Origin of the sequence: Thalassovita sp., from assembly GCF_034670005.1 — a bacterium.
Classification (GTDB): domain Bacteria; phylum Pseudomonadota; class Alphaproteobacteria; order Rhodobacterales; family Rhodobacteraceae; genus Thalassobius.
This window is the reverse complement of the sequence record NZ_JAXMOH010000012.1, coordinates 1-56,988: the sequence shown is the minus strand read 5'-3', so window position 1 is coordinate 56,988 and position 56,988 is coordinate 1. Positions and strand designations below refer to the sequence as shown.

Annotated in this window: 56 protein-coding genes and 1 tRNA gene (1 of these 57 only partly in view); 42 read left to right on the top strand and 15 right to left on the bottom strand. The window is 59.7% G+C overall.

The window, feature by feature from the left end; translation table 11 throughout:
• The 8 genes from mgtE to VOI23_RS16750 all read left to right on the top strand — a co-directional run.
• A protein-coding gene (gene mgtE, locus VOI23_RS16785; RefSeq protein WP_323786144.1) for a magnesium transporter crosses the window boundary here: on the top strand, positions 1-438 show its 3' portion. It extends 960 nt beyond the left edge of the window; 438 of the gene's 1,398 nt are visible here — the last part of the coding sequence; the start codon falls outside the window, past its left edge; the stop codon is at positions 436-438.
• Positions 435-992 carry a 5-formyltetrahydrofolate cyclo-ligase gene (locus VOI23_RS16780; protein WP_323786143.1) on the top strand — a complete coding sequence of 186 codons (558 nt, stop codon included), beginning with the start codon at positions 435-437 and terminating at the stop codon, positions 990-992. The genes mgtE and VOI23_RS16780 overlap by 4 nt, the downstream gene beginning before the upstream one ends.
• A 116-nt stretch (positions 993-1,108) precedes the next feature.
• Positions 1,109-1,921: a TIGR00282 family metallophosphoesterase gene (locus VOI23_RS16775; protein WP_323786141.1), complete on the top strand. Its 813-nt coding sequence runs from the start codon at positions 1,109-1,111 to the stop codon at positions 1,919-1,921.
• A 103-nt stretch (positions 1,922-2,024) separates the two neighbouring features.
• A complete protein-coding gene (locus VOI23_RS16770; RefSeq protein WP_323786140.1) occupies positions 2,025-3,803 on the top strand; it encodes an SLC13 family permease in 1,779 nt (592 codons plus the stop codon).
• Between the two features lie 91 nt (positions 3,804-3,894).
• Complete coding sequence (locus VOI23_RS16765) at positions 3,895-4,635, top strand: YebC/PmpR family DNA-binding transcriptional regulator (protein ID WP_323786139.1); 741 nt, start codon at positions 3,895-3,897, stop codon at positions 4,633-4,635.
• A gap of 1,089 nt (positions 4,636-5,724) precedes the next feature.
• Positions 5,725-6,318, top strand: coding sequence for a LysE/ArgO family amino acid transporter (locus VOI23_RS16760; protein WP_323786138.1), 594 nt, complete (start codon positions 5,725-5,727; stop codon positions 6,316-6,318).
• 48 nt (positions 6,319-6,366) lie between these two features.
• Entirely contained in the window at positions 6,367-7,272 is a 906-nt protein-coding gene (locus VOI23_RS16755) for a DMT family transporter (protein ID WP_323786137.1), read from the top strand.
• A gap of 50 nt (positions 7,273-7,322) precedes the next feature.
• Complete coding sequence (locus VOI23_RS16750) at positions 7,323-8,342, top strand: DUF1036 domain-containing protein (protein ID WP_323786135.1); 1,020 nt, start codon at positions 7,323-7,325, stop codon at positions 8,340-8,342.
• Between the two features lie 37 nt (positions 8,343-8,379).
• Here VOI23_RS16750 and choV read toward each other — a convergent pair whose 3' ends face one another.
• The 3 genes from choV to VOI23_RS16735 all read right to left on the bottom strand — a co-directional run bounded on the left by choV (position 8,380) and on the right by VOI23_RS16735 (position 11,292).
• Complete coding sequence (gene choV / locus VOI23_RS16745; RefSeq protein WP_323786134.1) at positions 8,380-9,402, bottom strand: choline ABC transporter ATP-binding protein; 1,023 nt, start codon at positions 9,400-9,402, stop codon at positions 8,380-8,382.
• On the bottom strand, positions 9,399-10,232 hold the full coding sequence (gene choW, locus VOI23_RS16740) for a choline ABC transporter permease subunit (protein WP_323786132.1): 834 nt from the start codon (positions 10,230-10,232) through the stop codon (positions 9,399-9,401). Before choW ends, choV begins: the two co-directional genes overlap by 4 nt.
• A 136-nt stretch (positions 10,233-10,368) precedes the next feature.
• On the bottom strand, positions 10,369-11,292 hold the full coding sequence (locus VOI23_RS16735) for a choline ABC transporter substrate-binding protein (protein WP_323786131.1): 924 nt from the start codon (positions 11,290-11,292) through the stop codon (positions 10,369-10,371).
• A 73-nt stretch (positions 11,293-11,365) separates the two neighbouring features.
• Here VOI23_RS16735 and betI point away from each other — a divergent pair, with 73 nt between their 5' ends.
• From betI to VOI23_RS16705, 6 genes are all read left to right on the top strand, one after another.
• Positions 11,366-11,950, top strand: coding sequence for a choline-responsive transcriptional repressor BetI (betI, locus tag VOI23_RS16730; RefSeq protein WP_323786129.1), 585 nt, complete (start codon positions 11,366-11,368; stop codon positions 11,948-11,950).
• A complete protein-coding gene (betC, locus tag VOI23_RS16725; protein ID WP_323786128.1) occupies positions 11,947-13,461 on the top strand; it encodes a choline-sulfatase in 1,515 nt (504 codons plus the stop codon). The genes betI and betC overlap by 4 nt, the downstream gene beginning before the upstream one ends.
• A gap of 29 nt (positions 13,462-13,490) precedes the next feature.
• Positions 13,491-14,951, top strand: coding sequence for a betaine-aldehyde dehydrogenase (gene betB, locus VOI23_RS16720; protein ID WP_323786127.1), 1,461 nt, complete (start codon positions 13,491-13,493; stop codon positions 14,949-14,951).
• Between the two features lie 79 nt (positions 14,952-15,030).
• Positions 15,031-16,689: a choline dehydrogenase gene (gene betA, locus VOI23_RS16715; RefSeq protein WP_323786125.1), complete on the top strand. Its 1,659-nt coding sequence runs from the start codon at positions 15,031-15,033 to the stop codon at positions 16,687-16,689.
• 78 nt (positions 16,690-16,767) lie between these two features.
• Positions 16,768-17,775 carry an amidohydrolase family protein gene (locus tag VOI23_RS16710; RefSeq protein ID WP_323786124.1) on the top strand — a complete coding sequence of 336 codons (1,008 nt, stop codon included), beginning with the start codon at positions 16,768-16,770 and terminating at the stop codon, positions 17,773-17,775.
• A 129-nt stretch (positions 17,776-17,904) separates the two neighbouring features.
• Complete coding sequence (locus VOI23_RS16705; protein ID WP_323786123.1) at positions 17,905-18,144, top strand: YdcH family protein; 240 nt, start codon at positions 17,905-17,907, stop codon at positions 18,142-18,144.
• A gap of 114 nt (positions 18,145-18,258) precedes the next feature.
• Here the strand turns inward: VOI23_RS16705 and VOI23_RS16700 are convergent, their stop codons facing one another.
• Together VOI23_RS16700 and VOI23_RS16695 are read right to left on the bottom strand one after the other, a co-directional pair.
• A complete protein-coding gene (locus VOI23_RS16700; RefSeq protein ID WP_323786121.1) occupies positions 18,259-19,656 on the bottom strand; it encodes a helix-turn-helix domain-containing protein in 1,398 nt (465 codons plus the stop codon).
• Between the two features lie 109 nt (positions 19,657-19,765).
• On the bottom strand, positions 19,766-20,980 hold the full coding sequence (locus tag VOI23_RS16695) for a multidrug effflux MFS transporter (RefSeq protein WP_323786120.1): 1,215 nt from the start codon (positions 20,978-20,980) through the stop codon (positions 19,766-19,768).
• A gap of 183 nt (positions 20,981-21,163) precedes the next feature.
• Between VOI23_RS16695 and VOI23_RS16690 the strand changes: the two genes are divergently transcribed.
• The 7 genes from VOI23_RS16690 to VOI23_RS16660 all read left to right on the top strand — a co-directional run bounded on the left by VOI23_RS16690 (position 21,164) and on the right by VOI23_RS16660 (position 27,053).
• Entirely contained in the window at positions 21,164-22,696 is a 1,533-nt protein-coding gene (locus tag VOI23_RS16690; RefSeq protein ID WP_323786118.1) for an acyl-CoA carboxylase subunit beta, read from the top strand.
• A gap of 71 nt (positions 22,697-22,767) precedes the next feature.
• A complete protein-coding gene (locus VOI23_RS16685; protein WP_323786116.1) occupies positions 22,768-23,118 on the top strand; it encodes a hypothetical protein in 351 nt (116 codons plus the stop codon).
• A complete protein-coding gene (locus tag VOI23_RS16680) occupies positions 23,111-23,524 on the top strand; it encodes a DUF6497 family protein (RefSeq protein ID WP_323786115.1) in 414 nt (137 codons plus the stop codon). Before VOI23_RS16685 ends, VOI23_RS16680 begins: the two co-directional genes overlap by 8 nt.
• Positions 23,525-23,738: 214 nt before the next feature.
• A complete protein-coding gene (locus tag VOI23_RS16675; protein WP_323786113.1) occupies positions 23,739-23,882 on the top strand; it encodes a hypothetical protein in 144 nt (47 codons plus the stop codon).
• An 87-nt stretch (positions 23,883-23,969) separates the two neighbouring features.
• The gene (locus VOI23_RS16670) at positions 23,970-24,317 is read left to right on the top strand and encodes a hypothetical protein (RefSeq protein WP_323786112.1); all 348 of its coding nucleotides are present in this window, start codon (positions 23,970-23,972) and stop codon (positions 24,315-24,317) included.
• 355 nt (positions 24,318-24,672) lie between these two features.
• Positions 24,673-24,879, top strand: coding sequence for a hypothetical protein (locus tag VOI23_RS16665; RefSeq protein WP_323786111.1), 207 nt, complete (start codon positions 24,673-24,675; stop codon positions 24,877-24,879).
• A gap of 125 nt (positions 24,880-25,004) precedes the next feature.
• Positions 25,005-27,053, top strand: a complete 2,049-nt coding sequence (locus VOI23_RS16660; RefSeq protein WP_323786110.1) for an acetyl/propionyl/methylcrotonyl-CoA carboxylase subunit alpha — start codon at positions 25,005-25,007, stop codon at positions 27,051-27,053.
• 90 nt (positions 27,054-27,143) lie between these two features.
• Here VOI23_RS16660 and VOI23_RS16655 read toward each other — a convergent pair whose 3' ends face one another.
• Entirely contained in the window at positions 27,144-27,587 is a 444-nt protein-coding gene (locus VOI23_RS16655) for a DUF4174 domain-containing protein (RefSeq protein WP_323786109.1), read from the bottom strand.
• A 144-nt stretch (positions 27,588-27,731) separates the two neighbouring features.
• On the opposite strand from VOI23_RS16655, the gene scpA reads away from it, so the two are divergent.
• Positions 27,732-29,861, top strand: a complete 2,130-nt coding sequence (gene scpA, locus VOI23_RS16650; protein WP_323786108.1) for a methylmalonyl-CoA mutase — start codon at positions 27,732-27,734, stop codon at positions 29,859-29,861.
• 139 nt (positions 29,862-30,000) lie between these two features.
• Here scpA and nhaA read toward each other — a convergent pair whose 3' ends face one another.
• Positions 30,001-31,185: a Na+/H+ antiporter NhaA gene (gene nhaA, locus VOI23_RS16645; protein WP_323786107.1), complete on the bottom strand. Its 1,185-nt coding sequence runs from the start codon at positions 31,183-31,185 to the stop codon at positions 30,001-30,003.
• An 89-nt stretch (positions 31,186-31,274) separates the two neighbouring features.
• Here nhaA and VOI23_RS16640 point away from each other — a divergent pair, with 89 nt between their 5' ends.
• The 5 genes from VOI23_RS16640 to VOI23_RS16620 all read left to right on the top strand — a co-directional run bounded on the left by VOI23_RS16640 (position 31,275) and on the right by VOI23_RS16620 (position 34,645).
• On the top strand, positions 31,275-31,892 hold the full coding sequence (locus VOI23_RS16640) for a VOC family protein (RefSeq protein WP_323786106.1): 618 nt from the start codon (positions 31,275-31,277) through the stop codon (positions 31,890-31,892).
• Positions 31,889-32,377: a GNAT family N-acetyltransferase gene (locus VOI23_RS16635; RefSeq protein ID WP_323786104.1), complete on the top strand. Its 489-nt coding sequence runs from the start codon at positions 31,889-31,891 to the stop codon at positions 32,375-32,377. Before VOI23_RS16640 ends, VOI23_RS16635 begins: the two co-directional genes overlap by 4 nt.
• Positions 32,378-32,440: 63 nt before the next feature.
• Positions 32,441-33,124: a molecular chaperone DjiA gene (locus tag VOI23_RS16630; protein WP_323786103.1), complete on the top strand. Its 684-nt coding sequence runs from the start codon at positions 32,441-32,443 to the stop codon at positions 33,122-33,124.
• Positions 33,124-34,149, top strand: a complete 1,026-nt coding sequence (locus tag VOI23_RS16625; RefSeq protein ID WP_323786102.1) for an endonuclease/exonuclease/phosphatase family protein — start codon at positions 33,124-33,126, stop codon at positions 34,147-34,149. The genes VOI23_RS16630 and VOI23_RS16625 overlap by 1 nt, the downstream gene beginning before the upstream one ends.
• Before the next feature lie 103 nt (positions 34,150-34,252).
• Positions 34,253-34,645: a hypothetical protein gene (locus tag VOI23_RS16620; RefSeq protein WP_323786100.1), complete on the top strand. Its 393-nt coding sequence runs from the start codon at positions 34,253-34,255 to the stop codon at positions 34,643-34,645.
• Positions 34,646-34,696: 51 nt separating this feature from the next.
• Here the strand turns inward: VOI23_RS16620 and VOI23_RS16615 are convergent, their stop codons facing one another.
• From VOI23_RS16615 to VOI23_RS16595, 5 genes are all read right to left on the bottom strand, one after another.
• The gene (locus VOI23_RS16615; protein ID WP_323786099.1) at positions 34,697-36,241 is read right to left on the bottom strand and encodes a Ppx/GppA family phosphatase; all 1,545 of its coding nucleotides are present in this window, start codon (positions 36,239-36,241) and stop codon (positions 34,697-34,699) included.
• A gap of 51 nt (positions 36,242-36,292) precedes the next feature.
• On the bottom strand, positions 36,293-38,470 hold the full coding sequence (locus tag VOI23_RS16610; protein ID WP_323786097.1) for an RNA degradosome polyphosphate kinase: 2,178 nt from the start codon (positions 38,468-38,470) through the stop codon (positions 36,293-36,295).
• A gap of 141 nt (positions 38,471-38,611) precedes the next feature.
• Positions 38,612-39,304 carry a DnaA ATPase domain-containing protein gene (locus VOI23_RS16605; RefSeq protein ID WP_323786095.1) on the bottom strand — a complete coding sequence of 231 codons (693 nt, stop codon included), beginning with the start codon at positions 39,302-39,304 and terminating at the stop codon, positions 38,612-38,614.
• On the bottom strand, positions 39,301-40,365 hold the full coding sequence (locus VOI23_RS16600; protein ID WP_323786094.1) for an AI-2E family transporter: 1,065 nt from the start codon (positions 40,363-40,365) through the stop codon (positions 39,301-39,303). The genes VOI23_RS16605 and VOI23_RS16600 overlap by 4 nt, the downstream gene beginning before the upstream one ends.
• 149 nt (positions 40,366-40,514) lie before the next feature.
• The gene (locus tag VOI23_RS16595) at positions 40,515-42,269 is read right to left on the bottom strand and encodes a pentapeptide repeat-containing protein (protein ID WP_323786093.1); all 1,755 of its coding nucleotides are present in this window, start codon (positions 42,267-42,269) and stop codon (positions 40,515-40,517) included.
• 154 nt (positions 42,270-42,423) lie between these two features.
• Between VOI23_RS16595 and proS the strand changes: the two genes are divergently transcribed.
• A complete protein-coding gene (proS, locus tag VOI23_RS16590; RefSeq protein ID WP_323786092.1) occupies positions 42,424-43,776 on the top strand; it encodes a proline--tRNA ligase in 1,353 nt (450 codons plus the stop codon).
• A gap of 674 nt (positions 43,777-44,450) precedes the next feature.
• On the opposite strand, the gene VOI23_RS16585 is transcribed toward proS, so the two are convergent.
• Positions 44,451-44,525 (bottom strand) — tRNA-Thr (locus VOI23_RS16585).
• A 118-nt stretch (positions 44,526-44,643) separates the two neighbouring features.
• Here VOI23_RS16585 and VOI23_RS16580 point away from each other — a divergent pair.
• The 11 genes from VOI23_RS16580 to VOI23_RS16530 all read left to right on the top strand — a co-directional run bounded on the left by VOI23_RS16580 (position 44,644) and on the right by VOI23_RS16530 (position 52,077).
• Positions 44,644-44,802 (top strand): hypothetical protein, encoded by a 159-nt coding sequence (locus VOI23_RS16580; protein ID WP_323786090.1) that lies wholly within the window; start codon positions 44,644-44,646, stop codon positions 44,800-44,802.
• Positions 44,802-46,070: a UDP-N-acetylglucosamine 1-carboxyvinyltransferase gene (murA, locus tag VOI23_RS16575; protein WP_323786089.1), complete on the top strand. Its 1,269-nt coding sequence runs from the start codon at positions 44,802-44,804 to the stop codon at positions 46,068-46,070. The genes VOI23_RS16580 and murA overlap by 1 nt, the downstream gene beginning before the upstream one ends.
• Positions 46,067-46,543 (top strand): DUF2948 family protein, encoded by a 477-nt coding sequence (locus VOI23_RS16570; RefSeq protein ID WP_323786088.1) that lies wholly within the window; start codon positions 46,067-46,069, stop codon positions 46,541-46,543. Before murA ends, VOI23_RS16570 begins: the two co-directional genes overlap by 4 nt.
• Before the next feature lie 254 nt (positions 46,544-46,797).
• Positions 46,798-48,099, top strand: coding sequence for a histidinol dehydrogenase (gene hisD / locus VOI23_RS16565; protein ID WP_323786087.1), 1,302 nt, complete (start codon positions 46,798-46,800; stop codon positions 48,097-48,099).
• Positions 48,100-48,112: 13 nt separating this feature from the next.
• Positions 48,113-48,592, top strand: coding sequence for a UPF0262 family protein (locus VOI23_RS16560; protein ID WP_323786086.1), 480 nt, complete (start codon positions 48,113-48,115; stop codon positions 48,590-48,592).
• A 4-nt stretch (positions 48,593-48,596) separates the two neighbouring features.
• Positions 48,597-49,055, top strand: a complete 459-nt coding sequence (locus VOI23_RS16555; RefSeq protein ID WP_323786085.1) for a low molecular weight phosphatase family protein — start codon at positions 48,597-48,599, stop codon at positions 49,053-49,055.
• Positions 49,056-49,119: 64 nt separating this feature from the next.
• Positions 49,120-49,998, top strand: coding sequence for a carbon-nitrogen hydrolase family protein (locus VOI23_RS16550; protein WP_323786084.1), 879 nt, complete (start codon positions 49,120-49,122; stop codon positions 49,996-49,998).
• Positions 49,999-50,084: 86 nt separating this feature from the next.
• Positions 50,085-50,303 carry a translation initiation factor IF-1 gene (gene infA, locus VOI23_RS16545; RefSeq protein ID WP_037209844.1) on the top strand — a complete coding sequence of 73 codons (219 nt, stop codon included), beginning with the start codon at positions 50,085-50,087 and terminating at the stop codon, positions 50,301-50,303.
• Positions 50,304-50,879 (top strand): nucleoside triphosphate pyrophosphatase, encoded by a 576-nt coding sequence (locus tag VOI23_RS16540; protein ID WP_323786083.1) that lies wholly within the window; start codon positions 50,304-50,306, stop codon positions 50,877-50,879. It abuts the gene before it with no gap.
• Positions 50,876-51,898, top strand: coding sequence for a ribonuclease E/G (locus VOI23_RS16535; RefSeq protein ID WP_323786082.1), 1,023 nt, complete (start codon positions 50,876-50,878; stop codon positions 51,896-51,898). The genes VOI23_RS16540 and VOI23_RS16535 overlap by 4 nt, the downstream gene beginning before the upstream one ends.
• Positions 51,895-52,077 (top strand): DNA gyrase inhibitor YacG, encoded by a 183-nt coding sequence (locus VOI23_RS16530; RefSeq protein ID WP_323786081.1) that lies wholly within the window; start codon positions 51,895-51,897, stop codon positions 52,075-52,077. The genes VOI23_RS16535 and VOI23_RS16530 overlap by 4 nt, the downstream gene beginning before the upstream one ends.
• Before the next feature lie 10 nt (positions 52,078-52,087).
• Here the strand turns inward: VOI23_RS16530 and VOI23_RS16525 are convergent, their stop codons facing one another.
• Complete coding sequence (locus VOI23_RS16525; RefSeq protein ID WP_323786080.1) at positions 52,088-53,311, bottom strand: LysR family transcriptional regulator; 1,224 nt, start codon at positions 53,309-53,311, stop codon at positions 52,088-52,090.
• A gap of 117 nt (positions 53,312-53,428) precedes the next feature.
• Here VOI23_RS16525 and VOI23_RS16520 point away from each other — a divergent pair, with 117 nt between their 5' ends.
• The 3 genes from VOI23_RS16520 to VOI23_RS16510 all read left to right on the top strand — a co-directional run bounded on the left by VOI23_RS16520 (position 53,429) and on the right by VOI23_RS16510 (position 55,982).
• Entirely contained in the window at positions 53,429-54,163 is a 735-nt protein-coding gene (locus VOI23_RS16520) for a PIG-L deacetylase family protein (protein ID WP_323786079.1), read from the top strand.
• On the top strand, positions 54,160-54,855 hold the full coding sequence (gene ligK / locus VOI23_RS16515; protein ID WP_323786078.1) for a 4-carboxy-4-hydroxy-2-oxoadipate aldolase/oxaloacetate decarboxylase: 696 nt from the start codon (positions 54,160-54,162) through the stop codon (positions 54,853-54,855). Before VOI23_RS16520 ends, ligK begins: the two co-directional genes overlap by 4 nt.
• Before the next feature lie 68 nt (positions 54,856-54,923).
• A complete protein-coding gene (locus tag VOI23_RS16510; RefSeq protein WP_323786077.1) occupies positions 54,924-55,982 on the top strand; it encodes a 4-oxalomesaconate tautomerase in 1,059 nt (352 codons plus the stop codon).
• Between the two features lie 722 nt (positions 55,983-56,704).
• Here the strand turns inward: VOI23_RS16510 and VOI23_RS16505 are convergent.
• The coding region (locus VOI23_RS16505; protein ID WP_323786076.1) for a hypothetical protein at positions 56,705-56,988 on the bottom strand (284 nt) is incomplete at its 5' end.

Genomic DNA, 56,988 nt, shown 5'->3' with positions numbered 1-56,988 from the left:
GTGTTTGCCGATACCATCAATCAGATGGTGGCACTGGCCGTGCTGATGCCGATTGTTGCCTCTATGGGCGGCAATGCGGGCACCCAAACCATGACAGTGGCGGTGCGGGCGTTGGCGACCCGCGACCTTACAGCGCAAAACGCGTTGCGCGTGGTGTTGCGTGAACTCTCGGTTGGGGCGCTGAACGGGCTGATATTCGGCGGCACGATGGCTTTGGTTGTCGCGTTTTGGTTCCAGGTGCCGATGCTGGCGCTGGTGATCGGTCTGGCGATGCTATGCACCCAGATCGCCGCGGCATTGGGCGGCATCGTAATCCCGATGGCGCTGGATCGCGCTGGTATCGACCCGGCTCTGGCCTCGGGGCCGTTCGTGACCACGGTGACCGATGTCGTTGGTTTCTTTGCCTTTCTCGGCCTCGCCGCCTCGGTGTTGATATGACCGATCTTGCTGCGGTTAAAACGGCCGCGCGCAAGGCCGCATTCGCCCGGCGCAAAGCCGCGCATGAGGCCGGGTTGGGCGCGCGTTCATCCGTCCTGTCGGAAATTCTCGCTGGCTATCGTGGTGTGCCTGTGTCGGGCTATTTGCCGATCCGAACCGAAATCAGCCCGCTTGCCGCGATGGCCGAAGCCGCGGCATACGGTCCGGTGGCGGTGCCGGTCATTCAGGCCGCTGGTCAGCCGCTGAAGTTTTCCCGCTGGGAACCGGGTTGCGCGCTGAAAGACGGCCCGTTCGGGGCGCAAATTCCGGTTGTGGACGACTTTTTTACGCCCGAGATCGTGATCGTCCCTTTGGTCGCCTTTGACCGTCAGGGCAATCGTCTGGGGTACGGCGGCGGGTTCTATGACCGAACACTGGAAGCTCTGCGCGCAAACGGCCCGGTTCTGGCCATCGGTTTTGCCTATGCCGCGCAACAGGCTGACAGGCTGCCATTGGAACCGACCGATCAGCCGCTCGACATGATCGTGACCGAAAGGGGCGTGGTGCCGATCTGATTTTGGTTTGGCCAATCATCGGATTTCCGCCTCCGACGGGAGTATTTTTGGAACAATGAAACGATGCGGTGCAGCCTTTTTCTTGAACCTTTGCTCCGGGCAGCCTAGCAAGCAGTATGAGAATTCTATTCCTAGGCGATGTGATGGGGCGCGCGGGCCGGCGCGCCGTGAGTGAGACCCTGCCGCGGCTACGCGACGAATGGCGTTTGGATTTCGTCGTGGTTAATGGCGAAAACGCCAGCAGCGGTGCCGGGCTGAGCGCAGCGCATGCCAAGCTGTTGCTGGAAGCCGGCGCAGATTGTGTGACGCTGGGCGACCACGCTTTTGACCAAAAAGAGATGCTGCAGTTCATCGAAAGCGAACCGCGCATCATTCGCCCGATCAATTTTGCCAAGGGCGCGCCGGGGCGCGGTCATCGGGTGTTCGCCGACAGGCGCGGGCGCAAGATACTGGTGGCCCAGGTTCTGGGCAACGTGTTCATGAAGCGGGCCTTCGACGATCCCTTTTCGGCCATAGATACAGTGTTGCGCCAGAATGTTTTGGGCGGTGCGGTGCAGGCCGCGCTGGTCGATGTCCATTGCGAAGCGACGAGCGAAAAGATGGGCATGGGCCATTTCTGTGACGGCCGCGCCAGCCTTGTCGTCGGCACTCATACTCATGTACCCACCGGCGACGCGCAGATTCTGCCCGGCGGTGCCGGTTTTCTGACCGATGCCGGCATGTGTGGCGATTACAATAGCGTGATTGGCATGGAGAAAGCCGAACCGATGCGCCGCTTTGTCACCGGCATGGCGAAATCGCGTTTCACCCCGGCCTTGGGCGAAGCAACCCTGTCCGGTGTTTTCGTCGAAACCGATGACCGCACCGGCAAAGCCACCGATATCCGGATGATCCGGCAGGGTGGGCGTTTGCAACAGGCGGGGCTTTGACGCGACCATTTGCGCGGATCGGCACCAAAGTAATAATCTCTCTTGTTGCGGTGCCCGGGCTGGGCAAAACTGGATCAGTTTATAACCTGAGCGAGCGGATCGAATGCTGCTGATTGAAATGTCCCAGACCGGCCAGGCCATTGTTGCGCTGTGTGTAGTGCTGGGAATGTTCGTGCTGTTCACCAAAGAGGTTCTGCCGACCGAAGTGGTGGCGATTGCCGGGGTGGCGGTGTTGCTGGCGCTGGGGCTGTTGCCCTATGAAGCCGCGCTTCAGGTGCTGTCGAACCCGGCGCCCTGGACCATTGCGGCGATGTTTATCGTGATGGGGGCTTTGGTGCGGACCGGGGCGCTGGATGCGATCACGGCCGCAGCCGACCGGCAGGCACAGAAAAATCCCAAGCTGGCGCTGGCGATGCTGTTGGCGGTGGCTGTGTTCGGATCGGCCATCATGAACAATACGCCCGTCGTGGTGGTGATGATCCCGGTCTTTGTGCAATTGGCCCGTACAATGGGGGTGTCTTCATCCAAGCTATTGATCCCATTAAGTTATGCCGCAATCATCGGCGGCACTTTGACTTTGATAGGCACCTCGACCAACCTGCTTGTCGATGGTGTTGCGCGGGCGCAGGGATTGCAGGGGTTCAGTATTTTCGAAGTGACGCCACTGGCTCTGGTCCTGGTCGCATGGGGCATGATTTACCTGCTGCTGTTCGGGCGCAAATTACTGCCCGACCGGACATCTATGGCATCGATGTTGTCGGACCGGTCGAAAATGAAGTTTTTCACCGAAGCGGTGATTCCGCCCGAATCCAACCTGATCGGTCGCGAAGTGTTGGGCGTTCAGTTGTTCAAGCGCGAAGGCGTGCGGCTGATCGACGTGATCCGCGGCGATCAATCGCTGCGGCGTAATTTGCAGGACGTCACGTTGCAAGTGGGCGACCGGGTCGTCCTGCGCACCCAAATCACCGAACTGCTTAGTCTGCAGCGTGACAAAAGCCTGAAACGGCTCGATCAGGTCGGTGCGGTGGAAACCTCGACCGTTGAAGTCCTGATCACGCCGGGGTGTAAAATGGTCGGGCGGTCTATGGGGGCGATGCGGTTGCGCCGCCGTTACGGCGTTTACCCACTGGCGGTGCATCGTCGCAATCAGAATATCGGGCGGCAGTTGGACGAACTGGTGGTCCGGGTCGGCGACACGCTGCTGCTGGAAGGCGCCCCCGAGGATATTCAGCGGCTTGCACGGGACATGGACATGGTTGATGTGACCCAACCTTCGGCACGCGCGTTCCGCCGCGGTCACGCGCCTCTGGCGGTGATATCGCTGCTGGCTCTGGTGGTGCTTGCCGGGCTTGGCGTGGCACCTATCCTGCTGCTGTCGATCATCGCGGTGGGGGTGGTTCTGGTCACCCGCTGCATCGATTCCGACGAAGCGTTTTCCTTTATCGACGGTCGGTTGCTGGCGATGATCTTTGCCATGCTGGCGATCGGGGCGGCGCTGGATCATACCGGTGCGGTGGCGCTGGTTGCGAATGCCATTGCACCCCTCTTGTCGGGAATGCCCGGGTTCGTGGTGATCTGGGTGATTTACCTGCTGACGTCGGTTTTGACTGAAATGGTTTCAAATAACGCCGTGGCGGTCGTGGTGACGCCGATTGCCATCGGGTTGGCGACTGCGATGGGGATTGATCCGCGGCCCTTGGTGGTGGCCGTGATGGTCGCAGCTTCATGCAGTTTTGCCACCCCGATCGGGTATCAGACCAACATGTTGGTCTATGGGCCTGGCGGCTACAAGTTCACCGATTTCATGCGGGTGGGCATTCCGCTCAATCTGAGTATGGGGATTCTGGCCTCGGCGCTGATCCCGTTGCTCTGGCCGCTATGAACCGCTTGATTTTGGTGTGGGTGAGGCTTGCAGCCCCCCGCCCGCGTGACTTATAGAACTCTCAAACCAAGAGAAATTGATCGGAGGCATCATGGCCGGCCATTCAAAATGGGCGAATATTCAGCACCGCAAAGGGCGCCAGGACGCCGCGCGGTCCAAGCTGTTTTCTAAACTGTCGAAGGAAATCACCGTCGCCGCAAAAATGGGCGACCCCGATCCCGACAAGAACCCGCGTCTGCGGCTGGCGGTGAAAGAAGCCAAGTCGAATTCGGTTCCGAAGGATGTGATCGACCGCGCGATCAAGAAATCGCAGGCGGGCGATGGCGACGAATACGAAGAAATCCGCTATGAGGGCTACGGCCCCAATGGCGTGGCGGTGATCGTCGAGGCGATGACCGACAACCGCAACCGCACCGCGTCGAACGTGCGCTCCACTTTCACCAAGAACGGCGGCAACCTCGGCGAAACCGGATCGGTCGGGTTCATGTTCGACCGCAAGGGCGAAGTTTCCTATCCGGCGGACGTGGGCGATGCCGACACCGTTATGATGGCTGCGATCGAAGCAGGTGCCGAGGACGTGGAAAGCAGCGAAGATGGCCATATCATTTACTGCGCCGATACCGACCTGAACGAGGTGTCGTCCGCGCTGGAGGCCGAGCTGGGCGAATCTGAATCGACCAAGCTGGTGTGGAAACCCACCACCACGACCGAGCTGGACCTTGAAGGCATGCAGAAACTGATGAAGCTGGTGGATGCGCTGGAAGACGATGATGACGTTCAGCGGGTGACAACCAATTTCGAAGCCTCTGACGAGGTGATGGATCAGCTCTGAGAGCTTCCACAGCGACAAACCGGCGCCTCTCGGGGCGCCGTTTCCATTTGAGCAGGGCGACAGAGCTGTTTTGAGGTCAGGTGCGCTTGTCCTAATGCAATGTGAATTTGGAGTTTCCTGCAAATTATTTCTTGAAAATGTTCTTTATGTGATGTTTTTCCTTTGTTCAGGCCCTGTGCGTTTGCCGGTCATTTACGGGGGCTGAGCGCAGAATTGGCGCCTTTTGCTCGACGGATATTACAGGTTATCCCTATTTTTTACGGGCCGCTGAGGGCAAATATCAACAGCGGTTGTCAAGCTGGCGCAGGATGTGGGATCGGGCCGATGGTCTTCTAATTGTTCACAGCTTTCCCGAAGCAAACAAGACAGCACGCGTCCGGGAGACTTGCTGGTTTCTTCGACCTGTGGACAGTTTGTGAAGGATTTTTCCGCCGAAGCGCTCTGTGGATAAGTGCGGGATATTTTTTTGGCCTGTCGGCAGACTTGTGCGTAAGTCGCTATGGGTCTGTGGATAAGTCTGTAGATTGTTTGATTTTAATATTATATTACAATAACTTATTGGTTTTTAATGGGCTGGCTGAAGGTGGCGTAGTCGGAGGGCGACACAAGTGCTGCGCTCAAGATATGCCTTTTTCAGCCGGTGCGAATTATGGTTGTCCCGATCTGCTCGTCCACTTTTCTATGTCGGCGTCCGTGAAGTGTCTCGAAGCCGTTGATCAAACAACAGAGCGGTACAATGTTATCCACAACCATGATCTGGATAGACTCCAATATGCCCTTTCTACAGCCTCTCAAAATCCGCTTTTTAGTCCTATGGATAACTAAATATTATCTTTTGTATAAAAGCATTTACGATAATACTGGCCTGTGGATAAAATGCCTGTACTCAGGTGCCTAAATCGATGCTGTATCCCTGTGGATAGGTCTGAATGTTATAGGCCGGTCTGGCCAAAGCGATTTAGATGCTGCACAGCGGCGCGGGAAGTCAACAGATCATGATCCAGCGGTTGAAAAACATGTCAAAACGCACTGAATGTCATTAAACGCCGCCGCGCCGCGCGCTAGGATTCTCAGAACAGAGGAACGGATATGGACGCATTGATCGCCGGTTTCGGGCTTAGCCTGTCGCTGATCGTTGCCATCGGGGCGCAGAATGCGTTTGTTCTGCGCCAGGGGCTGCTGCGGCTGCATGTGTTGCCGATCGTGCTGATTTGCGCGCTAAGCGATGCGATCCTGATCATCGCGGGCGTTGTGGGTATCGGCGGGGTGACCCGTGCCTTGCCGTGGTTTGAGCCGTTGATGCGATGGGGCGGGGCGGCTTTCCTCTTTCTCTATGGGGTCAAGGCCTTTGTCGCCGCCTGGCGCGGGGCTGAAACGTTGCAGGGCGATGGGGGGGAAGTGCCGTCGCTGTGGACGGCGATCATCACCTGCCTGTTATTCACATGGGCCAATCCGCATGTCTATCTCGACACCGTGCTGCTGCTGGGGTCGGTTTCAACACAATATGACAATCGGTGGGCTTTTGCGCTTGGCGCAACGGCGGCGAGCCTGTCGTTTTTCTTCAGCCTGGGCTATGGCGCGCGCCTGTTGGCGCCACTTTTCGCAAAACCGCGTGCCTGGCAGGTTTTGGACCTGATTGTGGGGGCAATCATGTGGGGCGTCGCAGCGTCGTTGCTTTTTTAGGCCTATCTGTGCTTGCAGCAATGGCTGCGATCGTGAACTTATGCAGGTATGAGTACAGAAACAACCTCTCGGCCGGTGGTTGGCGTCTTCTGGATGCTGGTGACTGGAGTCTTGTTCGTCGGCGTGACTGCTCTGGTCAAGTTTCTGGGGCCGCGTGTCCCGGCCCCCGAAGCCGCATTTTTGCGTTATGTGATGGGGCTTGTCTTCTTTATCCCGATGCTGCGGCCACTGTTGAAGACGGGGCTGACCCGGCGACAATGGAAATTGTTTGCGGCGCGTGGCTTTGCGCATTCCATTGGGGTGGCGCTGTGGTTCTTTGCGATGGCGCGGATCCCGATCGCTGACGTTACGGCGATGAATTACATGTCACCTATCTATGTCACTTTGGGGGCGGCGTTTTTTCTTGGGGAAAAACTGGCTGCCCGGCGCATCATGGCGGTGATCGTGGCGCTGATCGGGGGCATCATCATTCTGCGGCCCGGTTTTCGCGAAGTCGGTCTGGGGCATCTGGCGATGCTGTTCACGGCCTTGGTTTTCGGTGCCTCCTATCTGCTGGCGAAAATACTTGCTGAAGAGGTGAACGCGGTCGTTGTCGTGGCAATGCTGTCGATCTTTGTGTCGATTGGGCTGGCGCCGCTGGCCCTGATGAACTGGGTCACGCCGGACTGGCAGGCCCTTTTGATCCTGTTCTGCGTCGCCTCCGCAGCCACGGCCGGGCACTATACGATGACGCTGGCCTTTGCCGCTGCGCCGGTGGCGGTAACCCAGCCGGTGTCCTTTCTACAACTCCTTTGGGCGGTTCTGTTGGGCTATTTCGTGTTCGACGAAGGCGTTGATATCTGGGTGATTGTCGGCGGTCTGGTGATCGTCGGGTCGGTCTCCTTTATCACCTGGCGCGAAGCGGTGCTGAAGCGGCGGATGCTGACTCCGCCAGCCTTGGCAACCAAGGTCTGATGCGGCTACTCTGAACCGGCCGTTCTGTGGCACTGGACAAGGAGACTGTAGTGAATGTTCTTTTTATGAGTACCGTTGCACTGGGCTTGGGCGTTGCGGGCGCGGCGCAGGCCGGGCTGGAAATCTGCAACGAAACCGGGCGCAGCCGCAGCATAGCCGTCGGTTACAAATCCGGCGCTGCTTGGGTGTCGAGCGGATGGTGGAATATCGATCACGGCAAGTGCGGAACCGTGGTCAGCGGAGATCTGAAACAACGCTATTACTATTACCGTGCCACCGCTGCGGACGTGCCTTTCGAGGGCGAAGGCTATTGGTTCTGCACCACGCCGCAGGTGTTCAATATTACGGGCGACGAAAATTGCGCCAATCGCGGTTATGACCGCAGTGATTTTCGCAAGATCGACACCGGCGAAAGCGCCACCCAGTACAAGCTGACCCTGGTTGACGATACGCCGCCGCCGGTTCCCCAGAAAAACGATGAAGAACTGCTGAGCGGTGATGGTCGCGGGACATATGTCGAATCGTTTTCCGATGTGCTGATCTTTCAGGGCTGCACCGTTGATGATGGGTCTGAATATTGCGCCTTTCACGGCAATGGCTGGAAATATTACGCCTATTACGGCAGCGGTACACCGCGGCATCTGCTGGAGCGTTTGTATAATCAGCCAGTGGGCGCAGCATTTCATGTGTCAGGCGAAATCGTGTCCTTTGGCGACATAACGATGGATGTGATTTTGGACAGCGCGGTAATTGCGCCCGGCGCCGATCCCTTCGCAAATATGCGGGCGGCGATGCAGGGCGAATGGGTGTCGATCAGCGATCCCGCCTACAAGATCGACGTCCACGGGTCGGAAATGTGGGAATTTCACAGCGGCAGTTTCCTCAGCAACCAGTTTTTGCAGATCGCCAACGGCTGCGATGCCGCCCCGCCGGGCAGCGGCCCGGTTTTGATCGAAACCAATCCCGAGGTGCGTGATCCGATGTGCTATGGCATTGCGTCAATCACGCCGACGCGGTTGGATCTGATTTATTTCGGGCGCGGAAACATGCTGAGTTTCCAGCGCCCATGATTCATGGAAAAATTGGGCTCGACCGCGCGGAATTCCCTTAGCTGCCGCGCGGGTCGAGCAAATTTTCCAAAACGGTCTCCGGGGTAATCTGGCCGATCACCTGGCCCGATTCCCGTACGCCCACCGGGCCATGACGGACCTTTTCCATCACATCGCGGATACTGGTGTCCGGGGCGACATGCACCGCATGGGTGCCACTGGCCGGTTCCATCACGTCGCGGGCGCACAGCACACCCAAAGGGTTCATATAGGCGACGAATTCGGCCACATAATCGGTGGCCGGCGCGGTAAAGATTTCCTGCGGTGTGCCGCATTGCACGATCCGGCCGCCTTCCATGATGGCGATGCGGTTGCCGATCTTGAACGCTTCGTCCAGATCGTGGCTGACGAAAATAATGGTGCGGTTCAGTTTCTTTTGCAGGTCCAGCAATTCATCCTGCAACCGGGTACGGATCAGCGGATCAAGCGCGGAAAACGGTTCGTCCATCAGCAGGATCGGGGCGTCGGTGGCAAAAGCGCGGGCCAATCCCACCCGTTGCTGCATCCCGCCCGAAAGGTCGGACACCTTGCGGTCGGCCCAGTCCGACAGCCCCACCAGTTCCAGCTGCTCAGCGGTCTTGGCGGCGCGGTCCGGCTTGGACATGCCTGCCAGTTCCAGACCCAACCAGACATTTTCGCGCACCGTCCGCCACGGCAGCAGGCCGAATTGCTGAAACACCATGGCAACCGATTTCTGCCTGATCCGGCGCAGGGTTTTGGCATCGGCATGGGTGACGTCCTCCATACCGGTTTCTGTGGCGACCTCGACATTGCCCCGCGCCACCGGGTTCAGCCCGTTGACCGCGCGCAGCAGGGTGGATTTGCCCGACCCCGACAATCCCATGAGGACAAGGATTTCACCGGTTTCAACCTCGATCGAACAGTTATGAACGCCCAGAATCTGACTGGTCTGTTCCTGAATCTCGGACCGGCTTTGACCTTCGTCCATCAAGGGCAGTGCCTTGTCGGGGTGTTCACCAAAGACGATGGAAACGTTGTTGAAAGTAACAGCGGTGGTCATTTGCGATCTACCCTCAGCATACGGTCCAGAAGAATGGCCAGAACAACGATGACAAAGCCGGATTCGAACCCAAGCGCGGTATTGACCTGATTAAGCGCCCGAACCACCGGCACGCCCAGCCCATCGGCGCCGACCAGCGCCGCGATCACCACCATCGACAGTGATAGCATGATGGTCTGGTTCAGCCCGGTCATGATCTGTGGCAGCGCATAGGGAAGTTCGACTTTGATCAGTGTCTGATGCGGCGTCGCGCCAAAGGCCTGCGCGGCTTCCAGCAAAGCTTGCGGAGTCGATGTCACCCCCAAATGGGTCAACCGGATCGGCGCGGGAAGCACAAAAATCACCGTGGCGATCAGCCCCGGCACCATGCCAATGCCGAAAAACACGATGGCCGGGATCAGGTAGACAAAGGTGGGCAGGGTCTGCATCAGGTCCAGAACAGGCCGCATTCCGGCATAAAGCCGCGGACGGTGCGCGGTGGCGATGCCAATGGGCACCCCCACCCCCATGCAGACGACACAGGCCGACAACACCAAGGTCAGGGATTCCGTGGTCTCTTCCCAGTAATCCTGATTGAGGATGAACAGGAACCCCAGCGCCACCAGCAGCGCCGTTTTCCAGTTGCGGTGGAGGACGTAGGTCAGTCCGGCGAAAACCGCGATGACGATCAGCGGGTTGGGGCCTTGCAGCACCCAGAGGATCGCGTTGATCAGGGCTTCAAGCGCTTCGGACAGTGCGTCGAAAAAGACGACAAAATTCTCTTGCAGCCAGTCGAAGACGGCGGCAGCCCATTTGCCGACGGGGATTTTCGTCTCTGTGATCCAGTCCATTCGCATCCTGCCTGCTTAGAAATTCGGTAGAGGGCAATGCGCCATTCAAGTGGCAGGGTTTTGCCCTGACATTGCGCATCGGCTTCCTTCCGCCCTCCCCCCGCTGCGGGGGAAGGGGGGTGTGGAGAACGGGCTTTTACAACCCCAGCGCAGTTTTGACGGCGGCCATACCGTCGCCACCATCTTGGGTGGTCACACCATCGAGCCAGCCTTCCAGCGGCGCCGGGTTCGCCTTCAGCCAAGCGGAGGCCGCGTCGGCGGGATCAGTGCCGTCGTTCAGGATCGCGCCCATGATTTCGTTTTCCATGGCCAGAGAAAAGTTCATGTTGGTCAGCAGCTTGCCGACATTGGGGCATTCGCTGACATAGCCTGCACGGGTGTTGGTATAAACGGTCGCGCCACCAAGGTTGGGGCCAAACCAATCGTCACCGCCGGTCAGGTAGGACATGTCGAAATTGGCGTTCATCGGATGTGGTTCCCAGCCCAGGAATACCACCGGTTCACCTTTGCGGTCGGCGCGCGCCACCTGTGCCAGCATCCCCTGTTCGGAGCTTTCGACCACTTCGAACCCATCGAGGCCAAAGGCGTTGTCGCCGATCATGTCCATGATCAGGCGGTTGCCGTCATTGCCCGGCTCGATGCCATAAATCTTGCCTTCCAGCGCGTCTTTCTGGGCTGCGATATCTGCGAAATCCTTGATCCCCAGATCGGCGGCAACCTTGTTCACGGCCAGAGTGTATTTCGCCCCTTCCAAATTGGCGCGCACAGTGTCGACGGTGCCAGCGTCGCGGTATGGCGCGATGTCGGCCTCCATCGTCGGCATCCAGTTGCCAAGGAAGATGTCCACATCGCCACCGGCGAGCGAGGTATAGGTCACTGGCACCGACAGCACCTTGATATCGGTGTCATAGCCCAGAGCTTCGAGAACAACAGACGCGGCTGCGGTGGTGGCCGTGATGTCGGTCCAGCCGACATCCGAGAAGACGACCTCGCCGCAATCGGCAAGGGCAGGGGTCGCGGCAAGCAGGGCCAGGATAGAGAGCGATGATTTAACGGTCATTGAGACCTCCCTTTTTTCTTGATTGACGAGTCAATAAAAATACAACTAGCCTTATAAGGCAAGGAGTTTAGTCATGCCCAAGGTTGGAATGGAGCCTATACGCCGTGCCGCGCTTGTAAAAGCGACAATCGCGGAGATCGGTGAAACCGGTACATTGGACGTCACCGTCAGCCAGATCGCCAAGCGTGCGGGCATGTCCAGCGCGTTGGCGCATCACTATTTCGGCGGCAAGGAACAGATATTCCTGGCCGCGATGCGCCACACTCTGACGCTCTATGCTGCCGAGGCGCGTGGCGCTCTGGCAATGGCCAACGGACCCGCTGAACGGGTCGAGGCGATTGTCAGGGCCAGTTTCAGCCCGACCAATTTCCGCCGCGAGGTGGTTGCGGCCTGGTTGAATTTCTATGTTCTGGCGCAAGTGTCCGACGAAGCGCAGCGGCTGCTTCGGGCTTATCAGAGGCGGCTTCGTTCGAACCTGCGCTATAATCTGCGCCCGCTGATCGGCGACCGGGCAGAGGACGCCGCAGAACGTATCGCGGCCCTGATAGACGGGGTCTATCTGAAACACACGCTCGGCCATGATCAGCCCGACCGCGATCGCGCGGTGGCCAAGGTGTTGGGCTGCTTCAGGCTGGAAACGGCAAAGGGGGCAGCATGACAAAACCCAACATCCTGATCCTGATGGTCGACCAGTTGAACGGCACCCTGTTTCCCGACGGGCCTGCCGATTGGCTGCACCTGCCCAACCTTAAAAAACTGGCGGCACGGTCGACCCGGTTCCGTAACGGCTATACCGCGTCGCCGCTTTGCGCGCCGGGGCGGGCGTCGTTCATGTCGGGGCAATTGCCCTCGGCCAGCCGGGTCTATGACAATGCCGCCGAATTCGTTTCGTCATTGCCGACCTATGCGCATCACCTGCGGCGGGCGGGCTATCAGACCTGCCTGTCGGGCAAGATGCATTTCGTCGGCCCCGATCAGATGCACGGGTTCGAAGACCGGTTGACCACCGACATTTATCCCGCCGATTTCGGCTGGACCCCGGATTATCGCAAACCGGGCGAACGTATCGAATGGTGGTATCACAATATGGGATCGGTGACCGGCGCCGGCGTGGCCGAGATCACCAACCAGATGGAATATGACGACGAGGTTGCCTATCATGCGACCCGCAAAATCTATGATCTGGCGCGGGGGGCGGACGACCGCCCATGGTGCCTGACTGTCAGCTTCACCCATCCACATGATCCATACGTCGCGCGGCGCAAATACTGGGACCTGTACGAAGACTGTGATCATCTTCTGCCCGAGGTCGGCCCGATCCCATACGAAGATCACGACCCGCATTCGCAGCGTATTTTCGATGCCAATGACTGGCGAAGTTTCGATCTGACCGAAGACGACGTGCGCCGGTCGCGCCGCGCCTATTTCGCCAATCTCAGCTATCTCGATGACAAGATCGGCGGCATTCTGGATACACTGGAAACCACCCGGCAGGGAGAGGAGACGATCATCCTTTTCGTGTCGGATCATGGCGACATGCTGGGCGAACGCGGATTGTGGTTCAAGATGAGCTTCTTTGAGGGATCATCACGTGTGCCGATCATGATCTCGGCACCACAGATGCAGCCCGGGCTGATCACCGCGCCGGTGTCGAACATAGATATTTGCCCGACACTGTGCGATCTGGCCGGTGTCAGCATGGACGAGGTCATGCCCTGGACCACCGGCGAAAGCCTCGTGCCGCTGGGGCAGGGCGGGGAACGCACCACCCCGGTGGCGATGGAATACGCCGCCGAGGCGTCCTATGCGCCAATGGTGTCGCTGCGCTATGGCAAATGGAAATACAATCGCTGCGCGCTGGACCCCGATCAGCTGTTCGATCTGGAAACCGACCCGCATGAACTGACCAATTTGGCCGGCGATCCAGTCCATGCAGGGACATTGGCCTGCCTGCGGGCGAAATCCGAAGCGCGTTGGGATCTGGACAAATTCGATGCGGAGGTGCGCGAAAGCCAGGCCCGCCGCTGGGTGGTCTACGAAGCATTGCGCCAGGGCGGCTACTACCCCTGGGACTACCAGCCGCTGCAAAAAGCCAGCGAACGCTTCATGCGCAATCACATGGATCTCAATGAGGTCGAAGAACGCCAACGTTTCCCGCGTGGCGAATAACCCTTTCACTGTTCCGGAAATATTTAAAAATGTCCTATCCTTTGCAACCCGAAGCCAGTCATTTCGTCAATGGCCGCTATCTCGAAGACAAAACCGGTACGCCGCTCGACGTGATCTACCCCGCCACCGGCGAAGTGATCGCGCATCTTCATGAGGCCACACCTGCTGTGATCGAACAGGCGATAACTTCGGCCCGTGCCGCACAGAAAGATTGGGCGTTGCGCAGCGGCACTGAACGCGGCCGCATCCTGCGCCGGGCTGCCGATATGATCCGGGAACGTAACCACGATCTGTCGGTGCTGGAAACTTACGATACTGGCAAACCGTTGCAGGAAACGTTGGTGGCGGACGCGACCAGCGGGGCGGACGCGTTGGAATATTACGGCGGTCTGGCGGGTAGCCTGACCGGCGATCATATCCCGCTGGGCGACGGAAACTGGGCCTATACGATGCGCGAAGCGCTGGGCCTGTGTGTCGGCATCGGGGCGTGGAATTACCCGACCCAGATCGCCTGCTGGAAGGGTGCCCCAGCATTGGCTTGTGGCAATGCGATGATCTTCAAACCCTCTGAAACCACGCCATTATCGGCGCTGAAAGTGGCTGAGATTCTGGTTGAGGCGGGGCTGCCCGCGGGGCTGTTCAACGTCATTCAGGGCACCGGCGCGGTGGGGTCTCCGCTGGTCACTGATCCGCGTGTCGACAAGGTATCGTTGACCGGTTCGGTGCCGACTGGCCGCAAGGTCTATGCCGCTGCCGCCGAGGGCATGAAACACGTGACGATGGAGCTGGGCGGCAAATCCCCTCTGGTGATCTTCGGCGACGCCGATCTGGACAGCGCCGTCAGCGGCGCGATCAACGGCAATTTCTATTCCTCTGGTCAGGTCTGTTCCAATGGCACCCGCGTTTTCGTGCAAAGGGACATCAAGGAGGCGTTTCTGGCCCGTCTGGCCGAACGTCTGCAAGGGGCCGTTATAGGCGATCCGCTGGATGAGGCTACGAATTTCGGGCCGATGGTCAGCGAAGGTCAGCTTGGCATTGTCGAGCGCTATATCGCCAAGGGCATCGAGGAAGGCGCGCGGCTGGTGACGGGCGGCAAGCGGATCGCGCGCGACGGGTTCTATCTCGAACCCACCGTTTTCGCCGATGTGAGCGACGAAATGATCATCGCACAGGAAGAAATCTTCGGCCCCGTCATGTGCGTGCTGGACTTCGAGGATGAGGCCGAAGCGCTGGCGCGGGCCAACGACACAGACTTCGGCCTTGCGGCGGGTGTCTTCACCGCCGACCTGACCCGGGCGCATCGCATGGTGCAGGGGTTCGAGGCGGGCACCTGTTTCATCAATTCCTACAATGACGCGCCGGTCGAAATGCCCTTTGGCGGGGTGAAAATGTCCGGTGTCGGCCGTGAAAACGCCAAGGCCGCGATCGAGCATTACAGCCAGTTGAAATCAGTTTTTGTACGCATGAATGCCTGCGAAGCGGCGTTCTGAGGGTACATAACAGGGCCGCCTCGGGGCTGCCCGCAGGACCCGCCAAGGCGACTTGGTTGGTCGAGTCTGAGGGACTGAAATGGAAGCGGATTATGTGATCGTGGGCGCGGGTTCTGCCGGCTGCGCCATGGCGTACCGGTTGAGCGAAGCCGGGGCGAGCGTTCTGGTGATCGAATATGGCGGATCTGATGCCGGGCCCTTCATCCAGATGCCGGCGGCGCTGAGCTATCCAATGAATATGGGGCTTTACGACTGGGGCTACAGTTCCGAACCGGAACCGCATCTGGGCAATCGCCGTCTGGTCTGCCCGCGCGGCAAGGTGATTGGCGGATCGTCCAGCATCAACGGGATGGTTTACGTGCGCGGTCATGCCTGCGATTTCGACCATTGGCGCGATAGCGGCGCCGAGGGCTGGGGCTATTCCGACGTGCTGCCCTACTACAAGCGGATGGAAAGCTGGCATTCGGGCGGCCATGGTGGCGACGCCACTTGGCGCGGCCAAGACGGCCCTTTGCATGTCACCCGCGGCCCGCGCCGCAACAAGCTTTACCATGCTTTTGTCGAAGCCGGACAGCAGGCCGGATATCAGACCACCACCGATTACAACGGCGAAAAGCAAGAAGGCTTCGGCCCGATGGAACAGACCGTGTGGAAGGGTCGGCGCTGGTCGGCGGCCAACGCGTATCTGAAACCGGCGTTACAGCGGGACAATTGCGATCTGGTCCGTGGCCTGGCGCGCCGGGTGGTGATCGAGAACGGCCGCACCGTGGGCGTGGAAATCGAACGCGGCGGTAAGGTGGAGGTGATCCGCGCCCGCCGCGAAGTGGTCATCGCCGCCTCGTCGATCAATTCGCCGAAGCTCTTGATGCTGTCGGGGATCGGCCCGGCGGCGCATTTATCCCAACACGGGATCGACGTGGTCGCTGATCGCGCTGGCGTCGGTGCCAACCTGCAGGACCATCTGGAGGTCTATTACCAGATGGCCGCGAGCCAGCCGATCACGCTTTACAAATACTGGACCCTGTTCTGGAAAGGGTTGATCGGGGCGCAATGGCTGTTCACCAAGACTGGGCTGGGCGCGTCGAACCAGTTCGAAAGCGCTGCCTTCATCCGCTCGCACGCGGGCGTTAAATACCCCGATATCCAGTATCATTTCCTGCCGCTGGCGGTGCGCTATGACGGCAAAGCGGCGGCGGAAGGTCATGGGTTTCAGGCCCATGTCGGCCCGATGCGCAGCGCATCGCGCGGGACCGTCACCCTTCGCAGTGCCGACCCAAAGGAGGCCCCGGCGATCAGCTTCAACTATATGAGCGAGGAGAGTGACTGGCGCGATTTCCGCGCCTGCATCCGGCTCACCCGCGAAATTTTCGGGCAGGAAGCGTTCAAACCTTACATTCGACATGCGATTCAGCCACGCGACGAATTGCAAAGCGACGACGAAATCGACGGCTTCATCCGCGACCATGCCGAAAGCGCTTATCACCCTTGCGGCACCTGCCGCATGGGTGCCGCCGACGATCCCCTGGCAGTGGTCGACCCGCAGGCGCGGGTGATCGGGGTCGACGGGTTGCGGGTGGCCGACAGCTCGATCTTCCCGCGCATCACCAATGGCAACCTCAACGCGCCGTCGATCATGGTGGGTGAAAAGGTCAGCGATCACCTGTTGGGGCGCGGCATGTTGCCCTCGACAAATGAAAGTCCGTGGGTGCATCCAAACTGGCAGACGGAACAGCGCTGAGCGATACCGGAACGTTACGGAATGGTTGCGCCGGTGGCTTTCCTCTCCGTAGGTTTGTGGCAAATGGAGGGGACCCAAATGCAGTATCCGGAAAACCTGAACGCCTGGCACGACCAGGTCCGCGAAGACATCATAGATCCCGAGCGCGAGATCACCGATCCGCATCACCATTTCTGGGCCGAAAGGCTGGGCAGTACCTATGAGCTCGACGAGCTTTGGTCCGACACCCAGTCGGGGCACAGGGTGACGCGCACGGTCTTCATCGAATGCCGGTCCGGCTATGATCTTGACGCGCCCAAACCCTTCGCCCCGGTGGGCGAAACCCGGTACGTCGCCGCCATCGCGGCCGAGGCGGCGAAACAGCCCGGCAAGGCGCAGATCGCGGGGATCGTCGCCCATGCCGATCTGCATCTCGATCCCGACACGTTGAACGCGGTGCTGGACGCCCACGAAGAGGCTTCGAACCTGTTTCGCGGCATTCGGCATGCCGGTGCCTGGGACGAAGAGCGCGAGAAATTCATGTTTAAAGGCCAACCGATCCCGCATCTTTATCTAAAACCTGATTTTCAGCGTGGTGTTCAGCTGTTGGGCGCGCGCGGGCTGACCTATGACACATGGCATTTCCATCCGCAGAATGGTGAATTTCTGCAGCTTGCCAAATCCTGCCCGGACACGACAATCATCTTGAACCATTTCGGAGGGCCCATCGGTACCCACCGTTTCGCCGGCAAGCGCGAAGACCGTTTTGCCGAATGGCAGGACGAAATGGCCGCCATTGCCGAGTGTCCGAACGTCGTGGCCAAGCTTGGCGGGCTGGCGATGCCGTTTAACGGCTTTGGCTGGGACGGGCGCGACAAGCCGCCTTCTTCAGACGAACTGGTTGCGGCGCAGGCGCAGTATTATCACCATATGATCGACGTCTTCGGCCCCGACCGTGCGATGTTCGAAAGCAACTTCCCGGTCGACAAGCTGTCGGTCGGCTATGTCACCTATTGGAACGCGATGAAGAAAATCGCGGCCCGCTATCCCGAAGCGGCGCAACAGGCGATGTTTTCGGGCACCGCGAACAGGATTTACCGGTTGTAAGCCCCACACAAAGTCGCCAAAAGGCTGGCCATAAGTGGGCCGGCCTTTCGCTCTATTGATCCGTGTCAATGTTGCCGCGATCCGCTCCGGTTACGGTCCGCAGCGACATATATTGAAGGAGACAGCGCGATGTCGAATACACCCCATGAACTGCACGAAGAATTCCCCGAATTCGTCGAAAAAATCCACGCTCTCAAAGTCAGCGACCAGCATTTCGTCAAAATGGCTGAGGAATATCACGAACTGAACGGCAAGGTGCACCGCGCCGAAACCAATGTTGAGCCGCGCGAAGAGCTGTCCGAAGTCGACCTGCGCAAGCGTCGCGCGGCGCTGAAGGACGAGATTTACGCCTATCTCAAAGCCAACTAAGCGTTGACGACTGGATGAAGACGGGGCGGCAGCGTTTTTGCCGCCCTTTTTTATGGCCCCGGCCGGGTCATTTCCGCAGCGACCGCGCTACGCCGAGGACTGCCGATTGCCCGTTCATTCCACTTTGTAAGGTAACAGGTCGCGTTCATTGGCGTCGATGCGCAGCCGCCGTTCCAGCGGCGGGACCGATCGCTGATGGCACCCGGTGCGGTCGCAGATGCGGCAGGAGATGCCGATCGGTTCATAGGCCAATGGATTGTTCAGATCCAGATCGTCGCCATAGACCAGATCGGCGGCATGGCGAACCTCGCACCCCAATGAAATCGCGAAGCGCCGCACCGGTGCCCCGAACGACCCGCCCGATTTCGACACGTCCCGCGCCAAGCTGATATAGCGTACGCCGTCGGGTGTTTCGGCCAATTGACGCAGGAACCGACCGGGGGATTCGAACGCCCGATGCACGTTCCACAACGGGCAGGCCCCGCCGAAACGGGCAAATTGCAGCCGGGTGGCCGAATGCCGTTTGGTGATGGTGCCCGCCTGATCGACGCGGACAAAGAAAAACGGAATGCCCTTGGCACCGGGGCGTTGCAGCGTCGACAACCGATGCGCCACCTGTTCGATCGAGGCGCCGAAGTGATGCGACAGCAGTTCCAAATCGTGACGGGTGTCCTGTGCTGCGGCAAGAAAGGCGCTGTAAGGCATCAGGGCCGCACCGGCGAAATAATTTGCCAGCCCGATCTTGGCTATGGCGCGGGCCTCGTCCGACTGGAAGCGGGCAAAATCCAGCGTCGCTTCCAGTAATTTATCCTGCTGCATCAAAGCGATCTGTAACAATAACTGAAAGGTCTGGGTTTCCGGTGCCATCCGCGACGAAAGGGTCAGGGTACGACTGTCGGGATCGAAACTGCGCACTTTGGCCTTGTCATTGAAATTGATTTTCAGACCATTTGACTTCAGCGTTTTCAGCGCGTGCAGGCGGATTCCACCCGGTCCCGCCTGATCGGCAAAACGTTCTGCCGCACGGTCCATCGCGTCGATGTAATTGTCGCAGTAATGGAAGAAATCGCGCACCTCTTCCCAAGGGGAAGGCTGGGTGCGGCTGTCTTCGCGGCCCAAGGCTTCGTCGAGCGAGGCAAGCCTTTCGTGAGTTTGCCGATAGGCGCGGTGCAGGTCCAGAAAGGCGCGCGCCAGTGCCGGGGCGTTCGACGCGGTCAGCCGCAAATCGGCCAAGGGCGGCATGTTGTCAGCGAAAACCGGGTCGGCGATGGCTTCACGCATGTCGCTGACCAATCGTTCGCTGTCGCCGGTGGACAGTTCGGTCACATCGAAGCCGAATTCCTGCGCCAGCGCCAGCACAACCGTGGTCGATACCGGTCGGTTGTTGTTTTCCATCTGGTTCAGATAGGGCAGCGAAACGCCAAGCTTGGCGGCGAATTCCTTCTGCGTGAGTTCCAGACGCAATCGGGTTTCGCGCAGTTTGGCGCCTGCATAAAGCTTTTGAGTGGCCATGTTGATGCTCAGGTAAGTTTACAGATTTGCGATCAAGGTATCGTAGGTTTGCAAACCCATCTGCGCAAGGGCAGGCGCGGTGCAATAGGGCGCGCCGCCGGAAGCGGTGTCAGATGCCCATTTTGCGTTCACGCAGGATGACAAGGCGGATACACAGAATTGACGAGATCGAAGTCGTTGCCATCAGTCCGATCAGCGGCAACTCGCTCGATCCCGGGCTCAGCAGAACCCCGGCCAGAGCTGACAAGGCCGCGCCGCCGCCGATCATCATGGTTCCGCCCAGACCCGACGCGGTGCCCGCCAGATGCGGCCGCACAGACAACATGCCGGATGACGCATTGGGGATGGTCATACCGTTGCCGAGCCCGACAAAAACCATGGTTCCGTAAAACAGCGCCGGGTGGCTGAACCCGGCCAAGGTGATGATCAGCGACACGACCAACCCGGTCGAGGTGATTGAGGTGCCGAATAAAATCATTCGGTTGACACCCATGCGGGCGGAAAAGCGGCCGGAAATGAAATTCCCCAAGAAATAGCCGATGCCGGGCGTGGCGAAATACAGGCCCAGATTTTCCGGCGTCAGGTGGAACACTTCGGTACCGACAAAGGGGCCGCCGCCCAGATAGGCGAAAAACGCCCCCGCATTCAGCGCCGCGGCCATGCTGTAGCCCCAGAACCGGGGCGAGGTCAGCAATTCGGGATATTCGCGGAATTGCTGTCCAAGTGAATTGCCGCTTTTCTGTGCTGTTTCCCCCAGATCGAACCAGATCAGGACGAAAAGCGCCACGCCGCAGAATAGCAGCAGTTCAAAAGACGCGTGCCAACTGAACAGGGTTTCCAGATAGCCACCCAATGCCGGACCCAGCATGGGAACCAATGACATTCCCATTGTGACATACCCCATGACCGACGCGGCTTTGTCCGCCGGGAACATGTCACGCACCACCGCACGGGACAGCACAATGGCCACCGCGATGACGGCCTGAAGCATCCGAAACACCATGAACATCATGCCGCTGGTGGACAAAAGACAGCCCAAAGTTGCCAGGCAAAACAACCCGGTCCCCCACAGGATCACCGGGCGGCGGCCATATTTGTCCGACAGCGGGCCGACAAATATCTGCAATATGCCGTTGATCGCCAGGTACAGCGCAACAGACAGTTGCATGAAGCTGTATTCGACCCCGAAATATTCGGCCATCCCCGGAAGCGAGGGCAAAAAGATATTCATCGCCAAAGCAGATATGCTGGCCAGGAAAATCAGTGTTACGATATGTGGTGCGGTCGAGGGGTCCAGAAAACGGGCCCGAGCGTTATTATTCATAGTACAGATTAATGGCTGGAAAACGTCCGAAGTCCAGCGTCGCCAAAATGCTGACGTTACGTTAGTTTGCTGATTTGCGATTAGCTATTGGGTGGCTGCCAAGAGTTTGCAAATTTGCGGAATTATGCTTTGAGTTGGCAGGCACAGCCCCTATACCCTAGTGCAAATCATAAGGGGTCCGCCATGAAAGATATTCTCCAGGAATTGGAAGAACGCCGCGCCGCTGCCCGTCTTGGGGGCGGCCAGCGCCGTATCGACAGTCAGCATTCTAAGGGCAAGCTGACCGCGCGCGAACGGATCGAGCTTTTGCTCGATGAGGGCAGTTTCGAAGAATTCGACATGTTCAAGGCGCATCGCTGTACCGATTTCGGCATGGAAAAAGACAAGCCTGCAGGTGATGGTGTGATCACCGGCTGGGGCACGATCAATGGCCGCATGGTCTATGTGTTCAGTCAGGATTTCACCGTTTTCGGTGGGTCCCTGTCGGAAACCCACGCGGAAAAGATCTGCAAAATCATGGATATGGCGGTGCAGAACGGTGCGCCGGTGATCGGGTTGAACGATTCCGGCGGGGCGCGGATTCAGGAAGGCGTCGCATCGCTTGCCGGGTACGCAGAAGTGTTCCAGCGCAACATCATGGCTTCGGGTGTGGTGCCGCAGATTTCCGTCATCATGGGCCCCTGCGCCGGTGGTGCGGTCTACAGCCCGGCCATGACCGATTTCATTTTCATGGTCAGGGACAGCTCATACATGTTTGTCACGGGGCCCGATGTGGTGAAGACCGTGACCAACGAACATGTCACCGCCGAAGAACTGGGCGGGGCATCGACTCATACCAGGAAATCCAGCGTCGCCGACGGTGCCTTTGAAAACGACGTCGAAGCGATGGCCGAGGTGCGCCGTCTGGTCGATTTCCTGCCTCTGAACAACCGCGAAAAAGCCCCGACGCGCCCGTTTTTCGATGAACCGGGCCGGGTCGAAGCCAGCCTCGATACGCTGGTGCCGGAAAACGCCAACACCCCCTACGATATGAAAGAGTTGATCCTGAAAATCGCCGATGAAGGCGATTTTTATGAAATTCAGGAAGAGTTCGCCAAGAACATCATCACTGGCTTCATCCGTCTGGAAGGGCAGACCGTCGGCGTGGTGGCGAATCAACCAATGGTACTTGCTGGCTGTCTGGACATCGACAGTTCGCGCAAGGCGGCGCGGTTCGTGCGGTTCTGCGACGCATTCGAAATCCCGATTCTGACATTGGTCGATGTGCCGGGCTTCTTGCCGGGCACCAGTCAGGAATTTGGTGGCGTCATCAAGCACGGCGCGAAACTGCTCTTTGCCTATGGCGAAGCGACCGTGCCCAAGGTCACGGTGATCACCCGCAAAGCCTATGGCGGCGCTTATGACGTGATGGCGTCCAAGCATCTGCGCGGTGATTTCAACTATGCCTGGCCGACCGCTGAAATCGCGGTGATGGGTGCCAAGGGCGCGACCGAGATCATCCATCGCGGCGATCTGGGCGACGCCGAAAAGATCGCGGCCCATACGGCGGATTACGAAGACCGCTTCGCCAATCCGTTCGTCGCTGCCGAACGCGGTTTCATTGACGAGGTGATTCAACCCAGATCGACCCGTAAACGGGTCAGCCGCGCCTTTGCCTCGCTTCGCAATAAGAAGCTCAGCAATCCGTGGAAAAAGCACGACAATATCCCGCTGTGATCGCTGGTGAAACGATGTGCAACATATAAGGGCGCTGTCCGGTCCGCCGCTGGGCGGAATCGAGGGTCGCAATGACCCGCGACGGATGGCATATCTTGCGGGACGGGCCGGTGCTGACTTTGGCCCGTCGCCTGCCGGTGCGGTTCGATTTTTGCGTCGATACCCAGTTTCCGGTATGTGGGCGCTTGCGCCTGGCCCGGCAAATACGGCAGGATATGTGGCGCGGCTTGCAGACATTGAATGGATTCGCTCCGGTTATCCGGGTGGAACGAGCCGGGGATTGGTTGCAGGTTCGCGCGGGCGGGCAGGTTGACCGGGCATTCCCAAGGCAGAAATCCGTGGAAATGCTGACGGCGCTGCTGAGCGATCCCGGTCATCGCCTTCGTTGGGTCACCCATGCCGGTGGGGGTCGCCATGCATAAGATGACCAAGGTTTTAGTCGCGTGCGGAGGCGTCCTTTGCTGGACCAGCGCGGCCACGGCGGTAGGGCAAGAGGAGGCCCTGACCGCCGTGCCCTCCGGATTGCAGCTTACCCTGCTGGATCAGTTCATCGAGGCGCAGCCTAACGGCACCGCATGGGCCCGGTTCCGCTTTGTGGCACCGGAACTGGCCGAAGGGATCGGCTATGATCAGGTCGAGGGAGATTTCCCGCATCTCTGCGCGGAATTCGCGCTGCCTCAGCTGCTCAATGCCGGTGAATCTGTGTCTCAAATCGTCATTTCAATGTCTTCCAAACCGTTGGAATTTGGCAGCACAGACCCCGAAGTGATCCAGTTTTTCGAAGCTTTCAGCATCGATTCCGGTCGCTGCATCTGGGAGGGTTTTTGATGTACCTACAAGATGTTGCGCTGTATTCTTCACCTCATATGGGTTTTGAGGCTTTGCCGCCACAGACCCCGCCTATCGGTGCCGCCACGTATCAATTTTGGCCCATTTCGACTATGTTTCACTGGGGACGTCGCAGAACGGCCCCAAGCCTAAATTGGGGGCAGGCAGGGTTAATCAACCCTGATTTGTCATTCGAAGCAGACAGGAGAAACGAATGTCGAGCATCATCAAGATTGTTCTGGCGTTGGGCCTGGTCGCCGTTGTGGCGGCCTGTTCAAAGCCGGAACCCGAAGAATACGTTATGGTCACGCCCGAACCTATTTCGGTCGAACCGGTCTACACCGGCAAATATAAATAACCGGGGCGCACGCCTTGTGAAACAGGGACAGGCCGGGCATCGGCCTGTTCCGGTCTGCCCGCGCTCCCGAACCAGAGGGAGCAGACCATGCTGAAACATCGCGGGTTCCCGGGCCGGATGCCCGGTAGCGATTTCCAATTCACGATTCGCCGCGCCAATCCCAAAGGCGTTACGCCGCTGACCCGCCGCGACCGCTATCGCGATCGTAAATCGGTGGACCGGCGTGTCGATGCCACTTTCATGAAGGCGCTGTGGGAAAATTTTGGCGATCAGCCGTTCGAACGCGGCAATCTCGATGCTGGCCGGTTGAGCTGGCTGTTCGGGCGCGAAGTGATTCCTGCCGAAGACCCGTTCGACCCCGCCAGCTATGAAGCGCTTCTGATGGTCGACGAAGCCCGCGCACGCGCCTCTTTCCCCGAAATATTCGAGGATTGATCGGCATGAAACTGCACAATGCGTCCCAACTTGCGCGGGAAACTGCTCAATTTCACAAACCGCAAAAGGGTGGCTTGGCCGCGCCGTGTAGTTGCGTCAGCGTGAAGCCCGTAGCAGTAGCCCGCGTCGACTGGGCTTCGGCTAGTGTTCTGAACCGTTACCCTTCCCCTTCTGGGCGGATCGGCCTGCGTCATGGCCGGCCGCCCACTTTTTTTGCTGCGTGGAAGATCAATAATTCCTTTTATAAGCAAGGATTTGCGCAAAATCCGCCGATCCTTTTTAGGGGCTTGGACAAATCCCCGGACTTGGTCAACTTGATGCCATATTCAGCATCGGGAAAAGAAGGCCAAGTATCATGCGATCAAAAAAATGGATCATTGCACTCCTCGCCTGTGGCGGGCTTGCCGCCTGTGGCGACACGTTCGGGGAACGGGCGCTTATCGGCGCAGGCACGGGCGTGGCGGGCGCTGCCATTCTTGACGGCAACATTGCCACAGGCGCGCTTGTCGGCGCGGCGGCCAATGTCGCCTATTGCGAAAAATACCCTTCGCGCTGCAACTGAGCAGCCAGGGGCGGCCTTCGGGCCGATTAAGACTGTAGACCCCATCGCGGCAGCCCGCCGCGATGGGGTTTTTGTTGCCATTGCCCCGGGTCTGCCCGGCGGCCAAGTACCGGAAGGGACGAAAAATGTTCAATAAGATCCTGATTGCGAACCGGGGCGAAATCGCCTGCCGGGTGATCAAGACGGCCTGTAAGATGGGGATTCAGACCGTCGCGATCTATTCGGATGCGGATAAACAGGCGTTGCATGTGCAGATGGCCGATGAGGCGGTGCATATCGGTCCGCCGCCCGCCAACCAGTCTTATATCGTTATCGACAAGGTGATGGACGCGATCCGTGCCTCCGGCGCGCAGGCGGTTCATCCCGGTTACGGCTTCCTGTCGGAAAATAGCAAATTCGCCGAGGCGCTGGCCGCCGAAGGCGTTGCCTTTGTCGGCCCTCCGGTCGGCGCAATCGAGGCGATGGGCGACAAGATCACCTCGAAGAAGATCGCGCAGGAAGCAGGCGTTTCGACCGTCCCGGGTTACATGGGCCTGATCGAAGACGCCGATGACGCGGTTAAGATTTCCAATCAGGTCGGTTATCCGGTGATGATCAAGGCCTCTGCTGGCGGTGGCGGCAAGGGCATGCGGATCGCGTGGAATGACGAAGAAGCCCGCGAAGGCTTCCAAAGCTCCAAGAATGAGGCCGCAAACAGCTTTGGCGATGACCGGATTTTCATCGAGAAATTCGTGACGCAACCGCGCCATATCGAAATTCAGGTTCTCTGCGACGCGCATGGCAACGGCATCTATCTGGGCGAACGCGAATGTTCGATCCAGCGCCGCAACCAGAAAGTCGTCGAAGAAGCCCCTTCGCCGTTCCTCGACGAAGCCACCCGCAAGGCGATGGGCGAACAGGCCGTGGCCCTGGCGCAGGCCGTCGGCTATGCCAGCGCCGGCACGGTGGAATTCATCGTCGATGGCGACAAGAATTTCTACTTTCTCGAAATGAACACCCGTTTGCAGGTGGAACACCCGGTGACCGAACTGATCACCGGAGTGGACCTTGTGGAACAGATGATCCGTGTCGCGGCGGGTGAAAAGCTGACCATGACGCAGGACGATGTGAAACTGACCGGCTGGGCGATTGAAAACCGGCTCTACGCCGAAGATCCCTATCGTAACTTCCTGCCGTCCATTGGACGCCTGACGCGGTACCGCCCGCCGGTGGAAATGGCTGCGGGGCCGCTACTGACCAATGATAAATGGCAGGGCGATGCGGCCGCAGGCGACCATGCTGTGCGCAACGATACCGGCGTCTTTGAAGGCGGCGAAATCAGCATGTATTACGACCCGATGATTGCCAAGCTTTGCACTTGGGCCCCGACCCGGGCCGACGCGATCGAAGCGATGCGCAATGCGCTGGACGGGTTCGAGGTGGAAGGCATCGGTCACAACCTGCCTTTCCTGTCGGCTGTGATGGATCACCCGAAATTCATCTCGGGCGACATTACCACCGCTTTCATTGCCGAGGAATATCCCGACGGTTTCGACGGGGTGGAACTGCCCGGCGACACGCTGCGCCGGATCGCCGCCGCCGCTGCCGCGATGCACCGTGTCGCGGAAATCCGACGCACCCGCGTGTCGGGCCGGATGGACAATCACGAACGCCGCGTCGGTACCGAATGGATGGTGACGCTTCAAGGGCAGGATTTCCCGGTTCATATCGACGCCGATCACGACGGGTCGACTGTCAAATTCGAAGATGGCGGTTCTCTGCGTGTTTCCAGTGACTGGACACCCGGCGATCAACTGGCCGAAATTGTCTTTGACGGTCATGAAGGTCTGGTACTGAAGGTTGGCAAAATTTCGGGAGGGTTCCGCATCCGGTCGCGTGGCGCTGATCTGAAAGTGCATGTGCGCAGCGCGCGTCAGGCCGAATTGGCCCGGTTGATGCCGGAAAAAATGCCGCCCGATACATCGAAAATGCTGCTGTGCCCGATGCCCGGCCTGATCGTCAAAATCAATGTCGAAGAAGGCGAGGAAGTACAGGAAGGCCAGGCACTTTGTACCGTCGAAGCGATGAAGATGGAAAACATCCTGCGGGCTGAAAGAAAAGCAGTGGTCAAGAAAATCAACGCTGCGCCGGGCGACAGCCTTGCGGTTGATGAAGTGATCATCGAATTCGAGTGAAGGAATGAAGGCCGTTCCGAATAATGCCTTGTGCCCGATCCGGTGGGAAGGGAGCGATGCGCCCGCCCCCCGGTGGGCGGGCTGGAACGGCTATTCCTTGCCCAGCTCTTCGCGGATTTCCTGTTGCCGGGTCGGCCATTTGTCGATCGAGCGGGTGATTTCGCGTACTGTCCAAGGGGCGGGTTTGCGCAACTTGACCTGCCCGTCCTTGTCGACCAGCGCCAGCATGAACCCGCGTGGGCGCAATTTTTCGCGTAGCGCGCTTTTGCTGCCCGGGTCGGTATCGGTCAGAACCACGACATCGCGGATGGTCAGACCGCTCACATCCGCAGCCAGATACCGCATCTGTTCGACGAAACGCGGATCGGCGGGGCTGTCCGAGAAAACCACGATGGGCCGTTTGAGCCACAAGAATTGCTCCAACGTAACCTCGCCGCTTTCAGCCGAGATTGTCTCGGGCAGGGTGGCGTCGGTCGCCATAGCCCAGCCTGGCAGGGCGATAAATGCAGCAATTCCAAGTATTCGCGTGATCATGGGGCCTCCTGTTGATCAAGATATAGGCATCCCGGGGCCAAATGCGAATGACTATTTCACGGCGGGTCCGCAGAATTGCGGCGACCCCCTTACATCCCCTTATTGTGCCGCCCCGAAGCGGTGCGCAGACAGAAGGACTTGACCATGACCCACAGCAAGGACGATTGGCGCAAACTGGCGGAAAAAGAACTGCGTGGCCGCCCGTTGGACGACCTGACCTGGGATACTCTGGAAGGCATCAAGGTTCAGCCGCTCTATACCGAGGACGATACCGGTGAGCTGCCACATATGGGATCGTTGCCCGGTTTCGGACCCTTTACCCGCGGGGTGAAGGCCACCATGTATGCGGGGCGTCCGTGGACGATCCGGCAATATGCGGGTTTTTCCACCGCCGAGGAATCGAACGCCTTCTATCGCCGCAACCTTGCCGCCGGTCAGCAGGGCGTATCGGTGGCCTTCGATCTGGCCACCCATCGCGGTTATGATTCTGATCACCCGCGCGTGGTGGGCGATGTCGGCAAGGCTGGCGTGGCGATTGACAGCGTCGAGGACATGAAGATCCTGTTCGACGGTATCCCGTTGGACAAGGTTTCGGTGTCGATGACGATGAACGGCGCAGTCATTCCCATCCTCGCCAGTTTCATTGTGACGGGCGAAGAACAGGGCCATGACAAATCGCTGTTGGCGGGCACGATTCAGAACGACATTCTGAAGGAATTCATGGTCCGCAACACCTATATCTATCCGCCTGAACCTTCGATGAAGATCATTTCGGACATTATCGAATACACTTCGAACGAGATGCCGAAATTCAACTCGATCTCGATTTCCGGCTATCACATGCAGGAAGCGGGCGCCAACCTGGTGCAGGAACTGGCCTACACGCTGGCCGACGGGCGCGAATACGTCCGCGCCGCGATCGAGGCGGGGATGGACGTGGACAAGTTCGCCGGGCGGCTGTCCTTCTTCTTCGCCATCGGCATGAATTTCTTCATGGAAGCCGCCAAGCTGCGCGCTGCACGTCTTTTGTGGCACAAGGTGATGACCGAATTTGGGGCGCAGAACGAACGGTCCAAGATGCTGCGCACTCATTGTCAGACCTCCGGTGTCAGCTTGCAGGAACAGGACCCGTACAACAACGTGATCCGTACCGCCTATGAGGCGATGAGCGCGGTTCTGGGCGGCACCCAGTCGCTGCACACCAACGCCTTGGACGAAGCGATCGCGCTGCCCACCGACTTCTCTGCCCGGATCGCGCGCAACACCCAGCTGATCCTTCAGGAAGAAACCGGCGTGACCAATGTGGTCGATCCGCTGGCCGGGTCCTACTATGTCGAAAGCCTGACGGCTGAACTGGCCGATAAGGCCTGGGCGCTGATGCAGGAAGTCGAGGAAATGGGCGGTATGACCAAGGCGGTGGCCTCTGGTATGCCGAAGCTGCGGATTGAAGAAACCGCTGCCCGCCGACAGGCCATGATCGACCGCGGTCAGGAAGTGATCGTCGGCGTCAACAAGTACCGCAAGGACAAGGAAGACCCGATCGACATCCTCGACGTCGATAACGTTGCGGTACGCGAAAGCCAGATCGCCCGGTTGGAAAAGATCCGCAGCACCAGGGACGACGCCGCCTGCGAAGCGGCCCTGGCCGAACTCACCCGCCGCGCCAAGGAAGGCGGCAACCTGCTCGAAGCGGCGGTCGAAGCCGCCCGCGCCCGGGCTACCGTCGGAGAAATCAGCATGGCAATGGAAAAGGAATTCGGCCGTCACCGCGCCGAGGTGAAAACCCTGGCGGGCGTCTATGGCGCCGCCTACGAGGGCGACGAAGGCTTTGCCAAGATCCAGAAATCGGTCGAGGATTTCGCCGAGGAAGAAGGCCGCCGTCCGCGCATGCTGGTGGTCAAGATGGGCCAGGACGGGCACGATCGCGGTGCCAAGGTGATCGCGACGGCCTTTGCCGATATCGGGTTCGACGTCGATGTCGGGCCGCTGTTCCAGACGCCGGACGAAGCGGCGCAGGATGCGGTCGACAATGACGTGCACGTTGTCGGTATTTCGTCTCAGGCGGCGGGACACAAGACGTTGGCGCCGCAGCTGATCGAAGCGCTGAAGGCCAAGGATGCGGGTGACATTATCGTGATCTGTGGCGGTGTGATCCCGCAGCAGGATTACGAGTTCCTGAAAAAAGCCGGGGTTAAGGCGATCTTCGGTCCCGGCACCAATATTCCCGAGGCGGCCGAGGATATCTTGAACCTCATTCGCGCGGCGCGGGCGTAAACACAGCAAGGGGGGCTTTCTGCCCCCCTTTTACGCTGGTCGAAATGCAAGCATTCAGACCCGCATTCCCCCCGAGGATATTTTCGAAAAGAAGAAGGGCCCGGCGGTATCATTCCGCGCGGGCCCTTTTGGTGTGGTGTCAGCCTGCAGCTTGTACAGAAGTCTCAGCGCTGCGGCGGCTGGCCAGCGTCAGAGCGGCATATCCCAGCAGCGCCGAAATCAGCGATCCCGACAGCACGCCCAGCCGCACCTGATTCATTAGCGCAGCATCGTCAAAGCTAAGACCGCCAATGAAGAGCGACATGGTAAACCCGATCCCTGCAAGGCAGGAAATGCCGTAGATATGCATCCAGTTGGCCCCGCCGGGCATCCGCGCAATGCCCGATTTGACCATGAAGAAGGTCACCCCGAACACACCCAGCTGTTTGCCCGCGATCAGGCCAAGCGCGATCCCCATCGGCAGCGGCGCCGCCAGATCGGCCAGCGTGATCCCGGTCAGCACCACCCCGGCATTGGCAAAGGCAAAGATCGGTACGATCAGGTAGAGCACATAAGGCGCCAACCCATGTTCCAGCGCGTGCAGCGGGGATTTGCCCCATTTGTCGGTCAGAGGAATACAGAAAGCCGTGATCACGCCAGCGAGTGTGGCATGGACGCCCGATTTCAGCACCAGAACCCACAGGATCGTTCCCAGCAGGATCATAGGCGCGATCCGGTGCTGGCCGCGCAGGTTCAGCCAGATCAGCGCGCCCAGCGGCAACAGCGCCATGTAAAGGTAATCGATCTTCAAATCGGCCGTATAAAACAGCGCGATGATCACGATCGCGCCGAGGTCATCCAGGATCGCCAGCGTCAGCAGAAACACCTTGAGCGAGGCAGGTGCGCGGGTCCCCATCAGGGCCAGAATACCAAGGGCAAAGGCGATATCGGTGGCCGCCGGAATGGCCCAGCCCGACAGGCTGGGCTGACCCCAGTTCAGCGCCGCATAGATCACCGCTGGGATCGCCATGCCGCCCACCGCCGCCATGCCCGGCAACATCACGTCCTTGGGGTTCTTCAGCTTGCCTTCCATCATTTCGCGCTTGAGTTCCAGCCCGATCAGGAAAAAGAACACGGCCATGAGACCGTCGTTGATCCACAGGATCAGCGGTTTCTGCAGACCTTCGCCATTCAGCGTGACGGCCAGTTTGGCGCCAAGGAAACTGTCGTAGAAACCCGAAAGAGAAGAATTCGCCACGATCAGCGCAGCAACAGCTGAAAGCATCAAAAGGATGCCGCCAGACGCTTCATGGCGGAAAAATCGGTCGATGGTCCTGAGCAGCATTGCGTTTCCCTGTATGCGGAGTCAGATTTCCTGACGAAATGGGTTATATTTGCGCCGCTTCAACCAGGCGGGGCCGGGGAACGGGTGAAATGTTGCAATTGGATCACATCGTCGTATCGGCGCATACTCTGGAAGAGGGGCGCGCCTATGTCGAGGCGTCTCTGGGCGTGGGAGTGCAGGCGGGGGGCAAGCACGCGCTGTTTGGCACCCATAACATGCTGCTGGGGCTGGCAGACAGGGTCTATCTGGAAATCATCGCCGTCGATCCCGACGCCCCCGATCCGGAGCGGGCGCGGATGTTCGACCTGGACCGCTTCGCGGGCGCGCCGCGCTTGAGCAACTGGGTCTGCCGCAGCGATGCGCTGGAGGCGGACATGGCGCGCGCCTTCGGGCCGGACCTGGCGCCGCTTGCCCTGCAACGTGGCGATCTGAGCTGGCGCATGGGGATGCCCGGGGACGGCACGCTGCCCTTCGACAACCTGTTCCCGGCGATGATCGATTGGGGGCAGGGGCCGGTGGCCGCCGACCGGCTCGCGCCGTCGGGCTGCCGGTTGACGCGGCTGGTGATCGGGCACCCGGACAGCGCGGGATTTTCGGCATCGCTGGACGGGCTGCTGTCCGATGATCGGATCGCGATCGAGCAAAGCGAAGCGCCGATGATGACGGCCATATTCGACACACCTAACGGAGAGGTAATCCTGCAATGACGATCCGGCAGGCCCAACCGCAAGACGCCGCCGCGGTGGCTGAAATCTGGAACGACGTGATCCGCAGCAGCGCCGCGACCTTCACCAATCTGGAAAAGACCGAGGACGGCCTGATCGCCGACTTCGCCGCCAAAGAGGCTGATGGCAAGACCTTCCTAATGGCCGAACTGGATGGCGAGGTGGTGGGCTTCGCCACCTATTTCCAGTTTCGCGGCGGGCCGGGTTACCGCCACACGATGGAGCACACGGTGATCTTGTCGCCGCGCGCCTGGGGGCGGGGCATCGGGCGGCGCCTGATGACAGCGATCGAGGATCACGCCCGCGCGGGCGGCGCGCATTCGCTGTTTGGCGGGGTCAGCGCCGAAAATGCCGACGGGATCGCCTTTCACACCGCCATCGGATTCAAGGAAATCGCCCGCCTGCCCGAGGTCGGGCGCAAGTTCGATCGCTGGATGGACCTTGTCTTGATGCAGAAAATCCTTTGATCCCCGCGCCGCATCTGCTTTATGCGCCATGACTTTCAGGCAGGCGCGGGCTAGGATGGCAGTATGTCGATTTGGAGACGCATAGGCGAAGCGATTTCGGCCCTCGCCAGTGGCGAAGGGTTGAGTTCTATTTTCGACCGGTTGCGCACACCGCCGGAACGCAGTGTGGCCTTTACCATCGCGGTGATCGCCCTGTCGGCGAAGATGGCCAAGGCCGACGGTATGGTCACCCGCGACGAGGTCAGCGCCATTCGCGAGGTGTTCCAGATCGCCCGCGAGGACGAACCCGGCGCGGCCCGGGTGTTCAACCTGGCCCGTCGCGACGTTGCCGGATTCGAAGACTACGCCCGACGCATTCGGGCGATGTTCGGAGATGGACAGGACTGCCTGTGCGATTTGATGGAAGGGTTGTTCCACATCGCCATGGCCGACGGGACCTATCATCCGGCCGAAGACGCGTTCCTCGCCCGGGTGGCGGAAATCTTTGGCATGGGCGAAGCTGAGTTTCGCGGTCTCCGCAGCCGTTTTGTTCCCGATGCGGCACCTGATCCTTACGCAGTGCTGGGCGTTACCCACGACATGTCGGTTGCCGAGATCCGAAAACATTGGAAACAGCTTGTCCGCGACACCCATCCCGATGCCATGCAGGCCCGTGGCGTTCCGGCCGAGGCTGTGAAACTGGCGGAAAAACGCATGATCGACCTCAACAACGCATGGGAAGAAATCGCCGACCGGCAGGACGCGTGATGCGGATCGCCACCTATAATGTCGAATGGTTCAACAACCTGTTCGACGAATCAGGCGCCTTGCTGGACGATTCCGGCTGGTCGGGGCGGCAGGATGTCACCCGGACCCAGCAATTGACCGCTCTGGGCATCGTTTTTACCGCGATTGACGCCGATGCGGTGATGGTGATCGAAGCGCCCGATCACAACGGCAAACGGACCACTGTTCCGGCGCTGGAAAACTTTGCCCGTACTTTCAATCTGCGCTGCCGCAAAGCGGTTGTTGGCTTTCCCAACCATACCCAGCAGGAAATTGCGCTGCTGTATGATCCCGACCGGCTGACCGCGTGGCACGACCCTTTGGGCGATCCCACCGGCAAGAAAGGATCGGAAGGGGCACCGCGTTTCGACGGCGTGTTTCGCATTGATCTGGATATCGACGCGACCGAGGACCTGATCAGTTTTTCCAAACCGCCGCTGGAACTAAGCCTGCGCACGGCGGGCGGGTTCGAATTCCGCATGATCGGCGCACATCTTAAATCCAAGGCACCGTATGGCGCGCGTGGCCGCGATGCGATCATGCGGGCGGCCATTTCCAACCGTCGCAAACAATTGGCGCAGGCGATCTGGTTGCGGCGCCGGATTGAAGCCCATTTGCAAGCCGGTGATCCCCTGATCGTGCTGGGTGATCTGAATGACGGTCCGGGTCTGGACGAATACGAGGATCTGTTCGGGCGGTCTTCGGTCGAAATCGTTCTGGGAAATGCCAGCCAGCCGCAGCTATACGATCCGCACGCGTACCGGGCGCTGATGGATCGCTGGGCTCATATCAGCACCGCGCGGTTCTATATCGCGCCTGAAAAACGCTTTTTGCAGGCCTTGCTGGACTACATCATGGTGTCGCCCGATCTGAATGAACGCGCGCCCACTTGGCGCATTTGGCATCCGTTCGAGGATGTGGGCTGTTTCAAAGTGCCGGAACTGTGCGATGCGCTGTTGACCGCGTCGGATCATTTTCCGGTGACGCTGGATATCGACCTAACCTAGCGGATCGGCCTGACGTGATTGTGATTGGCCAATTCAGGCCGGAATTAGCCGGGAATTGCGCGTGCCCCTAAAAACTTTTGCAGAAACTGGTTATATTGGAACGATGAAACACATTCTGACCGCCGCCCTGACCGTCACTCTTATGGCCCAGCCGGTTCTGGCCGAAGACCAGACCCAGCCTCCTGCGGAGGAAGCCGAGGGTTTTTCTCTGATGGAAGAGGGGGCCAAGCTGTTCTTCAAAGGTATCATGCAGCAAATGGAACCTGCGCTGGACGATTTGCAGCAGTTGAGCGAAGACATGGAACCCGCCCTGCGCCAATTCGTACAGGAAATGGGGCCCGCGCTGCGCGATCTGATGGAAAAGGTGGATGATATCACTCTCTATCATCCACCCGAATTGCTGCCCAATGGCGACATCATTCTGCGCCGCAAGCAGCCAATGCCGCCAGAGCGGTTACCTGTGCCGGAAAAAGGCGAGGGAGAAATCGATCTGTGATCTTGCGTGATCCCGGTCGGTGACAAGGCGTGCCGCAGCACCGGATCAGGATCACCGCCGGATTTTGACCTCGGTTTCCGCGTGCAGAGAATTGGCCAGGGATTTGAACCGCGCCTGCGCCACTTCACCGAACAAAGGTTCGGAATCCCGCGCGAGGATCAGGCTCAGGTGTCTTTTTTTGGGGAACCAGCGCAATTCACCGATCGGCTGTTCCTTTTGCGGCCACAGCATCGCCCCAAAGCGCATCGCCTTGCCCAGAATTTCAGCATCTTTCAGCGCCTTTTCATCCAGCAGTTCGAAAATCGGTTCGAACCGCGTGCCAGAACGCGAATTTCGGTAACGATGCATCAGCGCCAGACCCAGAAACACCCGTTCGGAATGCCGCAGCCCGCCCAGATTGGCCCGGGTCACATTGTCGAAACAGGCTTCGGCGCGGTAATCGGGATGGGCGCGCCAACTGACATCGTGCAGCAGGCAGGCGGCCTTGATCAGCCGCTTGCGTTCCAATGGCGCGGATTTGAACAACGGCAACACGAAATCGAACAGGCGGCGCCCGAAGCCGGGCAGGCGGGCATCCTTGGCCTCGGAAAAATAGCTCGCCTCGATCAGAGGGTCGCGATCCCGCAGTTGCGTTGGCATCTGTTCGTAAAGCAGGCCTTCACGAATGCCATAACTCGATACCGCGATGTCATGCGGCTGGAAGGTCTTGATCACCTGTTTCAGCACCTCGCCCGCAAGCGGTACCAAGGCCATCCGCTGGGTTGACAGTCCGCAGCGCTTGCGCAGTGCTTCGGGATCGTTTTGGGCGATATGTGTGAGCGTGGCATTCACAGATTTTTTGTTCATTCGGTATTCATGCAGCACATGCAACGGATAGCCACGGCGTTCCATGTCGATCCGGGCAATCGCGCGCCATGACCCGCCGACCAGGAACAACCGGTTACGCTGCGGCCCCATTCGTTCGGCCAAAGTGGCGATCGTGTCCGTGATATAGGCCTTGCGGCCTTTTTTGCCGCCCGGAACATCGGACAATTTCAACGGACCCAGTTTCGATGTGACCCGCCGCATCACCCGCCCGCCGGCGATTTCAGCCAGTTCCATCGAAGACCCGCCGATATCGCAGACCAGCCCATAAGACCCCGGCCAGCCCAGCAACACGCCCTGTGCAGAAAGCCGGGCCTCTTCTTCACCGTCGATGATAAAAATCTGAATGCCGGTTTCGCGTTCCACTTCAGCGACGAATTCGGGTCCGTCTTCGGCTTCGCGCACTGCTGCCGTTGCCACCGCCGTCAGCTGCGGCATATCCATGCCTTCGGCCAGCCGCTGGAAGCGGCGCATCGCCGCCAAGGCCCGTACCCGGCCTTGGGGATTGAGCCTTCCGGTTTCCGACAGGCCCGCGCCAAGCGCACACATGATTTTTTCATTATAGAAATAGGCAGGCGACCGCGCCGCGCCGTCAAACACCACCATCCGGACCGAGTTCGATCCGACATCAATCACCCCAACCCGCGACAATGCCCGCGATTCGGGGTCGTTGAACAGCGGTCTGCCAAACGGGCCCCAGTTTTGTTGTGCCGGTGCGCTGGGATCGTCCATCGCGTACTTCCTTGTGGTCCCCGACGTTCATGCCCAAGCCGGGGCCTGAGGTCAATCGTTGGTGTGGGTCAGCTTCGGCACATCCTTCGCCCCGGCCGAACCGCGGCCAGACAGGGATGGGTTTTCCATAAAGAACCTGTGGCAATTGAACGCAAATTCGCCTTCTTTCAATGCGCCGCGCTCGAAATGGCCATCCGGCTTCATGACCCAGCTTTGCGCCACATCGGCCATGTTGGCGGCCATGATCTGGCTGACGATCTGGGCCTTTACAGTCGGGTTTTTGATCTCGACCAGGGTTTCGATCCGCCGGTTCAGGTTACGACCCATCCAGTCGGCCGAGGAAATATAGACCCGCGCCTGTTTGCTGGGTAATCCATGCCCGTTGCCGAAACAGGCGATGCGCGAATGCTCCAGGAACCGCCCGACGATGGACTTGATCCGGATGTTTTCGCTCAATCCCTTGATCCCGGGCCGGATGCCGCAGATGCCACGGATCACCAGGCTGATCTTCACACCGGCCTGGCTGGCCTTGTAAAGACCGTCGATGATTTCGGCATCGATCACCGAATTCATCTTGGCCCAGATTTCCGCCGGTCGTCCGGCGCGGGCATGGTCCGCCTCGTTTTCAATGCTTTCCAGCAACCGCTGTTTCAACCCGCTGGGGGAGATAGCCAGATTTTCCAATCCCTCCGGTTCGATATAGCCGGACAGGTAGTTGAACACCTTGGTGGCGTCGCGGCCCAAAGCTTCATCGCAGGTGAAGAAGCTCAAATCGGTGTAAATCTTGGCGGTGATCGGGTGGTAATTGCCGGTGCCATAATGTGTATAGGTCACCAGCTTGTCGTCTTCGCGGCGCACCACGGTGGAAATCTTGGCGTGGGTTTTCCAGTCGGTGAAACCATAAACCACATGGGCGCCCGCGCGTTCGAGCCGCCGCGACTGACGGATATTGGCGGCCTCGTCAAAGCGCGCCTTCAACTCGACAAGGGCAGTGACCGATTTGCCATCCTCTGCTGCTTCGCACAAAGCTTCGACAATCGGGGAATATTTCGAGGTCCGGTACAGCGTCTGCTTGATCGCCACCACGTCGGGATCGCGCGCCGCCTGTTGCAGGAACCGAACCACCATGTCGAAGGTTTCGTAGGGGTGATGCAGCAGCATGTCCTTCTGCTTGATCGCTTCGAACATGTCGCCATCGTGGTCCTGCACCCGTTCTGGCACCCGTGGGGTGAAATTGGGCCAGAGCAGATCAGGCCGGTCGTCGATCACCAGTTCTTTTACGTCGGCAATGCCGATCATGCCCTCGACTTCGACGATTTCGTCATCGGAGACGTGCAGTTCCCGCATGATCACCGTTTTCAGAGCTTCCGGTGCCCCGGTCGAAATCTTCATCCGAACCACTTCACCCCGGCGGCGGCGCTTCAGCGCGACTTCGAATTCGCGCACCAGATCTTCGGCTTCTTCTTCGACTTCCAGATCACTGTCGCGCAACACCCGGAAGGTACAGTGCCCCTTCATCGCGTAGCCCGGGAAAAGTTCGTCGGCGAATAACAGCAGCAGTTCTTCCAGAGGCAGGAAACGATGCGCCCCTTTCGAGATCACAGGAAGCTGCACGAAACGGTCGATCTGCTGCGGGATTGGCAACAGCGTCGTCAACTGCCGCTTGTCGCTGCGCCGCTCCATATGCAGCGCCAGAGAAAAACCGGTATTGGGGATGAACGGGAATGGGTGCGCCGGGTCTACCGCCAATGGCGACAATACCGGAAACACCTTGTTCAGAAACACATCCAGCAGGAAAGGTTTATCTTCCTTCGGGACGTCATTGCGGTCGAGCAGGAAAATATTCTCCTCCGCCGTTTCCTTGCGCAGCAGATCAAAGATGCGTTGCTGTTCCTGCATCAGGTTGCGGGCGTCTTCGTTGATCAGCTCCAACTGTTCCGCCGGGGTCAGACCGTCTTGTGCCGGGGCCGTATGACCTTCGTGCTTCAGCTCGCGCAGACCGGCGACACGCACGGTATAAAACTCATCCAGATTGGTGGCAGAAATCGACAGAAACCGGACCCGCTCCAGCAATGGAACCCGGGGGTTCTTGGCTTCTTCCAGGACCCGCCAATTGAAACCCAGCCAGCTGAGTTCACGGTTGTAAAATCGCGCCGGTCCGGAAAAATCCAGGTCGGGCAGGTCGATCGGCTCTTCAAAAGGAGCTTTGAGGAAATCTGCTTGTGTCATGAGGCGCTTATGCTTGGATCATGTGAAGATATGGTGACGAAGTTTGCGCCCGTGGGCCGGGATTGTCCAGCCGGGAGGCCAGATGATCCAGGTCCGGTCGGAAGGCCGTCCTGCTTTTCGCCCGGTTTACGTTTCGGTCATTCAGCCAAGCAGGTCCGGCAATTCGCTCTGGCCCAGAACCTCTGCGGCCAGCCGCCGGGTGACGGGGCGTTTCTGCGCCAATGCTTCGCGATCGATACGCGCGACCAGATCGCGCGTGGCTTCAAGCGACCGGTCCATCCGCGCGACCAGATAGGAAATCGTTTCTGGCCCCGGCGTCAACTGCCTGTCGGCAAATAGTTTGGCCACAACTGCCGCCAGCAATCGGTCGTCTGGCTGTTCCAGCGTTACCGCCTGAGTGCCCATCATCCGGCTGGCCAGATCGGGCAGCCCCAACCGCCACAGATGCGGTTCGCGCGCGGCCGTAACCAACAGGAAATGGCCCTCTGCGAGAACCAGATTGTGCAGGTGAAACAGCGCCTCTTCCGCAGCGCGGTTGCCAGCGATGGCATCGACATCCTCGACCGCCACCGGACCTTGGGCCAGTGCTGGAATATCGGTCCCGACCAGATCCTGCGCGGACACGATCCGCGCCCCGCTCGCGGCGGCCCAGACATGGGTCAGATGGGATTTGCCCGCGCCCGCCGGCCCGATCAGCGCCAATTTGCGCCCGGCCCAGTCGCGCCAGCCTTCGATCAGCACCACCGCCATCGCATTGGCAGGCGAGACGAAAAAGTCCTCGCGCCCCAGCGCGGGGCGCACCGGCAGGTCGAAACTCAGTTGTCGGGGTGTCACTTATCTGTCCCGCTATGGCCGCGATAAAGGCGGCCATCCTTGTAATTCTCGATCCCGAACCGGGCGATAACGCCCAATGCGGCCGCCACCGGAACCGCCACCAGCATTCCGACAAATCCGAACAGGGTACCGAATACCGACAGGGCGAAGATCAACCATACCGGATGCAGTCCGACCGAGCTGCCTACCAGCTTTGGGGTCAGCACATTGCCCTCGGCCACCTGACCCAGCACAAATATACCAGCCACCAGCCCGATCGACAGCCAGTCGCCCCAGAACTGAAACAGCGCCAGCCCGATCGCCAGCATGCCGCCGACAAAGGCCCCGACATACGGTATAAAGGTCAGCGCCCCGGCGACGAAACCCACCACAAGCCCGAATTGCAGCCCCACCAGCATCAGTGCGACCGCATAATAGCTGCCCAGAATCAGGCAAACGGTGCCCATGCCGCGAATGAAGCTGGCCAGGGTCTGATCGATCTCTCCGGCCACCCGGCGCACCACCGGGGCGTGATCGCGCGGCAGCAGGTCATCGATCTTGGCAACCATGTTGTCCCAGTCATACAGCAGATAAAACGCCACCACCGGAACGATCACCAGCAGCATTACCACATTGATGATCGACATTGCCGAACTCAGCAGCGTGTTCAGCAATTCGCCGCCCTTGGATTTGATCGTGTCGCCCACCTGTATCAGCGACTGATACAGCGTCGAGTTTTCATCCATCAGATCGGGGAATTTTCCGGTCAGGAAGGTGCGCAGATCGTTGAATAGATCGGGCACCGTATTGAACAGGGAAATCGATTGCTGGACCAAAGACGGGAGCACCAGCAGGACAAGAAGCACGAAAATCAGAATGGCAAAAACGGTGATGATCGCGGTCGCCGCCGCGCGCGAACATCCCATCCGCTCCAACCGGTCGGCGACCGGATCGAGAAAATAGGCCACCGCGCCGCCCAGCACAAAAGGCAGCATTACATCGCCCAGAAACCAAAGCGCCAGCGCGAAAACCGCTGCGGCGATCCCCCAGTATTTCGCCTGATCCTGAACCGGCAAAGCCATTGCATTCCCCTGTTTCGACCTTCTCTATGTCGTCTGTTGCGACATTTTGTGCAAGACCGTTTTGGGTCGCAGGCATCGCGCCGCCGGTTCGGAAACTGGTCATCGTCGATCCTGAACGGCCCGGCACTGCGCTCTTTTTCTTTGCGGTTTCAGGTGCCGGGCGGTGGTGGCGGGGTATATGTCTGCGGACGGTTTTGCCAGATGTTCCACTGGGTGGGGAAATCGTTGCCATCGCTGACAGCGACCGGCAGCGCCCATTTGGGCCAGTGACCCGGCCGATTCAGCAGGTCATGGCCGGCGCTGCGTGGCATGGTGACGGTGGTGTCGCCAAAGGTTGACAGAAGCTGCTCGGACGAAATCCGAACATCCGCGAAATCCACCTCCTTTATTGCCGCGCCAATCATGCTTGCCGCACTCAGCGCGGTGTCCGCATCCATCCGCGTACGAATGACATAAGCCCCTTCCATCCGCGCCCCGCGCAGATCAGCGCCTTTCAGTTGGGTTTCGAACAGGCTGGCCCGTTGCAGGTTCGATTCGAACAGGTTGGCCCATTCCAGCTGCGCCCCGAACAGGCTGGCCCCGTCCATCCGTGCCCGGGTCAGGTTCACCCCTTCCATTCGGGCCTCGCCAAAATCCGCCCCTTCCAGCCGCGCGCCCCTCAGGTCGGCGCCTTCCAACCGGGCCCGGTAAAGCAGCGCTCCTTCCAACCGCGCCTCGGTCAGCAGCGCCCCTTCCAATCGCGCCCGCCTCAGGTAGACCCCTTCCATCTTCGCCTCCAGCAATCGCGCGCCCTGCAACCGCGCCGCGAACAGGTTCGCCCCGGTGATTCGCGCATTCGACAGCCGCGCCCCTTCCAGCCGCGCTTCGGCCAGATTGGCGCCTTCCATCCGCGCGCCCTCCATTCGCGCACCGCATAGCAGCGCCGCCGACAGATTGGCGCCCTGCAGGTTGGTGTTGCTCAGATCCAGCCGGTATCCGCCATAAGCCCAGATCACTTCTCTCCAGCCGGTCAAACGCTGCTGGAACGCTTTGCATTCTTCGGCCGACAGACCTTCTTGCTCCACATTGGCAGGCAATTGCGGCAAGGCTTCGCTGTCGAACACCCAGCTTGCCGGCTCCGAAGCGTCGTCGCCCCAATCCGCCTCGGCACGCCGTTGCGCTGGGGAGCGCTGGGTCACGATGTTCAGCGCCATCTGGATATCTACCCGTGGCACCGGCAGCGACCGGGCCCAATCGCGGGCATTGCTATTGTGAGGGTCGGCAAACCGGGCCTGACGCCACATTTCATGGACCTGCCGCGCCTCGTCAGTAGGATCTTCGGGCAGCGCTGGCCAGTCGGGCAGCGGGAAATCTCGCGCCGTACTGGCCGGGGCGTTCTGGCGGATATAGGCGCACAGGATTTCCAACACCCGGACATGATCACGGCCACGATCATACCGCGCTGAATCCTGCGCGATCCGTTCCAGAGCCAGCAACCCACCGATGCGGATTTCGATGTTGGGAACGGTTTTTTCGATCCTCTGCGGATTGCCCTGCGCGTCTGTTGCGGTGGTTCGCAGGGTTTTTTCTGTCCCCAGCTGTTCCAGCGCGTTTAGTATCCGGTCGGTGATCTGGCCCTCTTTCTGAAATCCGAACAGCTTGTGCCGGATCGACATCGACCAAAGCAGGTAGGGTGCTGCGATGATGGCGGCGATCACGATGCCTGCATTCTGCGCTGTCCCATCCTGATCAAGGATCGCGCGCCCCAAAATGGCAGCGCCGGCGAGTAGTGCCAGCATCACCAAGAACGCCAGCATCACCGCAATGCCGGCGCCCAGCGGACGTACCAGTCTCCAGCGCGAAGCGTCGGTCAGGCAGAACCAATCCAGCATATCTTTGGGCGGGGTTTTATTGTTTTCTGTCATGATGATATCTGGGTAGCAAAATCAACTTGCCAAAAACTTAATGTGCGCGGGGGTGCGATACGGACCGCTTCGTCCGCTCATCGGGCTTGTCTGCATGCCCGTCACCTTCTAAACCGTCGATTAACTCGATTATCCAAGGCCAAAGGGGTCATCCATGCGTCTGTCGCGCTATTTCCTGCCCGTTCTGAAAGAAAACCCGTCCGAGGCGCAGATCGTCAGCCACCGGCTGATGCTGCGCGCTGGCATGATCAAGCAACAATCGGCGGGCATCTATGCCTGGCTGCCGCTGGGCTTCAAGGTGCTACGCAAGCTGGAAAACATCGTGCACGAGGAACAGGTCCGCGCCGGGCATATCCCGATGCTGATGCCAACGCTGCAATCGGCCGACCTGTGGCGCGAATCCGGCCGTTACGACGGCTATGGCGAAGAAATGCTGCGGATGCAGGACCGGCACGGGCACGACATGCTCTATAGCCCCACCGCCGAGGAACTGTTCACCGACGTGTTCCGCGCCAACGTGAATTCCTACAAGGACCTGCCGCTGACGCTGTATCAAATCCAGTGGAAATTCCGCGATGAAATCCGGCCGCGTTTTGGCGTCATGCGGGGCCGCGAATTCCTGATGAAAGACAGCTACAATTTCGACCTGTCGAAAGAAGCCGCACTGCACGCCTATAACCGTCACCTGGTCAGCTATCTGCGCACCTATGAACGGATGGGGCTGCAGGCGATCCCAATGCGCGCCGACAGCGGCCCGATCGGCGGCGATTACACTCATGAATTCCTGGTGCTGGCCGACACTGGTGAATCGGAAGTCTTCTATGACAGCGAAATCACCGATCTGACCTTCGGCGACCGCGAGATCGATTTCGACAGCGTCGAACAGTGCCAGTCGGTGCTGGAAGAATTCACCTCGCGCTATGCCCGCACCGATGAAACCCATGACGAGGCGCTGTTCAACGAGGTCCCCGAGGACCGCCGCCGTACCGCGCGCGGTATCGAGGTCGGCCAGATATTCTATTTCGGCACCCAGTATTCGGATGCGATGAACGCCGCCGTGCAGGGGCCCGATGGCAAACCGGTGCAGATCCACATGGGGTCGCACGGCATCGGCGTGTCGCGCCTGCTGGGCGCGATCATCGAGGCCAGCCATGACGAAAACGGCATCATCTGGCCCGAAGGCGTGACCCCCTTCCACGTCGGCATCGTCAACCTGAAACAGGGCGACGCCGAAGCCGACGCCGCCTGCGAAGCGCTTTACGACAGCTTCACCGCCGCCGGGCTGGAGCCGCTTTACGACGACCGCAAGGAACGCGCTGGCGGTAAATTCGCCACCATGGACCTGATCGGCCTGCCCTGGCGCATCACCGTCGGCCCGCGCGGGCTGAAGAACGGCGTGGTAGAACTGACCAGCCGCCGCAGCGGCGAGAGCGAGGAACTGCCGCCCGAACAGGCGGTGGAAAAGATCATCCAGATCTATGCCGGGCACCGCGTCTCCGGGCTCTGATCCTTTCACTGTTCCAGAAATATTCACATCCCGTCCGGGCCACAGGCACCTGGGCGGGATGGTGTGATGCGCACCGCGCACATCCTTGCCGGGATCAGGCCGGATAGGTGTTGTCCAGCGGAGCCGTGCCCTGGCGCCAGTTCGCCTTCGCGGTGTTGCCCCGCGAAAGGATGCAGCCGACCCAGGTTGCGCAGCGAACCTGCCGTCAGCCGTTTTTCGGCACCTGAATTCCACAAGCCGAATAGTGTTTGACTGGCGCGCTGGCCGCCGAGGTCGCGGTCACCAGCTCGCTCAAAACCGTTGCAGACCAAATTGAAAGCCTCTCGGCCATTCAATCGAAACACTCAGCCGAAGGCTTTTGGCGGTCAGCGAAGGGTTTGCTGCGAATCTGGAGCGAAAGTAGGTCATGTAGGCTAAACTGGGTGATAAATTGGCGCGAAAAACACCACCTTACTGGAGGGCTGAAACGAAGATGCTGAAACCTTGATCAAACCCCCGTCCGGTCTCCGAAACTGGGCAGAACCGGATACTGCAATGACTGCCAATCTGGGCGTCGTTTGGTGCTTCCGATGCCTAACCGCAAGCCAAATTGACCATTGGGAAAGCGGGCACCAGAACGATAAAAATCCCCCCAAATCGGTCTATTAGGGTTTTTCATGTCAGGGAGGGTAGAATGGTGCTGCTGGACAGGATTGAACTGTCGACCTCTCCCTTACCAAGGGAGTGCTCTACCACTGAGCTACAGCAGCGCCGTTTTACGATCGTCAGAGCATGTCCTGCCCGACCGTGGGGCGCTGATTAGCGGGAATTGATTCCGTGTGCAAGCGTTATCTGGACGGTTTTTTCACCCTAATGTAAGACAGTGTTATGGAGCAGAATAATCCCAGTAAGAAACAACAGAAAAAACCCGATCCGCGCGAAGATCGGTTGAAGGCGGCGTTGAAGGCAAATATGGCCAAACGCAAAGCTCAGGCGCGCGCGCGCGCTGGGGCGGCCGGGACGCAAACCGACAAGGGGCAGGACTGATGGATTCGATTATCGTGACGGGCAATGGTCCCTTGAATGGGCAAATCCCGATTGCTGGCGCCAAGAATGCCTGTCTGGCGCTGATGCCCGCGACATTGCTCAGCGAGGAACCGCTGACCCTGACCAACGCGCCGCGGTTGAGCGATATCAAGACAATGACCGAACTGTTGCGATCGCTTGGTGCCGAAGTCACCAGCATGCAGAATGGCCAGGTGCAGGCGATGTCGAGCCACAACCTGGCCACGACGCGGGCCGACTATGAAATCGTGCGGAAAATGCGCGCTTCGAATCTGGTGCTGGGGCCTCTGCTGGCACGTGCGCATCACGCCGAAGTGTCGCTGCCCGGCGGCTGTGCCATCGGGGCGCGGCCAATGGATATCCATATCTCTGCATTGGAAGCGATGGGGGCCCAGATCGAGCTGCGCGACGGCTATCTGCACGCCAAGGCGCCGGGCGGGCTGAAAGGCGCGGTGCATGAGTTGCGCTTTGCCTCGGTTGGGGCGACTGAGAACGTGGTGATGGCGGCGACGCTGGCCAAGGGGACAACGGTTCTTAAAAACGCGGCCCGCGAACCTGAAATCGTCGATCTGGTGCAATGTCTGCGCAAGATGGGGGCTCAGATCGAGGGCGAAGGTTCCTCGACCATTACGATCGAAGGCGTCGACCGGCTGCATGGCGCCACCCACCCGGTGGTGACGGACCGGATCGAACTGGGCACTTATATGCTGGCCCCGGCGATCTGCGGCGGCGAGGTGGAGTTGCTCGGTGGCCGGATCGAGCTGGTCGAGGCTTTCTGCGAAAAGCTGGACCAGGCCGGGATCGCGGTAGAGGAAACCGCGAACGGCCTGAAGGTGGCGCGGAGGAATGGACGGGTGAGCGCGGTCGATGTGGTGACTGAACCCTTCCCGGGCTTTCCCACCGACCTGCAGGCGCAGATGATGGCGCTGATGTGTACCGCGGAAGGCACCTCGGTTCTGGAAGAACGTATTTTCGAGAACCGCTTCATGCACGCGCCCGAACTGGTGCGCATGGGGGCGCAGATTGATGTGCAGGGTGGGATCGCCACCGTGACCGGAGTCGACAAGCTGAAAGGTGCGCCGGTGATGGCGACCGATCTGCGTGCCAGCGTGTCGCTGATTCTGGCCGGGCTTGCGGCCGAGGGTGAAACCATCGTCAACCGGGTCTACCATCTTGACCGTGGCTATGAACGGGTCGAAGAGAAACTGCGCAATGTTGGCGCCAAAATCGAACGGGTGAGCGGATCATGAGCGAAGATGCACGGTTCGAAGACGGGCGCGAGGTGCCATTGAATCTGGGGGCGCTGGATTCCGACGATTTGCAGATCATCTCAGCACTGGTGCAGGATGCTGTGTTTCCGGCGTCGGAAATGACATGGCGACCGAAAGATCGGCGTTTCGCCATTCTTCTCAACCGGTTTCGCTGGGAAGATCGCGGTCGCGACCGGCACGGCGCGGAACGGGTGCAGTCGGTGCTGCTGTTCGACAACGTGCAAAAGATCGCGTCGCAGGGCGTGGAACGGGGTGACGGCGACATGATCCTGTCGCTGCTGGCGCTGGACTGGCATCCCGGAGAGGCCCCGGGCGGCACGGTGGAACTGACGCTGGCCGGTGATGGTGCGATCCGGTTGCAGGTGGAAGCGCTGGAGGTGACGCTGAAGGATGTCACCCGGCCTTATCGCGCGCCATCGGGCAAGGCGCCGGGACATCCCGACGCGGCATGATCTGATTGTGCGCCCGTTCCGGGCGCGCTGAATATCTTTCGAATTTGTCTACGCCAAATTCGTTCGGGATTGCGCGCGTTGCGCGGGAGTATTTGAACCAAGAAGAACACCGCTTTCTGCGCTTCTTCTTTTCCCAAATATCCCGGGGTGAATTGGTCCTTGGCCAAGAGGGGCGGCGCCCGTTGATGTTATCTACAGGAATGCTTGAGACTGTCGAGCGGGCCTTGTATGTCGGTGCAAGACCCGGAGGGACCATGCCTGTATTTCTGAATGCCTCGGACGACGATTTCGAAACCGCCTTTGACACGCTTTTGGGCGCCAAGCGCGAAGACAGCCCCGATGTCGATACCATCGTTGCTGGGATCATCGCGGATGTGCGCGCCCGCGGCGATGAGGCACTGATCGAACTGACAGCGAAATTCGACCGTCTGCAACTGACGCCGCAAACGCTGCGGTTTTCTGAAAGCGAGATCGAGGCGCTGATTGCCGAGGTGCCCGGCGATGAGCGTGCCGCGTTGGAACTGGCCGCTGCACGCATCCGTGCCTATCACGAAAAGCAATTGCCCAAGGATGCCTATTGGACCGACGATACTGGGGCCGAGCTTGGCTGGCGCTGGACGCCGGTTTCGGCGGCAGGGCTGTATGTGCCGGGCGGGTTGGCGTCTTATCCGTCTTCGGTGCTGATGAACGCGATTCCGGCTAAGGTGGCCGGGGTGGAGCGGCTGGCCATCGTGGTGCCGACGCCAGATGGTGTGGCCAATCCGCTGGTCTTGCTGGCTGCGCAAATCGCCGGGGTGGACGAAATTTACCGCATCGGTGGGGCACAGGCAGTGGCGGCGCTGGCCTATGGCACCGAAACGATTCCGCCGGTGGACAAGATCACCGGGCCCGGTAATGCCTTTGTCGCCGCAGCCAAGCGGCGTGTGTTCGGCAAGGTTGGCATCGATATGATCGCCGGTCCCTCGGAAATACTGGTCATTGCCGATGCTGACAGCAATCCTGACTGGATTGCGCTGGACCTGCTGAGTCAGGCCGAGCATGACGAAAGCGCTCAGTCGATTCTGATCACCGACAGCCCGGCGCTGGCCGATGCAGTGACTGCGGCAGTGGAACGCCATCTGCAAACGCTGGAACGGCGCGCAATTGCCGGGGCGAGCTGGCGCGATTATGGCGCGGTGATTCTGGTCGGCGATCTTGACCGGGCTGCCGCATTGTCGAACCGGGTGGCGCCGGAACATCTGGAACTATGCGTCGCAGACCCGGACGCGTTGGCCGAAAAAATCACCCATGCTGGTGCGATTTTCCTTGGCGGGTGGACGCCCGAGGCGATCGGCGATTACGTCGGCGGACCCAATCACGTTTTGCCCACCGCGCGATCGGCGCGATTTTCGTCCGGGTTGAGCGTGATGGATTTCGTCAAACGCACCACCTTGGCCAAAATGACCCCCGCCGCGTTGCGCGCTATCGGACCTTCTGCTGAAATTCTGGCAAACTCGGAAAGCCTGCAGGCCCACGGTTTGTCGGTACGCGCCCGCCTGACCCATCTGAATGAATGAGGACCTAAGGCTCATGTCCCATATCAGCCATATCGACCTGGATGACCGCAACCTGCCGCCCCCGACGCCGGAGATCGAGCAGGAACGCAAAGTGGCGATGTTCGACCTGTTGGAAGATAACAGTTTCGATCTGCCCAAGCGCGACGACCGTGCGGTGCCTGATGGGCCCTATCGAGTCGGTCTGTCGATCAAGGAAAAGCGGCTGGTGTTCGACATTGCCACCGAGGACGAGCAGAAGGCGGCCGAGTTTCACCTCAGCCTCAGCCCGTTCCGGCAGGTGGTCAAGGATTACTGGGCGATCTGCGAAAGCTATTATGATGCGGTAAAAAATATGCCGCCGAGTCAGATCGAAACGATCGATATGGCGCGTCGCGGTATCCACAATGAAGGCGCACGTATCCTGCAGGAACGGCTGGAGGGCAAGGCGGATGTAGATACCGACACCGCGCGGCGGCTGTTCACCCTGATCTGCGTTTTGCATTTCGGAGGCTGATGGCGTGGTCGAAACCCTGCCTCAATCGGTCCTGTTCTGTTGTGACCATAATTCGATCCGCTCGCCGATGGCCGAGGGGATTATGAAGAAATTTTATGGGTCTGGCACCTATGTGCAATCCGTCGGCGTCAAAGGCGATATGGAAATCGACGGCTTTGCCATTGCGGTGTGTCAGGAACTGGGGGTCGAACTGTCGCGTCACAAGACACGGGATTTCGATGCGCTGAACGAATACGGCGAGGATCTGTCTTCCTTTGATCTGATCGTCGCGCTGACCCCGGCCAGCAAGCAGCAGGCAGAAGAACTGACCCGGATTTTTCATCTGGATGTCGAATACTGGCCGATTTTCGATCCCAGCGGCCACGGCGAAGCCCGCGAGTCGAAGCTGCAAGCCTATCGCAGGAGCCGCGACGAGATCGTCAATCGTCTGATCGAGCGCTGGGGGCCGCCGCGGCAGGTGTGAGGCCGCCGCAATTTTGGATAGGGGTCCTGACGGAACTGTTTGGGGCAAGCTGAAAGGAAAATTCATGAAAGTGGCAACGGCGGCTTATCCATTGGACTGGTTTTCCGATTGGGCCGGGTATGAGGCCAAAATGCGGGCCTGGGTGACCGAGGCGGCGGGGCAGGGCGCGGAGCTTCTGGTTTTCCCGGAATTTGGCGCGATGGAACTGGCGTCTCTGGCAGGTCGCGAAGCGGCTGCGGATCCGAACGGATCGATCCGCGCTGTGTCGGAGCGGCTGGCAGCGGCAAATGCCGTTCTGTCCGCGCTGGCGCAGGAGTTCGGGGTTTACATCCTCGGCGGATCGGCTCCGCTGGAAGAGGGCGGCAAGGTGGTGAACCGGGCACCGTTCTTTGCGCCATCGGGAGTATCGGATTATCAGGACAAACAGATACTGACCCGGTTCGAACGCGATGACTGGGGGCTTGTCGGGGCCGCTCCGTTGAAGGTTTTCGACACGGCGCTGGGGCGCATCGGGGTCTTGATTTGCTATGACAGCGAATTCCCCCTGCTGGGCCGGGCCTTGGTTGAGGCCGGAGTCGAGGTGATCCTGGTCCCGTCCTGCACCGAGGCGCTGGAAGGCTATTGGCGGGTTCGGATCGGGGCTATGGCGCGGGCATTGGAAGGACAATGCGTCACCGTCATGGCGTCGCTCGTGGGCGCGCGCGCCGACATCTATGCGGTCGAAGAAAACACCGGCATGGGCGGTGTCTTCGGTCCGCCCGATATGGGCTTTCCGGCGACTGGGGTGATTGCTGAAGGCACGCTTGGGCAACCCGGTTGGAGCTATGGTGAAATCGACGTCGATCAGATCCGCGCAGTGCGCGCCGATGGCCATGTGCTGAACAAAACCCATTGGGATGAACAGTGCGGGAGCAGCGAAAAACCGATCAACATCCAGTTGTAGAGGCGATTCCCTCTTGAAAATCTGGTGGAATGGGATCATTTAACGCGCGTCCCGCACATGACGGGTCGAAATAGCAAGGAGAGAACATGGCCAAGGAAGAGATGCTCGAATTTCCCGGTGTCGTGAAGGAACTCCTGCCTAATGCGACGTTTCGGGTCGAGCTTGAGAATGGCCATGAAATCATCGCACATACGGCAGGTAAGATGCGCAAGAACCGCATCCGCGTTCTGGCTGGCGACCGGGTTCAGGTCGAAATGACCCCTTACGATCTGACCAAGGGTCGGATCAATTACCGCTTTAAGTAAGTGCGTCTGATCCTCGGGTCAGGCAGCCCACGGCGCAAGGAGCTGCTGGGCCAAATTGGGGTTGTGGCGGATGATATCCGCCCGCCCGATATCGACGAAACCCCTCTAAAAAACGAACTCCCGCGGCCCTATTGCGCCCGCATGGCGATCGAAAAGGTGCGCGCGGTGCAGGCCGATGACGACGATATCGTGCTGTGCGCCGATACCACCGTCGCTTTGGGGCGGCGGATTTTGGGCAAACCCGAAAACGCGGGTGAAGCGGCGCAATTCCTGCTGGCCATGTCGGGTCGTCGGCACCGGGTGATCACAGCTGTCGCGGTGCGCCGGGGCGCCCGGGTCTGGGAAAAGGACGTGGTCACCACGGTGCGGATGAAAAACCTGTCGGATGAGGAACTGAACGCGTATCTGGCGACCGGTGATTGGCAGGGCAAAGCAGGGGCTTATGGTATACAAGGACCTGCCGGTGCATTGATTCCGTGGATTTCAGGGTCATTCACCGCCGTGGTAGGGCTGCCGCTGGCGGAAACTGCCGGATTGCTCAAGGCTGCGGGATATCCGCTATGGAGGCAGACGTGAAGGGCCGTCAAATCATCCTCGACCACATCAATGGACGCGAAGCCGCGGCTTTGATCGTCGATGGCAAGCTGGACGATATCCTGATTGATGCCGACCTGCCGAGGGTTGGCACGATTTATCGTGCCGTGGCCGAGAGGCCGATGAAAGGGCAGGGCGGGTTGTTTGTGAAAACGCCCGACGGCAAAGGGTTCCTGCGTCAGGTCAAGGGCATCGCGCCGGGCGAACGGATGCTGGTACAAGTCACCGGCTATGCTGAAGACGGCAAGGCGCTGCCGGTCACCCAGAAACTACTGTTCAAAAGCCGCTATGCGATAGTCACCCCCGACGCGCCGGGTCTGAATATCAGTCGCCGGATCAAGGATGACGATATTCGCGACATGCTGATGGGCATTGCCCACGAAGTGATGGGCGAGGCTGAAATGGGTCTGATCCTGCGGTCTTCCTGCGCGGATGGCGAGGCGGGGGAAATCGCAGAAGACATCGCCGACATGGTCGATCTCGCGGCGAATGTGATTGCCGATCGTGATGGCGATCCCGAAACTCTGACCGAAGGCTACGGCCCACATCAACTGGCTTGGCGCGAATGGAACGATCCGGCCGAGGTCGTGACCGATCCCGGCGGGTTCGAACGTCATGGCGTGTTGGATATGATCGAAGCCGCGCGGCAACCGTTTGTGCGGCTGAGCGGTGGTGCCTTCATGTATGTCGAACCCACACGTGCATTGGTCGCGGTGGATGTGAACACCGGTGGCGATACGTCCCCGGCGGCGGGAATGAAGGCCAATATCGCGGCGGTCAGGGATTTGCCGCGGCAGTTGCGGCTGCGCGGATTAGGCGGGCAGATCACGCTTGATCTCGCGCCGATGCCAAAGAAGGATCGTCGCGCCTTTGAAATGTCGCTGCGTGCGGCGTTCAAGTCTGATCCGATTGAAACCATCCAGGCCGGTTGGACGCCGCTGGGGCATTTTGAGTTGCAACGCAAACGCGACCGGCTGCCACTGACAGAGGTTCTGAAATGAGCTGTCCCATCTGTTCGGAGAAAACCGATCCGAAATTCCGCCCCTTTTGTTCCGAGCGCTGCGCCGATATCGATCTGGGCCGCTGGATGAGCGGGAAATATGCGATCCCGTCAAATGATCCCGAGGATGACGAGGACGCGATAGACGAACTTGAACGGCAGATGCAGAAACCGCACTGAGGCGGTTTTCTTATACGCGCCCTGCGGTGGGGCAGGGCATGGCCACCTCTTTCAACACCGTCAGAAAACGGTCCTGGACCTGTGTCGGTTGCCAGTCGATCCGCTGGGTGATGCCAATCGGACGCGGCGTGTCGCCAATTTCAACCGGTAGTCGCTGCATCGCGCCATGTTCGATTTCGACCTGCGCCTGTGAAACCGACATCATGGTCAGCCGGTCGCTGTCGGCCAGCAAACCGCGCGCCAAAACCATCGAACTTGTCTCAATGACCCGGGTCGGGTCCGGCAGGTTCTGAGCGTGGAAAAATGCGCTAGCCTGATCGCGGGTGGGGGTGCCTTGGCGCGGCAGGACCCAAGGATATTGGGTCAGGTGTGCCAATGGAATATCGTGGCGCTCGGACAGAGGATGGCCGGGCCCGCAGAAAATCCCCAGCCGGTCGTCGAACAGTCGGGTCTGCGTCACGTCGTCGGCGGGCGGCGGATCGCGCAACGCGCCCAGCATCAGATCGATTTCGCCATGGCGCAGCCCGTTCAGCAAATCGTCATAGGGTCCGTCGATCACGTGGATATCGATGTCTGGATAAACTGGCGTCATCCGGTTGATCGCCTGCGGCAGGAATGCGCTGCGCGATAAGGGCAGGGCACCGACCACGATCCGGCCGCTATTGGCGCCGCGCCACGAGGACAGTTCGTCAAGCGCCTGATCGAGTTCGTAGAAGGCCAGTTTTGCCGCGCGGATCAGGATGCGCGCGGCCGCTGTGGGTTCATAGCCGCTTTCGGATTCGCGATAGAGCGCCAGTCCGGACACTTTTTCCAATTCGCGCGCCGTGCGGTAGAGCGATGGTTGCGACACCCCATTGGCCCGCGCCGCGACGGAAAAATTGCCATACGTGGCCACGGCGATCAGCGCGCGCAGCTGGGTGCTGGTGATCCTTGCATCGAATTGCGATCCCGCCCCGGATTTTTGCCGCCCGGCGGCATCAATGCACCCTTGTTTGAGGATGTTCAGTGCGCGTTCGCTCCGGCGGGCGAAAATTTCGCCGGCTTCGGTGGGGTACATGCCGCGGCTGCTGCGTATCAGAAGCCGTTCGGTCAGGATCGTTTCGAGCTTGGCAATCGCCTGAGTGATCGCGGGTTGTGACATATGCACAGCACCCGCCGCCGCCGAGATCCCGCCCAAACGGCACACCAAGGTGAAGGCGCGCAGATGGCGCAGATTGAAATTCTGACCGTTCATTTTCAATCGCTCATACATGCTATAGCGAAAATCAATAGTGGCTGCGATGAAACGAAATAGCAAGTTTACCTGCGACAAGCGTATAGTGTGGCCAATTCAAAACCTTTGAGGTCTGCCATGTCCGAACAGAAAACCGCTCTTGTTATCAGTGCCCATGCCGCCGATTTTGTCTGGCGCTGTGGTGGTGCCATCGCAAAGCATCAGAAACTGGGATACGACGTAACCGTCGTCTGCCTGTCCTACGGCGAACGCGGCGAAAGCGCCCGCCTGTGGAAAGAAGGCAAGACGCTGGACGAGGTCAAATCGATCCGCAAGAAGGAAGCCGAAGATGCCGCCAAGGCGCTGGACGTTCATGACATCGAGTTTCTCGACATGGGCGATTACCCGCTGCGCTTCGGTCAGGAAGCCGAGGAAAAGGTGGTCGACATCATCCGCAAGGTGCAGCCGAACTTCATGTTCTCGCATTCCAAGTGGGACCCTTATAATACCGACCACATGAAAACGACCGAGTTCGCCCTGACCTGCCGCATGATCGCGCAGGCCTGGGGTCACAACCCGGGCGAAAAGGTACTGGGCGCGCCACAGCTCTACCTGTTCGAGCCGCACCAAACCGAGCAGATGGGGTGGAAGCCGAATGTCTTTCTCGACATCACCGAAGTCTGGGACAAGAAGCGCGCCGCGATGGAATGCATGAACGGTCAGGTCCATCTGTGGGATTTCTATACCCGCGTAGCGGAGCAGCGCGCCAACCACTTCAAGCGCAATTCCGGCGGCATGGCCGGTGGGCGCGATTGCAAATATGCCGAAGGCTTCGAATCGATCTTCCCGACCTGCGTGGATGAACTGTCATGAGCGAATATCCTGTCGGAACCAAAGGTGTCGTCGTCCAGAATATCACCCGGGCCGATCAGGCCGTCATTGACGGGCTGGCCGAATGCGGCGTTGCCACGGTGCACGAAGCACAGGGCCGCAAGGGCCTGCTGGCCGATTACATGCGGCCGATCTATTCGGGTGCCCGCATCGCCGGGTCGGCGGTGACGATTTCCGCCCCGCCCTGCGACAACTGGATGGTCCATGTCGCCATCGAACAGCTGCAAAAGGGCGATATCATCGTCCTCGCCCCGACCTCGCCGTCGAACGCTGGGTATTTCGGTGACTTGCTGGCGACCTCGGCGCAGGTGCGCGGCTGTCGCGGGCTGATCATCGACGCGGGCGTGCGCGACGTGCGCGACCTGACCGAGATGAATTTCCCGGTCTGGTCCAAGGCGGTCTTCGCGCAAGGCACGGTCAAGGAAGTGCTGGGATCGGTCAACGTGCCGGTCATCTGCGCCAACGAACAGATCAACCCGGGCGATATCATCGTTGCCGATGATGACGGCGTGTGCGTGGTGCGCCGCGACGAAGCCGCAGAGGTGCTGGAAAAATCCCGCGCCCGCGAAGCCAACGAGGAAACCAAGCGCGCCCGGCTGCGGGCCGGCGAGCTGGGGCTGGACATCTACGACATGCGTGGGCGTCTGGCCGAAAAAGGTCTGAAATACGTCTGATACGGATCGGATCGAATACCGGCAGCGCTTGTAACAGGGCGCTGCCAGGCGTTTGGAAAGGGCAAAACATGGCGAACGGAATTCCGGTGATGTGGATGCGTGGCGGCACCTCGAAGGGCGGGTATTTCCTGGCCTCCGATCTGCCTGCCGACATCGCGACACGCGATGCGGCGCTGCTGGGGATCATGGGATCGCCCGATCCGCGCCAGATCGACGGGATGGGCGGGGCTGATCCGCTGACCTCCAAGGTGGCAGTGGTGCGCAAATCGGATCGCGATGGCGTTGATGTCGACTACCTGTTCCTGCAGGTCTTCGTCGACCAACCCATCGTGACGGACGCGCAGAATTGCGGCAACATCCTAGCCGGTGTCGGCCCCTTCGCCATCGAACGCGGGCTGGTCGCGGCGCAGCGCGGCGTGACCCCGGTCACCATCTACATGGAAAACACCGGCCAGGTCGCCGTGGCGCAGGTCCAGACACCGGGCGGGCAGGTCAGCTATGTCGGCGCCGCACAAATTGACGGGGTGCCGGGCACCTCCGCCCCGGTGCCGATCGAATTCAAGGATACCGCCGGGTCGAGCTGCGGTGCGCTTCTGCCCACCGGCCATGTTTGCGACGTGGTCGACGGGGTCGAACTGACCATGATCGACAACGGCATGCCCTGCGTGGTGATGCGTGCCGCCGACATGGGTATTGATGGCACCGAGACGCCCGAGGAACTGGAAGCCAATTCCGATCTGCGCGCCAGGCTGGAAAAGATCCGGCTGGCCTGCGGGCCGATGATGAATCTGGGCGACGTTTCGGAAAAATCGGTGCCCAAGATGACCATGGTCAGCGCCCCGCGCGACGGTGGCGCGATTTCAACGCGCACCTTCATTCCGCATCGTTGTCACAAGACGATCGGCGTGTTGGGCGCGGTCAGCGTTGCCACCGCCTGCCTGCTGGACGGCGCGCCGGCGCATGAGCTGGCGCAGACCGGCGAGGGGGCAACCCGCGATCTGTCGGTGGAACATCCCACCGGCGAAATGACGGTGGTCGCCAATCTGGGCGCGGACGGCACGGTGCAAAGCGCCGCGATCCTGCGCACCGCCCGCAAGCTGATGGATGGTGTCGCGTTTCCAGTCTAAGCGGGGACGGGTCAGGCTGAGACCGACACGCCCGGTCTCAGCGATTCTAAAATGGTTTTAAATGGCATGTCGCCCGCTCGCGCCCTGCCGGGCATTCCGGCCCGCAATGTATGTTCCCCCTGAATGCCATTGAGCGTGGCCCCGACCGGGTAACAGATCAAACCCGCTTCGGACGCGGCGGATTTGACTTTCTCTTTCAGCGCATGATCGGGCGAAAACGGGGGGCAGCTTTGCCGGTCCTGTACCAGCTTAATCCCCCGGACAAATCCGCAATCACGGATATCGCCGATTCTGGGAATTTGCCGACCCTTTCCTTCAGAGCCGCATTCAGGCGCTCGGCCGTCGGCGCTTCCGGTTTTCCGGCCCGCGAGGCGTCAGTTTGTTCATAATCGCTGGCCCGGCAGTCTCCCGACAGTAGGGTGGACGATATGCAGATCGCCGCGATGTTGAACGGCAAGGTCTATCAGGTGGTACTGTATGCCACTGAAGTCGCGGGCGGTGACCTGATCGTGACCTGATCGTGGTCTGATCGTACCGGCTGGGCTGGCAGGACTGTCTGCTGGGGACAAAGGTGGCCAGGCTGGTGTGCCACGGGCTTTCTTAGGTCTGCGTGGTCCCGAACTGATCCTGACCGCTAACAGTCTCTGGATTTGTCCGCTGCTGCACGGGTGATTCACGCCTGAATCGTCCGGATTCGTGCCCAGCCCCCCCGATTCCAAGCTCTAAAACGCTGTTTCACCGCTTAGACATGATTTCAGGGGCTTTCTTAGCATGAAGTTAACGGCTTTATGATTCATTAAAGCATTGTTATTATTGATTTTTTTAAAACGCTGCACAAAAAACCGAGTTTTTTCAAAAAACCGCTTGCGGAGGTGGGCGTATAACCTTAGAACCCCCTTCACCGGCGGCGCTGAGGCGCACAACGGGACGCGGGACGGAACGACGGAGCGGTGCTCTGGAGGGAAGCGAAGCGAGAAAACATTGAGGTTTATGAAGCGGGCGGCGC

Coding starts and splice junctions, on each gene's coding strand:
- VOI23_RS16610 (WP_323786097.1), bottom strand. CDS start 38,470: ATGACACAAGCAGATTTCCTCAAAGCTCCTTTTGAAGAGCCGATCGAC.
- VOI23_RS16760 (WP_323786138.1), top strand. CDS start 5,725: ATGGACGCATTGATCGCCGGTTTCGGGCTTAGCCTGTCGCTGATCGTT.
- betC (WP_323786128.1), top strand. CDS start 11,947: ATGACAAAACCCAACATCCTGATCCTGATGGTCGACCAGTTGAACGGC.
- VOI23_RS16510 (WP_323786077.1), top strand. CDS start 54,924: ATGGCGAACGGAATTCCGGTGATGTGGATGCGTGGCGGCACCTCGAAG.
- VOI23_RS16520 (WP_323786079.1), top strand. CDS start 53,429: ATGTCCGAACAGAAAACCGCTCTTGTTATCAGTGCCCATGCCGCCGAT.
- VOI23_RS16675 (WP_323786113.1), top strand. CDS start 23,739: ATGTCGAGCATCATCAAGATTGTTCTGGCGTTGGGCCTGGTCGCCGTT.
- proS (WP_323786092.1), top strand. CDS start 42,424: ATGCGTCTGTCGCGCTATTTCCTGCCCGTTCTGAAAGAAAACCCGTCC.
- VOI23_RS16570 (WP_323786088.1), top strand. CDS start 46,067: ATGAGCGAAGATGCACGGTTCGAAGACGGGCGCGAGGTGCCATTGAAT.
- VOI23_RS16560 (WP_323786086.1), top strand. CDS start 48,113: ATGTCCCATATCAGCCATATCGACCTGGATGACCGCAACCTGCCGCCC.
- betI (WP_323786129.1), top strand. CDS start 11,366: ATGCCCAAGGTTGGAATGGAGCCTATACGCCGTGCCGCGCTTGTAAAA.
- VOI23_RS16615 (WP_323786099.1), bottom strand. CDS start 36,241: ATGGACGATCCCAGCGCACCGGCACAACAAAACTGGGGCCCGTTTGGC.
- VOI23_RS16660 (WP_323786110.1), top strand. CDS start 25,005: ATGTTCAATAAGATCCTGATTGCGAACCGGGGCGAAATCGCCTGCCGG.
- VOI23_RS16630 (WP_323786103.1), top strand. CDS start 32,441: ATGTCGATTTGGAGACGCATAGGCGAAGCGATTTCGGCCCTCGCCAGT.
- VOI23_RS16735 (WP_323786131.1), bottom strand. CDS start 11,292: ATGACCGTTAAATCATCGCTCTCTATCCTGGCCCTGCTTGCCGCGACC.
- VOI23_RS16770 (WP_323786140.1), top strand. CDS start 2,025: ATGCTGCTGATTGAAATGTCCCAGACCGGCCAGGCCATTGTTGCGCTG.
- infA (WP_037209844.1), top strand. CDS start 50,085: ATGGCCAAGGAAGAGATGCTCGAATTTCCCGGTGTCGTGAAGGAACTC.
- choW (WP_323786132.1), bottom strand. CDS start 10,232: ATGGACTGGATCACAGAGACGAAAATCCCCGTCGGCAAATGGGCTGCC.
- VOI23_RS16695 (WP_323786120.1), bottom strand. CDS start 20,980: ATGAATAATAACGCTCGGGCCCGTTTTCTGGACCCCTCGACCGCACCA.
- VOI23_RS16550 (WP_323786084.1), top strand. CDS start 49,120: ATGAAAGTGGCAACGGCGGCTTATCCATTGGACTGGTTTTCCGATTGG.
- VOI23_RS16530 (WP_323786081.1), top strand. CDS start 51,895: ATGAGCTGTCCCATCTGTTCGGAGAAAACCGATCCGAAATTCCGCCCC.
- VOI23_RS16775 (WP_323786141.1), top strand. CDS start 1,109: ATGAGAATTCTATTCCTAGGCGATGTGATGGGGCGCGCGGGCCGGCGC.
- VOI23_RS16710 (WP_323786124.1), top strand. CDS start 16,768: ATGCAGTATCCGGAAAACCTGAACGCCTGGCACGACCAGGTCCGCGAA.
- VOI23_RS16635 (WP_323786104.1), top strand. CDS start 31,889: ATGACGATCCGGCAGGCCCAACCGCAAGACGCCGCCGCGGTGGCTGAA.
- VOI23_RS16580 (WP_323786090.1), top strand. CDS start 44,644: ATGGAGCAGAATAATCCCAGTAAGAAACAACAGAAAAAACCCGATCCG.
- betB (WP_323786127.1), top strand. CDS start 13,491: ATGTCCTATCCTTTGCAACCCGAAGCCAGTCATTTCGTCAATGGCCGC.
- VOI23_RS16625 (WP_323786102.1), top strand. CDS start 33,124: ATGCGGATCGCCACCTATAATGTCGAATGGTTCAACAACCTGTTCGAC.
- VOI23_RS16780 (WP_323786143.1), top strand. CDS start 435: ATGACCGATCTTGCTGCGGTTAAAACGGCCGCGCGCAAGGCCGCATTC.
- scpA (WP_323786108.1), top strand. CDS start 27,732: ATGACCCACAGCAAGGACGATTGGCGCAAACTGGCGGAAAAAGAACTG.
- VOI23_RS16690 (WP_323786118.1), top strand. CDS start 21,164: ATGAAAGATATTCTCCAGGAATTGGAAGAACGCCGCGCCGCTGCCCGT.
- VOI23_RS16620 (WP_323786100.1), top strand. CDS start 34,253: ATGAAACACATTCTGACCGCCGCCCTGACCGTCACTCTTATGGCCCAG.
- VOI23_RS16755 (WP_323786137.1), top strand. CDS start 6,367: ATGAGTACAGAAACAACCTCTCGGCCGGTGGTTGGCGTCTTCTGGATG.
- VOI23_RS16655 (WP_323786109.1), bottom strand. CDS start 27,587: ATGATCACGCGAATACTTGGAATTGCTGCATTTATCGCCCTGCCAGGC.
- VOI23_RS16765 (WP_323786139.1), top strand. CDS start 3,895: ATGGCCGGCCATTCAAAATGGGCGAATATTCAGCACCGCAAAGGGCGC.
- VOI23_RS16680 (WP_323786115.1), top strand. CDS start 23,111: ATGCATAAGATGACCAAGGTTTTAGTCGCGTGCGGAGGCGTCCTTTGC.
- VOI23_RS16685 (WP_323786116.1), top strand. CDS start 22,768: ATGACCCGCGACGGATGGCATATCTTGCGGGACGGGCCGGTGCTGACT.
- VOI23_RS16640 (WP_323786106.1), top strand. CDS start 31,275: ATGTTGCAATTGGATCACATCGTCGTATCGGCGCATACTCTGGAAGAG.
- VOI23_RS16525 (WP_323786080.1), bottom strand. CDS start 53,311: ATGAACGGTCAGAATTTCAATCTGCGCCATCTGCGCGCCTTCACCTTG.
- VOI23_RS16665 (WP_323786111.1), top strand. CDS start 24,673: ATGCGATCAAAAAAATGGATCATTGCACTCCTCGCCTGTGGCGGGCTT.
- VOI23_RS16705 (WP_323786123.1), top strand. CDS start 17,905: ATGTCGAATACACCCCATGAACTGCACGAAGAATTCCCCGAATTCGTC.
- betA (WP_323786125.1), top strand. CDS start 15,031: ATGGAAGCGGATTATGTGATCGTGGGCGCGGGTTCTGCCGGCTGCGCC.
- nhaA (WP_323786107.1), bottom strand. CDS start 31,185: ATGCTGCTCAGGACCATCGACCGATTTTTCCGCCATGAAGCGTCTGGC.
- VOI23_RS16600 (WP_323786094.1), bottom strand. CDS start 40,365: ATGGCTTTGCCGGTTCAGGATCAGGCGAAATACTGGGGGATCGCCGCA.
- murA (WP_323786089.1), top strand. CDS start 44,802: ATGGATTCGATTATCGTGACGGGCAATGGTCCCTTGAATGGGCAAATC.
- ligK (WP_323786078.1), top strand. CDS start 54,160: ATGAGCGAATATCCTGTCGGAACCAAAGGTGTCGTCGTCCAGAATATC.
- VOI23_RS16700 (WP_323786121.1), bottom strand. CDS start 19,656: ATGGCCACTCAAAAGCTTTATGCAGGCGCCAAACTGCGCGAAACCCGA.
- hisD (WP_323786087.1), top strand. CDS start 46,798: ATGCCTGTATTTCTGAATGCCTCGGACGACGATTTCGAAACCGCCTTT.
- VOI23_RS16595 (WP_323786093.1), bottom strand. CDS start 42,269: ATGACAGAAAACAATAAAACCCCGCCCAAAGATATGCTGGATTGGTTC.
- VOI23_RS16670 (WP_323786112.1), top strand. CDS start 23,970: ATGCTGAAACATCGCGGGTTCCCGGGCCGGATGCCCGGTAGCGATTTC.
- choV (WP_323786134.1), bottom strand. CDS start 9,402: ATGACCACCGCTGTTACTTTCAACAACGTTTCCATCGTCTTTGGTGAA.